Origin of the sequence: Bradyrhizobium arachidis (assembly GCF_015291705.1) — a bacterium.
Taxonomy (GTDB): Bacteria; Pseudomonadota; Alphaproteobacteria; order Rhizobiales; family Xanthobacteraceae; genus Bradyrhizobium; species Bradyrhizobium arachidis.
The window spans coordinates 5,109,416-5,162,498 of the sequence record NZ_CP030050.1 but is presented as its reverse complement, the minus strand read 5'-3'; the positions used below and the strand labels follow the sequence as shown (position 1 = coordinate 5,162,498).

The window sequence follows — 53,083 nt, the reverse complement described above, 5'->3', positions numbered from 1 at the left end:
CGCGTTTCGCGGAAAGATATCAGACCCTCATGGTGAGGAGCCCGCCAAAGCGGGCGTCTCCGGACGATGCTCTGCATCGCCGGGCGAAACATGCAGGCCGAGTTCACCCTCCCCGAAAACGTGGATGCCCGGGCCTTCGCCTCGCCGAAGGGGCTTCGGCCCCGCAGGCGGGGCAAGCCCGGGCATGACGGCGTCTCAGACGAGAATGGCGCTCTAATGCGTCCAGGGCTCGCCGCGGCGGAACGAGAAATTGTCGGCATAGGCGACCGGGCGGCGGATCGAATCCTGGGGCTCGATCACCTGGTAGGCGATGCCTTTGCGCTCGCAATAAGCGACCGCCTCTTCCTTGGTTTCGAAGCGTAGCGTGATCTGCTGCTTCATGTCGCCGGACGAGGTCCATCCCATCAGCGGCTCGACCGAGCGCGGCTGCTCCGGCTCGTAATCCAGCTGCCATTCCTTGGTCTTGGACCGGCCGGATTGCATCGCGTTCTTGGCGGGCTTGAAAATGCGTGCGGTCATGGTCGGTCCGGGCCTCTTGGTCTTTATCGTTCGATTTCGATGCGTCACGGTAGCAGTTGGTGGAAACCGCGGGCATAGTATAGAGACACCTTTTGGGAACTGTTCGGTGATTCCAGTCCCTTGGGTGCCCTTCACCGACGGGTATAGTCATTATGCTGCACCGTGACAATTGCGTACCCGCCGCCCGCCCTGGGATCCCGGCCGGTGCCCCCGCCTCGCCGACCTCAGCGTATCCGTCCCCTACGAAAGCTCCCGTCGCATGACCTTCCTGAACGTCAGCGCAACGCTCCCCGAGAAAGGCCGCGACCTCAGGCTCGACCTGTTTCGCGGCGTCGCGAACTGGGCGATCTTTCTCGACCACATCCCGGACAACGTCGTGAACTGGATCACGACGCGCAATTACGGTTTCTCCGACGCCGCGGACCTGTTCGTCTTCATCTCGGGCTACACCGCCTCCTTCGTCTATGCGCGGATGATGCTCGAGCGCGGGTTCATCGTCGGCGCCACGCGCCTGACCAAGCGGGTCTGGCAGCTCTACGTCGCCCACATCATCCTGTTCGTGATCTACATCGCCTCGATCAGCTATCTCGCGCTGCGCTTCGGCGATTCCGAGATGATCAACGAGTTCAACGTCGCCGGCCTCGTCGACAACGCCACCGAGACGCTGCGCCAGGGCCTGTTCCTGCGCTTCAAGCCGCTCAATCTCGACGTGCTGCCGCTCTACATCGTGCTGATGGGGCTGTTTCCGCCGGTGTTGTGGTTCATGCTGCGCAAGCCCGACCTGACGATGGGATTCTCCATCGCCCTGTGGCTGGCCGCGCGTCACTTCGGCTGGAATCTGAACGCCTATCCGGCCGGCCAGTGGTACTTCAACCCCTATTGCTGGCAGGTGCTGTTCGTGTTCGGCGCCTGGTGCGCCATGGGCGGGGCACGGCGCTCGGGCGCGCTGATCAACTCGCAGATCACGCTGTGGCTCTGCCTCGCCTATCTCGCCTTCGCGCTGGTCATGACCATGGCCGGTCGCTTCCCGAGCTTCGGTGGCATGTTTCCGGAATGGCTGTTCTCGGCCTTCAACCCGAACGACAAGACCAACCTCGCGCCCTATCGCTTCATCCACTTCGTCGTGATCGTGATCCTGGTGATCCGCTTCTTGCCGAAGGACTGGCCGGGGCTCGAATGGAAGATCTTCGACCCGGTCATCGTCTGCGGCCAGCAGTCGCTCGCCGTTTTCTGTGTCGGCGTGTTCCTGTCCTTCGTCGGCCATTTCGAGCTGTCGATGAGCTCGGGCTCGCTGTTCGCACAGCTCTTCGTCAGCATCGCCGGCATCGCCATCATGACGACGGTGGCCTATTACATTTCCTGGTCGAAGAAGCAGGACAAGCCGCTGAAGCCGCCGCCGCCCGCCAAGCCTGCGGCCGCCTCGCCGGCAAAGGCTGCCTGAGCCCGCCGCAGCGATGCTGTGCCTGATGGCGGCGAGGCCGCCTCAGGCCGCCTCTTCGCCGTCGAACTCGGTGAACTTTTTGTAGATCCAGTCGCGGCCGTCGTGGCGGCGCCACACCTTGCCGTACACGAGCTGCCCGTTGATCGAGCGGCGCGGCACGATCACGGTCCAGAGGTGCCAGATCTCGGTCCAGTTCGACTGCGAACCGACGGTTCGGACGTTGCGATCGAAAGACATGACGCAGAACTCACACGATACGAGCGTAGCGACGAACTGTGATCTTGTGTGAGCACCAATTGGAGGTACCCCGTCGCGAGCCGGGACCGATTTGATAGTGATTACCAGGGCATCCGCAACAATCGCTCCGCCTTAACCTAACTGGTCAACCTTACTTGTCGTGCGCAGCTGTCCGGACTGGTTGAAAGCGGACGCCGATTTTTCTAGAATGCGTGCACCATTTGAGAATGAGCGCGCCGTTTTGGACGCGTGACGATTTTGAGCCGACGTCGAAATTTGAGCGCGCTGGAATTCTGAAAAGTATTGACGGGCGGGGACGACCACAATGAATTTGCAATGTGCATGTCTGCGTGTGGCGGTGCGCTCGACGCCGTCTGCTCCGCTGATCAGGATATTCGTTGAGGTGCCGCCGAAGGCCGCCAACGACAACCACCTGGTATGGCCATTGCTGCCGTTTCCGCTCGGCTGGTACGCCTCGAACTGATCGCGGATCATGCTTTGAAAAGCGCAACGCCGCGCAAGCGGAGTATCATCGCTTGGCGGCGTCCGTTTAGGCATTGGGCGCTGAAATCCCCAACACACATATGTCTATGGCGACGACCAAAGGTTCGATGAATCTGTGGTAATTCGCCGCCGCGCGCCTCATCGCAATCCCCTGAAATATCGTGCAGAAGTCGCCACGCGCGACAAACAAGCGCTCATGCTTCAGAACACACTGGACAGCGAATCGCGCAGGCGTTTCGGGATGCGATGGGCAGCATACCCGTATCAATGATTAAGCCGGTTCAGACGCCGCTGCTGGCGCTCGATGCGCTCTGGGCATTCCCTCCGAGCGAGCCTTGCGCGTTATAGGTCTGCCCCGCCTGGCTGCCTTGGCTAGCCTGGCTGCCCTGACTGTTTTGCGTGCCCCCGGACTTCTCGACCTCGGTCGATCCGTCGGAATAGGTGATCGTCGTGGTGGTGACGCCGTCGATGGTGATGGAGACTTCGCTGACGACGGTCTTGGCCGAACCGCCGCCGCCCGAGCCGGAGCTGCCGCCCGCCGATTGCGAGGACGACGTCGCCGAGGTCGACGGCGTTGCGGATGTCGACGATGTTGCCGACGTCGATGACGCCGCTGAGGATGACGTCGTGGCCGCCGACTGGGACGTCGAAGCCGCCGCCGCGGTTGAAGCAATCGCGCTGATCGACATGAAAACCTCTTCCCAAGTAAAGTGCTGGCGCAGCGCCGGTTGCGCGCCTTGCTCCCTCCTTCAACGCGGAAGCTGCGCCGGGCAGGCGCCGTCGACCTGAGAAATTAGATTGCTGGGCATTTCCAGCATTACCATGCAGGGCTGGATTTATTCCCTCGCCTCGATCATGCGGCGCCGCGTCGATCGGCCGCTTGTTCTGAGCCCGAGCAGCCGAACGCTCCCGATCACGTCAGTAGTGATAGTTCAAACCGACCGTCGCGGCATGGATCGTGTCCTTGAGGTGGGCCACGGTGATGCTTTCGGACGGGCTGATCAGCTGTATCGGGCTCTTCGTGCCGAAGTCGTAGTAACTATATTCGACATTGGCCGACCAACTTGACGCGAACGCCCATTCCACACCGGCGCCCAAGGTCCAACCGGTCCGCATGACCGACGCGCTGGGATCGACCGCGAAGCCGGTGGCCGGACTGGTATACGCATCATCGATCTTCTCATGCGTCCAGGCGACGCCGCCGCGCGCATAGATCAGCCAGCCCAAGCCATAGGCATAGCCGAGCCGTGCTGTGGCCGAGGCGAGAAAATCGTTCTTGAGGCCGAACCGCGATGGCACGGCGAGGTTGCCGAGCGCGGGAAATCTGACACTGCTCCCATGCTGGCTCGAAAGGCTCGACCATGCGGCGCGGCCTTCAGCGCCGACGACCCAGTTGGATGCGAATTGATGGTCGCAGCCGGCTTGCCCTCCACCGACAAAGCCGGCGGCGCCAAAGTCGACCGTTCCCCCGGCGCTGTTGATCGTGCGATCGTCGCTGGCGACGCCGCCAAGATGACCGCCGATGTAGCACCCGGTCCAGTTGAAGACGACGGAAGCCATCGGAGGTGCTTGCAGCGCAAAATCGGCGGCAGACGCGGCCGTGACCGAGAAAGCGGCGAGCGCCGCGCCAGCGAGAGCTTTCAACATGTCCCGACATTCCTCATTGCCCGTGCGGAGGTTCTAGCGGGCCGAGCTGTCGCGGAGGTTGCGTGATGCCCGCATCTCCCGTGCGGGCGGAGCAGGCCGCGTTCCGCCGGCAATACCCAAACGGGCCCGGTTGGTTGGGATCTCAGGGAAATGAAGGAGGTTCAACCTCGGGACTGGTCGGGGCAGCTGGATTCGAACCAACGACCTGCAGTACCCAAAACATACCAGCTATTCCCTCACCTGCCCTCAGTCCCCCTCAGGCGCCCCAGCGTCGCGAGGAAAACCGGTCGCCTCATAACCTCGTGCTATCCCTTGCCTGCTGTGATTGGCACCGCGGTGCTTCCCCCGTGCTTCCCGGAGGAAAAATGAGCGGTCAAACCATCACAAAGACCTTGGTCGACGGCCTGGAAAAGCAGGCGTCCGAATACACGGTATGGGACGCGAAGCTTCCCGGTTTCGGGGTGCGGGTCCGTCCCACCGGCGCTAAATCATACATCATCCTCTACCGGGCGGGCACAGGCCGCACGGCGCCGGTCCGACGCTTCACCGTGGCCAGCGTCGGCAAGTTGGCGCCAGATGCGGCCCGCACCCAAGCCAAGATCCTGCTGGGGAACATTGCAAACGGCGCCGACCCCGCCGCGGAGAAGCGAGCAAGCCGGCCCAAGCGCGACCGGTTGACTTTCGACGAGCTCGCCCAGCTCTACCTTGACCAATATGCCAAGGTGCGGAAATCGAGCTGGAAGAACGATGAGGGGTACCTAAAGAAGCCCCGGGCGAAGTGGAAGCGCCGAATCGCTTCCGAGATCACCGACGACGATGTTGCCGAGCTCCTCGAGGAGATCGGCGCGACGGCGCCCGTGGGGGCAAACCGTACGCAATCGATCCTGCACACCCTGTTTTCGTGGGCCAAGGAACCCGGGCGAAAGCATGTGCCGATCAACCCGGTGGCCGACATGCGCCGGCGCTACCAAGAAACTGCCCGCGAACGCGTCCTCAATGATGAGGAGATCCGGACTTTCTGGTGGGGCTTGGATGATCCGGAGTTGCCTGCCGGACGCTCGGTCGCTCTCGCCCTTCGGTTCATTCTGGCAAGTATGGTTCGGCCTGGCCAGTCCGCTGGCCTGCTCATCCCTGAGTTGGTCGGGTTCACTGGGGAAGATCCGCAGTACCACATCCCAAAATATCGGGTGAAGAAGCGTCGCGAAGTGATTGTCCCGCTGAATGTGTTAGCTCTTGCCAGTGTTCGGGAGGCAATCAAGCGCGACGATCAAGGCGCCGTCTTCTGTTCCTGGTCGACCCTTGGCGCGATAGTTCCCTGTGGAGGAGCAAACAACAACCGGACGGAACCGGAGCAGCAAGTACTCTTGCCCATCACCCGTGATTCGTTGTCCGCGGCCCTGAACGGCCGGCCGGCCAAAGGCCGACGGCCGGCGCGCAAGGGTATTCGGGAGCATCTAGGCCTAGCCCACTTCACACCGCACGATTTACGGCGCACGGCCGCGACGATCGCGCGCCGTGGAGGCGCGAAGCGCGAAGATGTCAAAGCGCTCCTTGATCACCTTGAGGGCGACGTGACCGCGACCTACGACAAGTACGACATGCTGCCCGAGAAAAGGCAAGTCGCGACGATCCTGGAAGCCGAGCTCCGCAAGATAATCGGCACGAAGCCGAATTATTGCAGGCCTGAAATCGTCTACGATCGCGACAATGTCGTCCCGATTGAGCAACAGAAAATCGCTGTAGCCAGCTGAATTAAAAGAGTACGGCTCACCTCGTGCGCCGTACCCTCACTACGATTTACAAGGGGAGACGGCTCGATCCATCTGTGCTAGTCTCTCACTTGCAAGCCCCGTCAAGCGCGTTCGCGCACACATATCGAGCTGTCAGGGTGGGCTTGCCAGCCGCGGGATCGCCGCCGCGTGCAGTCGCTCCAGGCGTAGGAGCCACCACCGGCCACAGACAGGGCCAGCATTCCCCATCAATGGCTGATACCGATGTCCAATTATCTCAACACGCGAGAAGCAGCGCGGCATGTCCGCCTGTCGACCGCAACCCTTGAACGCCTTCGCGTGAAAGGCGGAGGCCCCACCTATATCAATCCTGTGCCGGATCGCGTCGTCTACAGGGTCGACGATCTCGATGCGTGGATGCAGAGCCGGCGCCGCTCCTCGACCTCGGAAGCGGCGTAACCCCGCTCCGTGTCTCAGCGATTTCAGTTCTCACATTCGAGCCGCGGCCTTCGCCCCGCCGCGAGCAGGTCTCCAGGGCTGCCAGGAAGGAGATTCATCCCCAGAAACGACAAGCCCCGTCCACAGCGCTGCGAACGACTGAGGACAGGGCTCGAAGAAGGAAATTGTCTTGCGTACGAAGGACCATACCACGCAACGCGTGGATTTTCCAGAGCCACAGCATGTGTGGTCGGCCGCCGAGGGCAACTACCATGCGCCTTACCGACACTGCATCTACGACCTCAAGGCCTACGAACCGCCGCCGGATGTCCAGTCGCGCGAGATCGACGAACACGTTAGCAGTGTCATCCTCTATGTCAGGCCCGGCGAGCGGATGTCGACAAGAAAGAAGCGCCTTTGGGGGAAGCTCATAGCCCTCTTGGACAACCCCAGCGTTTACCCAGAACGGGCGGAGATCGAGTTCTCATCACCCTGGGGCATATCACTCCCGAAAGATTACAGGACCTCAGTTGTTGATTGGGCTCTGTCAGCCTGCAACGTAGTCTTGGTTTGCGTTGACGAAAGGCCTGGGCTCGCCGAGGGCGAAGCACACCGTGTGCTTGCTCCGCTCCAGGTTGTTTTTCGGTGTCGCGAGCAAGATGTTCAGGCTTGGACCGAATATCTACAGCCGAGGCTCAAGGGACGGCACCGGTTGCACATCGTGCACCCGCATATTCCGGTGGGGAGGGCCTGAGCATGACGCACCGCAAATTCAAAGTGGAAAGCATGCTTCATCTTGCCGCCAAGGGCTTTCGCGTCTTTCCAGTCACGATCAATGAAAAGAGGCCACCCCTCATCGAGGGGTGGCAATCCTATGCGACAAGAGATCCCGAGCAGCTCAGTGCGATTTGGGAGCTCGAGCCAAGGTTCAACATCGGATGCCTCATCGACTCCGGCTTTTCAATCGACTTTGACCCGAAGAACGGAGGCCTAGAATCGCGTCGGCGGATGAGGGAAGCGGGTCTTCTTACCCGCACCTACTCCCAGCGCTCGCCCTCAGGCGGCTTTCACGAAACGTATCGCTGCTCGCCGGAGGTTGCCAAACTCATCAAGAACGCGGTCGGAACGATCCCTGGCTATCCCGGGACCGACGTTCGCGCCGACAGGAAGGGCTACATCTTGGGTGCGGGTTCGACCACGGCGGCCGGCGCCTACACCATCGAAGACGACGCTCCAATCGCCGAGGCTCTTCCCGAGCTTCTCGCGATCTTACCGAAGGCTGATCCGACCAGAGCCCTCAATCTTGAGCCTCCCCTGGAAGGACAGGATAGCGAGAGCGAGAAGGCACGTGCAATCGACTACCTCGTCAACCATGCCCCCGAGGCGATCGAGGGACAAGGCGGCGACAACACCACTATCAAGGTCATCAATCGCGTCCGCGACCACAATTTGAGCGCGGAGACCACGCTTGAACTTGTGGATGAGTATTGGAACCGCACCAAGGCAATTCCGCCGTGGGGCTACGACGATCTCGCCAAGAAGGTGAAGAGCGCCTCGAAGTCCCGGAAAAATGCGGTTGGAGTGAAGGCGCCCGAGCACGAGCTTGAGCCGGTCCAGTTGAGCGATCTCCGAAAGGATCAATCAACACCTCCCCCCGGAACATGGGAGGAGCCGACAGACCTTTGGAAAGAACAAACTCCGCCGGCGGATATACTTGACGGCATTGCCCCACAGATTGCCGTCAAATTCGGGCGCGATCGCGCGATGTCATTCGGGGTCAATTCGGACGCGGTGGTTGCGACCACGGTTGCCGTCCTAGGGTCATTGATCCCCGCGACAAACGTGCTGCAAATGTACAACAATCGCAGCTCCTGGCAGGTCATCCCTACCTTCTGGACGGCTCTCGTCGGCGATCCCGGCTCCGCAAAAACGGCCGCAGTTAAGGCGCCTCTAGTTTTCGCCAAAGCGATCGACAAAAAGTGGTCGACCGAATTCGCCAACGAAATGAAGGAATATGAGCGGGCTGAGCTCGCCCATTCGGCCCGCGCGCCCAAGAAGAGGGCCGAAGCCCTCGCCACCAAGGAACAACCCGACGCCGAAACCGGAGCGGCCCCGGTTCCGCCGCAGAAGCCGAAGTTTAGGTCCAAAATCGCGAATGATGCGACAAGTGAGGCGCTTGCCACTCGTCTGGCCGAGACACCCGAAGTCGCTCCGATCATTCTTCACGCCGATGAGGTGGCAGGCTGGATCGGCTCCCTCGATGCATATCGCAACAAGGGCGCCAAAGACCGAGGATTCTTCCTACAAGCCAAGGATGGCGGATCTTACAGAGTCGATCGGCAAGGCCGGGGCTCGATACTGGTGCCAAACTTAGCCATATCGATCGTCGGCGGCATCCAAGACGATATGCTGGCTAAATTGGCTCCTGACTTAGAGACTGACGGCCTGCTGCAGCGGTTCGCGATCGTAGCGCTTCGACAGATGGGTCTAGGCGATGACATTCCTGAAGATCCTTCCATCGAGGCCATGATACCCCGCGTCGGGTTGGCTCTGTCGTCGCTTGGTGAGATGACCTACCACTTCGCCCCCGGAGCGGCTGCCGAACTCAACCAGATTAAAACATTCAAGGCCCGAGAGATGAGCCGGGCCGACATTCCCTCTGGCTTGAAGACCTGGCTCGCCAAGACTGATGCCGAATTTGGTCGCTACGCATTGGCCTTTCACCTGATCGAATGGGCGATGATTGCTGACGCCATCGAGACTGGCCCAGACGCAGTCATTAGTGGAGACACAGCCAGGCGGGCGCGGCGCTACATCGAGGAGTTCCTCTATCCACACTGCCAATACATTCACGCCACCGTTCTGGGGGGCGGCTGGAGCGACAACGAGACCCGGTGGGTGGCGGCTTATATTCTCACTCGGTCCCTCGAAAGGGTTACCGCTCGCGAGATCGGCAAGAACTACAGACGCCTTGGCAACAATCGAAAGCGGCTATTTGCCGTGATGTCCCGACTCGAGATCGAAGGCTGGGTTCGGCTGATAAACTCCGATCCAGGGCAGTGGAAGATTAATCCCGCCGTTCACGATGGCCGGTTTGACGAGACCAGACGAACGGAGGCCGAGCGCCGAGCAGCTGTTCGGGGCAAAATCGCCGCCGACGGGGCGAGCCGAAAAGACGACAAATCGGCGCCCTAGCACCGTCAGGGCGTCCGCGGTGTCTGCGCTTGTCTGCGCAATCATGGGACGCCCTTTTTCGTTTCCGCGATTTCGGCCTGCACACGATGCGGTGGATGCGCGGACACCGCGGACACACACTGAGTTCTTGCCAGGGGGCAGGTGTCTGCGGTGTCCCTTGCGCGCAGGAGTCCATAAAGGCATTTTCTCCTCCTCCCCGGTATCCTTTCCCCATCCCTACAAAGCGGTTTTCCGCGGACACCGCGGACGCCCACCCATAGCCCTTCCAAGCACTGGCCGATGCGGTTGCCCCGGCCGCCGGCACTATTGGAAGGCCCTGTGGCGCGGGGCTGGGCTCGATTGGGTCCGGGAGGCGCCCTCCCCATGCAACGCGTCCAGCGGCCCTCCTATCTCGACTGAGCGGCCTTCTGGCGGGCTTGCAGAGGCCTTCCAGCTACGGCAATCTGGCGTTGAGCCCCAGAACGGAGGTTTCCGATGCCCCGCGGCCAGTTCTACACGGTGTTCACCTTGGGATTTGCCACCGCGGTCGGCCTGCTCGGGGTGATCGCGGCGATCGCCCTGCTGTGGTGGCCCCAACCAGCCTATTGGACCGCCGCGGCGTTCGGTGCGCCCGGCAAGCCCCTCCCTTGGCTTACCCCGAGCATGTTCTCGCTCTTCGTCGCCGGCGCCGGTGTGTTCGTGGCTTACTGGATCGTCCGCATACAGCAGGCGATCGTCCGCCGTTCGGGCAATCGTCTCATCGCGAGGCTAAACGAGCAGTACACGGCGATCGAGCAGACGCAGGGCCGCGAATACGCCGACGAGTTCATGAGACTGCAGGCACAAGCCATGATCGAGGAGAGCGAAGGCAAACCGTTCAATCTCTTCGGACGCGAGAAAATGCTGCACGCCATGTCCGCAGCCGGCGTCCAGCTTCACCCGCCAGGCTGATCGGGTTGCTAGGTGCCAGCGCGCGTGTCGTGCGTGGGCCGCCGCAACATGGCGCCGCGCGCAAAAGTCATCTTTCGAAGCTATGAAAAGAAAATGTACCCCGCAGCGTCGAAGATTCGGCCTAGATTTCGCCCTCCGTCCCCAAAGTCGCTTTTCAAAACCGCTAGATCGCACAAAACCGATAGACGTCATCCCCACCGACAAGCCGCCGCCTGCTAGAAGAAATTCAGGGTCACAACGGGCCAACTCGCGTAGTGCAGCCGATACGACAGACACCGTGGCGAACGGCGATAACTTAAAGAGTTCGCTCGTCTTACGCATTCGAGCAACGCGGCTTTCATCGGCTGTCTCAGGCCGTGCCACCAGGTGTGCGACATACAGGTATGCTCGATGTGTTCGAACGCGCACTGAACCGCGAGTGAAGCGAGTTGTTCGTGGGGCCGGCTCGCAAAGGTGCGGACGAACCCTTCCGCCACGGTGTCGCGCCGCAGCCAGGTGAACGCCATGGCCGCCTGCCCCTCAGCGGAGAGCAGGTGCATGCCCACGTACGAGCACCTATCGATCATCTTCTGAACTCGGCGCGCCGCAAAGTCGTAGTGCGGCCGGAAGACGCCCGCCGCCATTACAGCTGGTGGATTGTCGAATCGTACGATAAGGCTGGCAACCGCCCCGAAATTCCGGGATGCGAGCAGCTGCCGCATCCGGTTCAGCGGACGGTTCAAGTGATCGATGGCGTCTAAAGAGGCTTCGAAAATCCAGGCGAACCTGAACTTTCTTGGATCGTCGAAATCCTCCTCCAACTCTGAAAGAGCTGAGTCCGATTGGCTGCGACGCTGATAGAATTCAGCGATCATGGCTCGATAATGCAACAGCGCCAGCTGCTCGGGCGAGAATGTCAGCGGCACATCTTCGACAGGCGCGAACAGGCGCTTGTCATGCGCCGCGCAGAAGCAGTTCAGCGTTGAAAAATCACCGATGCCGACCTCCGTCGCTTCAAAGCCGGTCCGATGCATCTTCATGACAGCGATCGTCTCATTGGGGACAGCAAGGACATGGCCGTTCCGTGCGATCTGGCTCAATTGAGATCGCGAGACGATATGCGCCCGGACGACCTGTCCGCTGCAGAAGGCTTGATCATTCTCAGCAAGGCACTCCTTCAGCTTGAAGAAGCGCTTGTGCCTTGCAGCAAACGAATACATGTGGGGAGGCACCGACATGGCCGCGGAAGATAGCGGATTTTGACGCCCGCGCAGCCAGGAAGATCGCTCTCCTGACGTCTACTGATTCGGAGTGACCCACTCCGGTTCGTCGAGTCTTGCGACGGGCCACCCGACAGCAATCGCATCCGGACAGTGAGATGCACGCTTGGTGCAAGCGGTCTTCAGTAAACCCGACAAAGTCGACAAGTCCAACGATTTGACGAGGCCGACGTTTGCTGATCCCAAACGCATGCTGGGGCTCATGGAGGCAAAGCATGCGCGCAGATCTGGATGTCCCGTACATCGTAGACCTCATCGCAGGCGTTACCGCTGATCAAGCCGCCTCGCCACCGGCTGATCAACACCTGCAAACACAGCCGCCGAACGCCCACTGTTCGCGCAGTGACGACGTACCTTACGAACCCTCTGCTGAGATCAAGAAGGCGATGCTGGCCGCGGCATATGCCGAACAAATGATAGAACGTCTGGCCGCGCTTCAGAACGAAGAGGTCATCAGGTACACCGGCATATCCCGCGCCGAGCTTGGCTTACGTGTTTGGAACGCGCCGCTTGGGGAAGTGGCCGGCCGGCTCGGGCTTAAAAAGCATGTGCTCGCCCGGATATGTCGGCTCTACGAGGTGCCTACGCCTCCAAAAGGTTACTTCAGGATCAGCTTCGCTCACCGTCCAGTCCGGTGGACCCGGATCGTGGGCGGGGCCTAAACCTATGAACCCCACCCCTGGCCTTTACGAAGCGAGCGAGGTCCTCGACCGACTCCGGTTGAGGAGGCACGAGCTCGAGGAGCTCCTGAACGTCGGCATCATCGCGCCAGTCGCCGGCGGGCCTTCAGGCGAACCTCGGTACTGTGCCGAGACCATCGATCGCCTCGCAGGTCCGCAGCAACGCACCCGGCTTGCCGACGCCATCTGGTGGGACTTCGACCTGCAACAACCGAGCTATATGCCGGTCGGCGCCCCCTGGGCTCGCGCAATCGATCTGCCCTTCTATCCCTTTGACGACGAAGAGCAGCAGCGTTGGACGCGGAGATATTACAAGCTCAGAGACGCCTGCGCACCTGGCCCCTACCCCGATCCGGGCCGTCTAACCCGGCGCCGCTCGAGAATGGAAGACAAGGCCACGAAGGCCTTTGAACGGAAGCACGGGATCGAGCGACCGCCGCAGAGCCGCGGTATCGATGTTTGGATACGTGGCACGCATATAAAAATTAGCAGAGCCAAACTGCGCGATCTCGTGTGGAGCAAGACGATGATCCATGCAGCGGCCGATCTCGGCATCAAGGAGACTGCGCTGCGCGATCTCTGCGAACGCTACATGATCCCGATGCCAACCCGCGGGCACTTCAACTGGAAGGACTCGAGGAAGCGGCCAACAAAGCCGCTGCTGCCGCTACTGCCGCGGAGCAACCGAAAGGGCTGAGACGATCGAGGCTTCGGCTCGGCGGAAGGGGTGTCCGCCTTATGCAATTGACATTTCGACACTTTTTGCGATTTTATCAATTTCTCCACGATTTACCCCACGTCGACGATCTCAGGCGCGGAGGGGCAGATTGCCGCCCCGAAGAAACTCCCGCTCCGCGCTCAACCAGAATTCGAGGTCTCGACCAATCGGCCGCCCCGCGTCTTCCCAAAGCGCGTGCGCCCGTCGCCTGATCTTCTCCTCCCGGCAAGCTTCTCTCAGCGCGCGCAGCCGGTCGCTGATCTCCGACGCGAATTCTTGGAGGCGGCAGACGGTCTCTGCATCGGTTATGCGTCGGATAGACCGATGCGCCAAATCAAGCTGGTGCTCGAGTCGAGAAATTTCAGGCAGGTAATCCATGGGGCACTCCGCACGGAAAGACCGCGAGGGGCTTTAGAGTTTGCAATCAACTCAGCTTAACCGGAACAAGCTTGAGCTGTTCCCTCCTAAGCGCGGGAAGCAGGTTGGGCGCGTTGAGAACCAGTTAGGAACACCCGGCGGACTTCCAAGTTTTCCCGACGGCGCTTCCCCCGGGCGCCAACCCGGTACGGCCCCAGCTCCCCACCCTGCCAGAGCTGGGGCCGTCACCCATGCACCCTGTCGGCTCGGTAACTGTCGAAACCCCTAGCTCACATGTCCATTTGACGGACCTGCCCTCCCCGTCGCACAGTACGCCGGGGAGCTAAGCAACATGGACTGGAAAGAAGAACTAGACGCGCTGGTTCGCGAGACTGCGGCGCTTGTCGCACTCACGGCCGCAGTGAACGTCCAACCGCAGACCGTAATTCAGACGACAGGGGCTGCGCCGACGAATGCGGCTCCCGTAGAACCTTCTCCGCCCATTGTGCGTCCGGTGGATCGCGGCTCCTCCGAGCGCGAGCGCATTATGGCACGCGTGCAGGGCTTCGCAGCTCATCAAGAGCGCATTCGACGCGAACATGAGGCTTTTTACTCTCGTACCATGCAGCACGCTCGCGAAGTTGCAGGAGGGCGCTCTGAAGACGCGGCGGTTTGCCCGTCGCGTGGAATGGGTTCATCCTCTTCACCGGGCTCGCAATAATGGGACGCTTACTGACCTTAGGGCTAATGCTGCTCTCTCCGCTCGCTCACGCGCAGGAGATATCGGCCGTCTGCAAGTACGAGTTCACGGTAGATGATCAAGGCCAGAAGAGCGGAACGTCTGGCGATTTCTCGCTTAAGGCAACGTACATGTTGCCGCCAGGGCAACCGCTCAACGTGCAAGTGCGAACGACCAAAGCGCCTTGCTACGAGTTTTTGGCCAACGGCGACGATATGCGAATATCTGGCACCTGCGCGCGTGCCGTTCAAAACATGAAAATGGTGTACGTCTACAAAATCGACCGCATCTCGGGCGCGTTCGAGGAGCACTTTTCCGTCAACGATAGGGCTGGGATTGTGCACTACGGCCACTGCTTGCCTGCGAAGCCACTACTTTAGGCGCAGGCGAGCGAGCCGATCTAGCTACTTTGCACACTCACAGAATTTTCAGACCATAGACGAGGTGCCACGCCCAACTTGTGCGAGTCTCGGCCTGCTCAAGGCACGTCTCACGCTCAATCCGCTCTCGGGGGTCTTTGATATTGAACTGCGTACATAGGCCTACAAAATTGGCGTAATGGTAGTTTTCAAGACGCACGACAGCCGATCCAAACCAAGCAACCGCGGCCAACATTACTATCAGCACAACCGACATGACCTTCATGGCTCTCCCTACAGCGCTGTTATTGGCCGACAGCTTTGCTTACCGTGCGGCTCTCGATTAATTGCGTTACCTTGCTGCCCGTTGTCCACATCCCTGCGATAAACAAGGCCAGTGACGCTAGCCCAAAAAGAAAGGAAACGAAGTGGGAGATGCGATTGAATCGCCGCATTCTGCGCGATTCGGCGTTGTCCCGGATATACGGATGTTCGTAGACACGATCCCTCTTTGTTTCGATGGCGACCATGAAAAAATTGGCGAGATAGGCGAAAGCCATGGCCGCGACTGCGCATGCAACCCCAATTGCGTAAAAGCGAAGGGTGCCTGCGACCCTTCCAACTTGATCGAAATCGACTTTATCCTTTGAAGCAACCGCGCCAAGAAAAGCTAAGATCGCTACTGCCGCGCCACCATTGATTAGTACAAGTGTGCGAAGCGCAAGATTCGAAGCTTCGATCGTCGCCTCATTAACATACGTATGGAACGCGTTGCTTTTGTCGTGAGCACGCTCGGCTTCGTTTCTCGTGCGCTCGAGCTCCCATTTGCGGCGCTCAATTTCTTTCTCTTCGGTCCACTTGCGTTCTTCAAATGGTACGTTTTCATTCATTGAGCACCTCGGATATACAGGGAGAAGCCTACCAGTTGGCGTTTGCGTCGTCTGAACAGGCTTCTGACCTGCCACCTTTATCGATGCAAGCTCGATACATCCACGGCACAACGAAGCTGCCCGCCCACACTCCCCGCCCCGCGTGCTCGGCCTCGCGTTGCGCGCCGTCGTATCTCCCTTTGGAGTAACGAGGCCAATCGAACGCAAGCCCGCCGCGCACAAGCCAGTCCCCTAGGTCGACGCCACCCACTGAGCACGTTGCGACTGTACGACCATAGACATCACGGCTAACAGGCTCACAGTTCACCGGCCTGCCACCGATGAATCTATCCAGCTCATTCGCGGCTTTCGCTCCGCAACGATAAGGCAAGCTGTCGTCACCACGGCAGAGCTGCGAGCTTTCAGGCGCATCGATGCCCCACAGGCGGATGCGCATGCCGTGTAGTTCGAGAGTGTCGCCGTCAATGATGCTGGCTTGCCCTCTTAAGTCATCAGCGGAGGCACCAGTGCAGAGTGCCGCGAGAATCAGCAGCGCGCTGCTGCTCAATCGCATTTAAGGCGACCTCCAACAATCGCCCTGCATCTCTCAACGATGGCAATCACCTCGGCCTCATCCACGTAGTCCTGACTCTGAGCTACACCTTCCGCGATACTTTCCACCGCCTTCTTGAACTCGCGATCTTTTTGTAATTCCTTCGCCACATAGAGGGGGTGGGCTGGAGCCACAATCTGGCGAGCCAACATAGCGGCGTTTGCCAGCGTTATGACGACCGCAACGGCCAAAACCGTCAGAACCCATTTTGGAGTTTCCACCATCACCTCTCGATTCCATTGAGCCCGAGTTGGGTTGTTTCGGCAACCTTGACTTGTTTAGAACGAAATGAGAACATTGCCCAGCCCCACCGTTTGGTTTTCCCCATGCCCGAAGCTGCCGCTCCCAAGCTCCATTCGGACGCGCAGGCTTTAGAGGCGGCTGCCGATCAGGCAATCGCGGCTTGCGGCGGTGACGCGCGCGAAGCTGTGAAGGCCCTGTTGATTGCGAACGAGTTTCTTAGAGCGCGAGATGGAAGAGCGCGTGTCGCGCGGGTACATTCGCGGCGTGAAACGCGGTCGATTCAATACTTATTCGGGTTGAGCGCGCGGCACAAAGCTACAATTTGCAAACGATTCATTTGCTCGGGCAACGTTCCATGAACGAAACACAGCTTCCGTTACTATCCATCGATCTTTCGGATGGCAGTCACCATCGATTCTACAGCCTCGAAGAGATCGGTAACTGGCTTAATCGTGAGCGCGCGGAGTTGAGTTGGTTCTTCGAAGGCGCGCCGCAGGCGGGCGGCGCCATATCAGAACTCCGTAACAACTATCAAAACAACTTCAACAACCTCAATCAGTCGCTTTCGCATTGGAGAAATGAACCCGACAACGCGCAGAGAATGCAGCAATTCTACAATATGTTCACCAGCGCCTATTCTTCATCTACAACTGTGCGCTCGGATCATCCCTTCGCGAGGATCGCCGCCGACATTTCCCGGAAGGAAGGCCCAACTGCCGCTGCGGCGGCCTTCGGCGCACTTCTCGGCATCGGATGTAATTTGAACTTTGAGACCGCAAAGGGCATTATCGCCGCGATGCTGAACCGATACGGCATTGACCCGCAGTCTCCGAACATCGTCAGCAAGGCTATCGAAGACTTGAACTCCTCGGTCGCCGCAGATCGGGTGAGAATGGGTGCCGAATGGGACGGGATCACTCAGAGGGCTGAAAACCTATTACGTGCGACGGACGAGTCTTTTAAGGGCCAAACCGAGAAAGCTCGAAAAGATGCGGCGGACGTAATTGGCCGCTTGCAGGAGTCTGTCTCTGGATCCATTCAAAGCATTCAAACAACCGAAGCAACGTATAAAGAGCAGATGAAGCTTCAAGCTCCGGTGGAGTATTGGCAAGAGAAGGGCCGCAGGCACGGAGACGCCCTTAAGGAGTCGCGCCGTAACCTCGTCTTGTTTGCTGTGTTGGGGAGCGTTGCTCTGGTCGGCGGCCTGTATATTTTGACAATGACCGCCCTGGATGCGTCGTCGAAGTCAACTGCGGACACAGCGATATTCCTGAAGTTCGCTGCTATCGGTGCGGTGGTAACAACCATACTATTCTGGGTAGGCCGCGTTCTTTTGCGCATCTACATGAGTGATCGCCATCTCTTGTCGGATGCTGAGGAGCGAGTTGCAATGGCAATGACCTACTTGGCGCTGAGCAACGAAGGCAAGGTTGAGGCTTCCGATAGAGCGCTTGTGTTGGCCCCTCTCTTTCGGACCGCTTCAGATGGTATCGTGAAAGATGACGGCCCCGATGCCTCTTTGACCGGTGTTATGGCAAAGATGCTCGACCTTAAACCCGGCAAGTAGCGCGACCTAACGCTAACTGCTAGGATTTCTTCCTAGCGGCCTTCAATCTTTCGACTATCAATTTAAGAGCAGCCAAAGAAGCACGCCTCCTTGCCACCTCGGTCAGGTTTTCGGCAGAAGCATTTCCTGGGCCTGATGGAAATGACACAAGACGACACTTTTCAATCATCGCCTCCACATGCCGCCGCGTCGTGAAGTACGCGCGGCCGATTTTGAAAAGATCAAGATTGCCCCGCCTATGCTCAGCCTTAAGGGTTGCCGGGCTAATGCTGTTCCCGAAAACGATCTCGCAAACAGCCTTCAGCGACAGCGGCTGATCGGGTGGCAGCTCCTCAAATGACCGAGCGGGCTTCAATGGGGTCGACTACGTGGCGCACTTTTTGATGCTTCAGCGAACGCCCGCCCCACGTCACCAAGCTCCGACTTTAACTCGAGCCGCCCGGCTCTTCCGGCAGCGAGTCAATCAGTACAAGAGCGTCAATCTCGAACGGCTCCAGCGTGACTGGATTCCAATCGTCTCAGCCCAGCGCTGCTACGCCTTTGCGCGCCTCTTCTCGGTCCGCACGGCCTAGCGGTAACAAACGTCCGCCTTAGACCTTTTGATTGAGGATTTCCGTTGCAACGCGCGCAAACGCCTCTTGCCCTCGCCCATCGGTTGCGCTTGCATAGGGTTTTCGGGGGGATTTTCACATGCGCATTTTGATCGTAGCGGCCTCGTGCGCCGCACTGGCCGGCTGCATGACGGCCGGCGAAACGGTTTCGTTCAAGGCCTCCAATCCGCAGCAACAAGCTCTGATGCGGGACGGGCAGCCTGCCCTCGTCTCTCGGCAAAAGAGTTCCTTGGTTCTTGTTCGGCCAGCATCCCGACAGCTCCAAGCGAACGGCCGGCCCGTGTTCGTGGTTGGCATCAATAACCTGGGCCGACAGCCCGTCGAGTTTCGTGTCGGACAGGTCGAAGCCGTCCAACACGCGGCAGGATCCGACTTCGAGATGAAGATTGTCACTTACGAGATGCTGGTGCAGGAAGAAAAGAACCGGCAGGTCGCGGCCGCGCTTCTGACAGGCGTCGCCGCCGGCGCCAACGCTTACAGTGCCTCTCGGGCCGGATACGGCACGTACACCACCTCAAGCGGCAGGACGGGCACATTCTACAGCCCGACAGCCGCGGCGATCGCTCAAGGCAATGCCGCCGCGCAGAACGATGCAATGATCGCCGCGACTGTGGAGACCGGACAGCGCAACATGGCTGCGCTCGAGCAAACGGTGATCAAGGACAACACCCTGTTGCCCGGAGAATGGTACGGAGGCCAACTTCACCTTGCGCCGCCGACCGACCAGGGCGGAGCTCAGAAGAGCTACACGATCGTGATCACTGTCGGGACGGACCGCCATGTCATCGACGTCGCTCAGGGCCCCGCGGGTGCGTAGACCTGCAGGTCCTTTCATCTTCGTTCTTTGGTGAGCTTTGGAACACATATGGGGAAGGTCGCTGCTGACTTAACGGCTGCCCTTGCCGGGGCAGGATCGCTTTTCCTTTTGCTGGATTTCTTCCTCTCAGTAGAAGCAAAGCGTCGATTGCTCGACGCCTTAACACGATGGTGGCTTTGGCTGGATCAAGCGGCGGATTGGAAAACGTTCGATTGGCTGCGAGGACGATCTCTGCTTCTCTTTGCCTTCTCTGTTGCCATCATAGTCCTCGGGTTTCTTGTTTTGGGATGGCAGGCTGACAGCATTCTTGTAGCCCTAGGCCTCGCGGGTTTGCTTCTGCCGGCAGTGGTCACGGGCCCCTGGCTACTCAGAACTGTCGTCGGGGAAACTAAATGGGGTTTCCTTTGGCTTCCTGTTCTGATGACCATGGTCACTCTCGATGTCTACGACTTGACGAAGGATCTAAATGGCCACCAGGTCTCTGTTCCTCTTGGCATGTTCGTCGGCTATCTATTCGTAACAACCGGGTTCATCGACTTGGCTTGCTTGCCCCTCTGGCTTACGCCAGCTTTCAAGGCGGCAATAAGGGGCTTGGAGCTAACCATTCGTAGGCTGGCGGAATACCCGAAAGGTCCGCTGCTCGGTATCAGTGGAGTCCTAGGAGCTCTTGCGGGAGGACTGAAATTGTTTGTCTAGGCGCACAGGCAAACAAGAAACGGGATCAATCCGTTCCGAGAGGATTTCAGCCGCTCAAGTCGCAGCACCAAAGAAGCTCTCGGAGAATGTCACCACCGACCAGCGCACTTTTGTTGTAGCGGGAACTCAGGGCGCCGGGAGAACCGGGCTACTCCCACAGCTCATCTATATCGACCCAATTCATTGACCATGGCGAACCGCAGCTAATATCGCTGCGGCCTTCGCCGAAGAAACCGGGCAGCATGAACATGCCGCCTCAGCTCGTTAGCCCCGCGACATAGGGTTCTGGCAATCCCATCTTTCGCGCAACAGCTTGCAATACTTTGGCATATTCCGGATTGCCGCTCGCGCCCTGCGGCGGGATCGGCAGATTGAAACAAAGAGCGAGCTCGGCTGACCCGTCGGCCAGCTGCGCAAGAACAGGCTCCGGCCGGTAGGCAACGACGCTGGGGTCCGAATATAGCTGGTCGACCTCGGCGTGAGTAAGCCGCATGATCGTGCCGTAGACCCGGCCATCTCTGCTCGCGACCAGCGTGGCACGTGCACCAAGCTTAAGCGCAAAACGCTCGACGTAAGCCTGTCTAACCTGGCGCGGCCGAAGTCCTTTCGCTTGAAGGGCCTCGGGATCCATAAACAATCCATAGAAGAAGATTGTGACCTGCTCCGCCATGACGGCATTCTACCCCTTCCAGGCCACAAGAAAAGCCCGAGCCGCCGGGATGCCGGCGGCCTCTCAGCGCCCGCGCCATCGCAGGACCGGGCAAAGTTGGAAACACCCACGTTCGGCTGGGCAATATCACTGCAGCGAGAAACGGAAGCAAAAAGCAGCGTGGGACGGGATTCGCGCATAGTGAACGGCCCGTCGGCTCGCGCCGGCTGCCTACAATCGACGCCACATCGTTGTTGGCGCCAGGGCCTTGCCACTGGCCGTTCTCAACGCATCCGTCGAACGTTGCCCCTTTGCCGCGGCCTCAAGTATCTTTGAGGTCACGTCCGTTCTGAGGCCGACTTCGCTCACACGAAGCCGGCAGCTGTCTCCAAGCGGCAACAGTGCTGCTGGCCTCTTGCGATATAAGTCATTGGAACGAAGCCCCACCATGCCGATTGCCGCATCATGAAGTGGCTTGTAGGCATCGTTGCGGCCCTCCTGATCGGCCTCGCCGTCTATGCCGGGTCGGCTCTCGTATCTACCTTGGGCCTGATTTCGGCCGTGCGGAGCGGAAACACTGCAGAGGTGATGGCCCGGACGAATTTGCCGCGCGTTCGCCATTCGCTCGTCGACCAAGTAGTGTCGGCGTATCTTGATCGTCTCGGCCAAAAGCGACCGGTACGCCCATTCGAACGAATGGCGATCAACGCGTTCGGCGCAACGATCGCGGATGATCTCGCGACCAAGCTAATGACGTCTGAAAATCTCTCGGTGCTTTTGAAGAGTGGTACTGTTCGGAGTGGCGCAGAGAACATCAACATTGGGACGATGTCGCCATTGGCCGAGCTCGACGCCGCAAACTTCTTCGTTCTCGCAAGACGTATTTCGCTGGTCAAGCCGGTCGAGTTTACCGTGAGGCTTGGCGAGAGTCAGGACGCAGGGAGCGTTAGCCTGCACTTCGAAAGCTTCACTTGGAAGCTGTCCGCGGTCGGATTACCGCCAAAGGTGTTGTCAAACATAGTGGATCGGCTACCGAGCCGCTGAAGCTTTCCGTCGGCTGGCAGGAAGACCCGCCGACCTGGCAGCCGGCGGGCTTTCAAGTCGCGGTACACGAACGCCAGCGCGAGGGCGTTCTCCCAGGTTGGAGAGATCGTGTTGCTTGCCGCAAGTTTGTGTCGCCGCTCGATACGGACAAGATAAGCCGCCCCTCGTGGTCCTCTGCCAACACAACGAGCATGCCCGTTGGCAGCAAGTGCGCTAATGCTCTTTGCCGCGACTTGCAGTCGCGCAAGGGTTGTGAATAATCGACATCCTCATTTTTATGAGGAAAACCACAATGAGTACTGGAGATGGCAAGTCTGCCACAAACGGTGAAAGCGCGTTCGGAGCCTTGGAGACTCTAAAAAAGAGATACGATGTTCTGAAATGGGTTGCTGGCATCGCAGTGGGGCTTCTCGGAGGAGCGTTCGCCACCGGCGTCTACTATTCGCGCTTCCAGCACTTCATCGTTGTCAATTCAATTCCCCAAAATATGATCGCATACTTCACCAGGTCGGATTGTCCGGAAGGTTGGAGTCGCGCGGATGAGCTGCGGGGCAGATACGTCGTTGGGATAGATCCGAGCCATCTGGACACCCTCGGAAAGACCGTTGGCTCGGCCCTAGATAGCATGGAAAACCGGCCGGCCGGTCGTCATTCTCACACCGCGGTCAACACTGTCCCTCAAGCGGGCGGCGGTCGAGATCGGATGATGGGAGGGGGCGGTGGTGGCTTTGCCGATCCTAGGATGGACACTTCGGATGGATCTGATTCCAAGCCGAGTCCGCTAAAAGATGGGACCAACGCTCCGTACATCGTGCTAACAGCGTGTCGCTCTCCAAGACAGTAGCACCTTACGCTACGTGTGCGAATCCTAGTGCGCGGCCGTAAATGCCACAGGCAAGACCATGTCCTCTGGCGTCGTGGGTCGGTGTGATGTTCTTCATTCAAGATAAAGGTCCGCCGGCGTGAACCGGCGGACCTGACTAACTCGCAAGGTGCCTCTACGAGCAAAGGGCGAGACGGCGCCTTTCTGGCCAGCCCTCGCTGGAGCCGCCTGCTCGCCTTCGGCGCACCTGGCAGGCCTTCACGCAAGTAGTCCGTGTTTCCTCATTCGCAATATTGCGGGACGGTGCATTTGACGTTCAGCTGGGTGTGGTTGTTGCGCGCCAGCCACGGATGCTCACCGGACGGGCGACAGTTCGGATATCGTTCTCTCCAGCCAGGCGAAGCCTTCACGAAGACCACGTCGAACGACCCTGCGACTCTGGTATCAGTTGAAGCTTTGAATGGCACGACCGTGTACCACACCAACCCGTCGTCGTTATTTCTTCCGGGTATGACGCGTACCAACGATGTATTGAAGGTAGTGTCCCCGTGCGTCTCGATCCCATGCTGTCCGGCGCCCATGTTTTCGTTGCTGGGTTTCGCGAGGCATATGGTGTACCCTTCGGAGCTTCTGATAATTCCTCTCGAATCTTGCTGATCTTTAGGGACTACCATGTCAGCTGTCCCGGCGATCGCAGCGTTCACGGTCGCCGGATCTACACCAAGATAGGCGGCTGCCGCCGAGAGTACGGCGCGCCCTTCAGGCGTATTCAGTTCTTTTATTGTCTTCTGGATGAAGCTCACTTTGTCATGCTGAATGAAGACATTATAGCGTTGAGCTAAGACGTCTTGGGCCAACGCAGAGTATGGCGTGCCTATAACTGCGACTACCCCTGCAATCATCCTCAGTCTGGATTTCATAAGAGCCTCCGCCTTGTGAAGGCACCCATCCACAACCACGATTGTATTTCATCATATTTGCCCGCTCAAGGGGCATGTCCCCTAGACTGCGGAGTTCGAGAAGACGGGGTAAGCGAAGACAAGCTACAATCGCTCCTGCATGTTCCTGACTATGGAGGCGTATGCGGAAGTCGTGCCATTCATCCGAGGGCGACGCCCGTGAAGACGAAATCTGGATGACGGCGCCGGCGGAAGAGTCGTTCAAGCTGCAGCGGCCTCTACCGCGGCACGAAGGCGGATCTCGCGTGAGTTGCCGCGGTCCGAAGCGACGTAACTGAGGGGTAAGCGTGAGAAGCGCGCCCGTAGACAGCACGTCTCCCCTAACTCACTTGCAATAGGTTGCTGAAAATTTTTTATTGACTTGTTTTCGCGTGAAGTGACTTTATTTCCGCGCCATGGATCTCAGTGACACCCAGGACTGCGCGATACAGACAAAGTTAGCCGGTGTAATAGGCGCGACCGTATTCTATCGCGTGTTCGCTGGCCTCGGACCGGCCGAGGCCTCGCCCCGTTTCTCCATGGTGAGGCAGAACGAGCTTGTGAGACAGTAGGCGGCTACGCGGTTGCCAAGAAGCAGCCGTCCGGCGGATCTTAAGGTGTTGAATGAATGCCATCGAATGATCGGATTGTCGAAGCCGGCCTGAGCAAGATGCCGAGCCCACAACTGAGGCGATTGGTGCTTATGCCACTCTATCGTCGGCATAAAGGGATTCTTTAGGCGCAAGTCACCAAACAGGTTTCGCCGAGCGCAGTCGACAATGATGAGTTTTGCGCCGGGACGGGCCAGCGAGGAAAGCTTGCCAAACAATTGGTCATACGAGCGCTGCGCTTCGCGATCGCGATCCAGTCCGATGCACGCATCTTCGTCCAGGTGATTGATCGATGCGTGCAGGAGCAAAATGTCGAACGTGCCATCGCCAGGGTCATAGTCCTGCAACCGACTAGGAAGAAGTTGCACCTTTGTTTGGCCAAGGACGGAGGCAGTGCGCAGGAACGCAGCGCTTGTGCCAGTGGTCGAACCCGCGATCTCCGGTTCAAGGCAGATGACTTTTTCTGCTCCTGAACATGCGGCGTAAAGCGACAGCATCCCATCGCCTCCGCCAATATCGAGCATCGTCTTGCCTTTGAAATCGATTCCTTGAAAAAGATAGTTTACATAGAAACGATGATTTCCGCGGACCATCCCGCTTTCTGCGGTATTGAAGTAGCGGTCAAATGATTTCGGATCGGGTCGCTGCATCGTTCTCTCGCATCATAAATCGCGGCCAACACTGGTAATCGCGACAGTTTGACGCATTCTAGCGCTCGTAAGTTGAGCTTGAAGCCAATCATTGGAGGTAGTCCGTTGGCACCAGGTTTGCCCGCGGCGTTATTGTTTTTGGGTTTGCGTCAACCTGGGGCTGGCGTGGCTAAGGCCTTCTCTGCCATCTCTGCATCGCAAAAACACTGGGACAATGCTCCACCTTTTCCCGGTACCGTCTATTGTACCAACTCGATTTACCTATGTCCCAATTAGGACAACACCTCGTAAGACGTCCCCATGACCGCTCTCACCCCCGCCGCAGTGACAACCCGCACGGGGAGATTTGGCTGGTCTATTTCGACGAAGTCCGCATCGGCACGATCGGCGAGCGCGCCGGCGTACCGGTTCACGCCGATCAATGGGCCTGGTCCGTCGGCTTCTATCCGGACATGGACCCGGGCAGGCAGCGAAGCGGAATCCACTCCAGCTTCGATGCCGCCCGCGAGGCCTTCGAGGCCGCATGGTCTGCCCTGCTGCCCAATCTCAGTGAAAACGCCTTTGCCGAATGGCGCCGCGATCGCGACTGGCGCGCCGAGGTGGCGCAGAAACGCGCCCGCGGCGAGAAGCTCGCCAGCGAGATCATCCGGAGCACCCTGATGCGCTGTCCCTGCGGCACCACGTTCGACAGCTGGAAGCCCGATGAGAGTTACCCGCACCGGGCCCACATCTATGCCGCGCAGACCGAGGGAAAGGTTCGCTGGTGAAACACCTTGACGCCCGCCCCTACTCCGACCCGGAAACCGCCGCGCGCAAGCTGGTGGAGATCGCCGCCGCTACTCCGGCCGTGCAGGACGGCCGGATCTACATCGAGCGGATCAACGCGCAATTCGTGGCCCTCTTGAAAGGCAGCCGCGGCCATCCGGAGTTCGGCGCCGGCATCAGCTACGCCGTCGAGCACGGCTGGCTCTGGATGCACGAAAGCGGCACCTATCTGAAGCTGATGCCGCCCGGCCAAGATCTATTGGGACAGTAGGAACCGAGAGTTCCCGCCGCGGTTGGCTCCGGCTGGCTGCCATCCGAGCTGGCGGATCGGCCTCGGCCTGTTTGCGTCGAAACCCCGCCGAGGCCGGCTCCCCTCTTGCTTCGAGGGCCGCGATGAAATGCACCACCTGCGCCGATACCGGTTGGGTCTGCGAGAACCATCCTGATCGTCCCTGGGAAGGCCCGCAGGCCTGCAGCTGCGGTGGCGCCGGCGCGCCTTGCCCGGCCTGCAACGTCCCGGCCACGCATGCTAGAGGGCTTCCGGGTCGAACTCGACAAGGATGGCTGGCGGCACTGAGGGCGCAAGACGCTGAAGTCGCCCTTCCGGGCTTCCACGACTATCTTCAACGCCGTCGGCAAGCGTGGAGTATTGAGTATGCCCGAGCTTGACGCCTTCGATCGTGCCCGGCGACGGCTTGGCTTCGTTACCCTCCGTGGCCCGATGGTGCGTGCCGGGTCGCTTCGGTGATCAAGAGCCGATTGAGCTGGCCGAGCGCCTTCGGGGCGTCTCTTCGCTAGCGGAACGGCGATGAATTTGCCGAGTTTTCCTGATTGGCGCATGTTTGTGATGCGTGGGCCAGAAGGTGACTTCTGCCCCAGCTCACTTGTCCTTGGCGAGTTGGGGCTTTTCTCGGGTTCGTTTCGCGTTGCCGTCAGCCAATAGTGTACAGTCAGTCCAAGTATTACTTGCGAATCCGGCCGCGATAGGAAAATATGCAACGCGCGCCCGGTTGGGCTGCGCCGAACGGCCTCAACGTCCGAGCCAGCCCCGGAACTGCTGAGGCCGTTTTGCATTATGAAAACCCTGTGGCATGGCCATTGCTAAAGCTAAGCTGACTGGGATTTCAGTGCTCAGTCCGGGACTGAAACGCTGCCGGGACGTTTATTTCGAGCCCGGCAGCGTTCTATTTTGAGACGAGTGAGACAGCCGCCAGCGTGCAGGAGGGCTGCCAACTAAGGCACCCTTACTCATCCCAGATGCGTTGGCCGCACCGGCATTGGTAAAGACGAACCGTCGTGCGCCTTCCGCTGATTTGATAATTGCTAGATCTTCCCGGCGCGTAAGAAATCCTCAATATTGAAATGCAATGTTGATGGTTATGAAAGCAGAACGGTCGCCGCTCGAGCATACCTTGCGGGACACGCGCAAGCGGGAGAAGCGTCATTCGACTTTCAATCAACACCACCGACAGCTTCTCGATCGGCTACGTGACGTTGAGTGGGTGGCGAGCTCCAAGTTGGAGGACAGACCCAAAACAAAGCTCACCCTCATCCGCAATGGATGGATGGAGATGCGGTCGTCAGCAACCGGTATCGAGTATCACATCACTGAAGCCGGACTGGCGGCGCTTACCCAACCGCGTTTGAAAACGCCAGGAGCCTTCTAGAGCGAGCACCCGAACAGCAGTGTTTGCATGGAGCGGCGCGATGTCGAGGGCCATGGAGCTAATTGTCGCTAGCTACGTGAGGGTGCGGGATCGGCGCGCTCTGACGGAGTTGCTGACTCATCGCCGTGAGATGCTCACTCAATTGCAAGCCGTTTCGGGCGTCACCACAGAGAAAGCGGTTATCGCAATCCAAGAAGAAGTGGCGCTGATCGAAGCTGGCCTCAAAGAGCTTGAGCCTCCGCCCGGATCACTGCCGGATAATGAGTGGGGTACACGGTAAATCGATCGTACCCGTCCCTACCGCATGGCTATCGACCTGGATCGCGTCCGCTCATTCCGTCGCTGCAGGACATAGCGAGGCGCTGATCCGCCCTGCGGCCCTGCGGCCGGCGCCGCGACGTTCCGCACGATCGGCGCGACACGCCAATTTGCTAGCACAGAGGTCCACCAGCGTGAACCGCGAGGTGCGGCAATGAGCACCCCGCAATGTCTCGCCATTCTTAGGAACACTCCCTCAACCGATGCTTGAGCGATTATCATGTTGGTTCTATCGCCAGAGGTACGTAGGATTCTGCGGCGGGCCCGGCTCTACGGCTACCTGATCGAGCGAAACGACCAGATCTATCAGTTGGCCGCCTTTCATGCAGTTTGCACGAAAGCGTTTGCACTCAGGTTGGTCGAGGGCGGCTGGCTGACGAAGAACGGCGATCGATACGAGCTGACTACCCAGGGGCGTGAAGCGCCGGACTGAATTCCGGCGGCAGCCAGCAGGCAGTGAACTCGGGCGTCTATTCTTCTCGGTACGGGTGATTAACGGAGAGCGTGAACCCGCGGCCAAGGAGTAGAGATATTGGCGGAGACTGCATGGCTATCGCTGGTCGCAATGCTGAGGTTGCCCCACTGGCTGATGATCGCAGGGGCGTTCCTTGTGGTCGCCGGCTTTATTGGTGTTCTCGTCGGCGCAAAGAAAACAAAAAACACAGTCTAGCGCATCCCCTGGCTGGCACCTAATGCTGAGGCCGGCGCGTGCGAATCAGAACGCGCGCACTGCCAGATTCTCCCAAACTAAAGCGGCCGAGACACTAACAAATGTTGGTTGAAGTCTCTTTGCCGCGTCAGTCGAAGGCAATGCCTGGATGGCGTTCTTTTCGCAAGTCGATGTGACATGACCGCCTGAAAATCAGGACACACAGATTGCCATATTTTCCCGATATGTAACGCCTTGGTGAACGAAGCCGTTCTGACGGGGTCTCGAAACGCTCCGGAAACAAACCGCGCTCACTCTGAACTTTGGAATTAAGAGAGGAGTCCAAAATGATTACTCTCAAAGTGATTGCATCCGCGATTGGTGCCGGAATTCTGTTTTCGATCTTTTCGGGAGAGTTCGGCGCAGATCTCGTTCTGGCCGTGGTCGCGTGCCTGACATAAGGCTCCCGGCCTGCGGGAAAGGACCTTGGCTCATCACCCGCTAGCGCGCAGGCTTCACACAAATTGATGATCGTCACAACGGCAGCGAGCGCAAAGCCATCGAACGCCAGGAACAGCCATGAAATCGCACGTCGCGAAACGATCCATCATCGTCGGCGGCCATAAGACCAGCATTAGCCTGGAAGAGGCATTCTGGACGGCTGTGAAAGAGATTTCCCGCCAGCGCGACATGTCACTGTCGGATCTAGCCAGCGAGATCGAGCGCAACCTGCAGCATGGCAATCTGTCGTCTGCCATACGCGTCTACGTCCTTGGCTACTTCAAGAACCGCGCGGCTGACGCGATCACCCAGAAGGATCATGGGATATCGACCGCCGGAAAGTCGGCCCCGGCTGCATCGGGCCGTGGCCCAACTACCAAGGAAACGTGAGTTCGCGGAGCGCCCGCCGAAGTCGGGCAGCAGATCGGCCCCGCCCTGGAGGCTTCGACCCGGGGGTCTCAGGGCTGGGCCGATCGTCCATATCACCGCAGGAAGGCGAAAATAGTTTGCGAGGTGGGTGGGACGGTCGATGCGGGAACCAAGCGAGTCTTGAGAGGCCGCCAACAGAGGCGGCCTTTGGGGAACAGATGCTTCAGGCTGACTTAGCAAACGAGATTGGACGTTGGTGGCGATATCATGGGTCCTGATGGTGCTGGTTGGGGCCGCCTGGGTCTATTGGTCGGGTTGGCGGCGACCCTCGAACTTGATCCGGTTTATCGTTCTTGACATCAATTTCCGGCTGCCTATTTTCGCACCGGGAACACCAATCCCGATTTTAGAAAATCAAGGACCACAAGCGACCGTCTGGAGAGACGACGATGCTCGACGTACAATCGGCCCGCATGCGCGCATATAGAAACACCGTTTATCGCTACCGTCGACTGCTCAAGACGAACCTGTCGGATCTGGAGTGTCAATTTATTGAGCGGCGGCTCGCAGAAGAGCTCTCGAAAATGGATGAGCTTGTCGCCTCGGGCTTCCCGATCAACGTCCCACCAAAGAGCTCGCCGAGTGATACGGAGGTCCGAGCATGACCTCTCCCACCGCACCGTCCAGTGATGCGCCGCCGGCTGAAGTCATAAAGGCCTATTTCGAGGCAATGACGGCCGCTTTTCAGGTTCTCGTTCTGACTCTGCAGTCAAATGGTTCTCTCAAGCAGGGCGAATATCAGGAAGCGCTGCGCGTCTACATGGAAGTCTTCAAGCACAAGCCTAATTGCGAGATCACATTGGCGCTCCTGAATGAGCTTCGACAGGGAATGCTGAATTAGCAGGCGTGTGCTCGTATGTCGAAAGCAATGGAACTGATCGTCGCCGGTTATGTAAAGGCGAAGGACCGGCGGGCTTTATCAGACCTTCTCTCACACCGTCGCAAAGTGGTCGCACAGCTTGAGGCCGTGGTAGGTATCAATCCTGCCAGGGCGTTGGAGGCGGTGCGCGACGAGTTGTTGATCATTGAAGCGGGAATTGAGGAGCTAAAGCCGCCCGCCGGCTCCTTGCCGGAGAACGAGTACAACTAAGATGCGCCGCTCGGACGGACAGCGTAGCGACGTGCCACGCCAGCCGACGCTGCTCCCCAGATCGAGACGTCGTACCGCTCGTGCACTAGGGCTGGACTTCTCCTTTTTCTTCTGCGTTTCGGCGCATGCCACAACGACTTACTCGTCTGGGTGGTTGGCTTTCTTCTTGTCGTGCAGTTCGGCGATCAATCGTTTGATGCCGTCTAGCGCTTTCTGGTCGTTGATGCGACCCTCCAGGAAGCGGTAGCGCGCAATCTGCTTGTCGAGAGGGACACACTTCTCACACGTGGCCCCCGTTGCGGGTATTGAGCGTGCAACTAACAATTGTCGAGATTCGTTCCCAAGCAATTCAGGTCACTTGGGAGGAGCCAAGCTAAACCGCTTCTCTGTTGGGCGCTCCTAGCGGTCTTGACGAAGTTGCCGCTCAATGTCGATTGCTTGATCAGCATTACGTGCTCGCTTGAGCAAGGCGTTACGTTCGTCGCCCGGAGGCTTTCCGTCCGCGCGCTCTCGCATATCCTGGGCAAATTGCTCAAGCCGCGTCTCGAGAGAATCTGTCTGCTTGAATCGCCTGCGCTTCAATCCCATCGCACGCTCCTTCTGACGAATTGCTTGTACGTCAGCGTGCAGTTGATCGCAGAAACATAAGTTTATTTCCGGCTTAGACCTTTGAATGAGCTGGCGCGTAGCAGTCCTTCGGAAGTTATGTCGCGATACTCGATTTCGGCAACAAACTTCGGCTCGACCCAAGTCGCCTTGGGCTTCTTGAGTTGCTTACTCAATCTACTCTTGGGGCTAACTACACTATCGAGTGCATCCCTGATCTTGCGCGAGGTGGTCCGGCTCCATCCCGTGCCGACCTTGCCCATATATACAAGATCTCTCCCTTTCTTCTTACCGAGATAGAGAGCTGCGACCCCCGAGGGGTCCTTGATGAATCCGACCACAGGGAATTTTCCCTTCTGAACGGCCTTGATCTTCTGCCACGTTTCAACCCGCTCCGATCGGTAAGAAGCATCCACTCGTTTGGAGATGATGCCCTCGTACTTAAGCCTGCTGGCTGCCTCGAACAGCGCCTGCCCGTCACCTTCATGGTGTTCGCTGTAGAGAATAGGATCCTTAATCTCGTTGCTCTCGATTAGCTCCTTGAGCAGCTCCTTACGCGCAAGCTGGGAAAGCCTCCGGAGGTCTTGGCCATCAAGCCAAAGGAGATCGAAAGCGAAGTAAACTAAGCGATCCTGATTCCCTCTCGCGAGGTCGGCCTGCAGCTCGGAGAAATTGGGTCGCCCCTCGTGGACGACGACGACCTCACCGTCAACGATCGCCTGACCTTCGATGTCGAAGGCGCCGGCGATGACGGAGAATTTGTGAACCCAGTTGTGGCCGTTTCGCGTGTAGGCGCGACGATCATCTCCGTCGATGCGAAGCTGAATGCGGTAGCCGTCGTATTTATAGCAGCCTCCGTGTTCCAGTTAGTGGCGGCTAGCAGCCGGAGAGGATCAATCTGCGATCTTCCGCCAAACGCCGCTAATTTTGCGCCAAGTGCCTCCAGTCGAGCATGGGTCCTTGGTATTCCGTTTCACGACGACGTCATTCACACCGGAAGGTATCATTCCGGGTCCCATATTGTCGGGGGTAAACGGCGGATCGCACCCATCGGGAAGCGCGCTGCGTTTTTGTCTCGAAGGCGCGCTGCCTTTTGGTTCTGAGGGAATGAGTTTGTCTTGCAGATCGTTGAAGACCTTGTATTTGCAGTTCCTGGAGTCCGTTAGTTGATCCGCGACGGCTTTTTGAGAGACATTGTCGAACGTCTTCTTCGAAGCGTTGGCATCGATCGAGACGCCAACGCCGGCCAGCTTCGTCACGAGACTGTCCACTTCGGCTTTCACGCCGCCCCGAATTTCGGTTACGTCGCCGTGCGTAGAAACTATGCCGCAAATTCGATCAGCGGCATCCGCGATGTCGACCAGAGCTTTTGCGTAGTCTTGTGCTTGCGTGCGACCAGCGCAAAGGGAAAGCGCGGCAACAATAAGTCCACCTGCGAGCATGCGTTGCACCATATCCGGCACTCCATGCTATGAAGGACGCTAAAGTTTATCTGGTTGCAATTACCTGTTGCAATAGCGGGCCGCTCGGCGCCCTGCGTACATTTTGTCACACCTTGCGGTTCTCTACGTGTCCCGTCGTACACTCGGATGGGCGGTCCTACTCGCCCTGATCTGGCAGGTAATCACCTAAATCCTTGCTGGGGCACATGAGAGGGACACCTTCGGAAGCTGATCCGGCATCGCCATGGATGTGCCGGAGATAAGCGCCGGAGCCGTCTAAGGTTAGTCGGCATGTTCCCAGCAAGAATTTCCCTTCCCCTCACATCTTCGGAGTTGTGATGCCGACCATCAATCAGCTGGTCCGCAAGATTGACGCGGTCCTGATCCAATTCCCCGAGCATGCCGCCCGCATGGCCGCCACCATGCCGGCTCGCCTATGAGCACGGCCGACAAGCGCGAGGCCCATCGCCTCATCCGCCGCGGTGCTCGCTGATGCTCTGCCCCGTCTACGTCGGCGGCATAGGCGATCGCTACTTACGCAGCCCGTTCACGGAAGGCGCACCCACCGTGAACCGCTATGCCAAGATCCATGGCGCACTGCAACTTTGTTTGGCTGCTCGATCGGCATTTTCGCCGGGCCTCTGGCCCAGGGGCAGCACCGTCGATTGAAGGATCCGGAACGGGCCGCCGTCTTCGCGCGCCATTGTATCCTCCATACGCTGGATGTGCTGCTCTAGCCAGCCAGGCGTGGTGGCGCCGAACACAATGAGGCCGAAGGCGTTGCCGAACCTCGCCTGCAGCGCAAGTAGGTGCTGCTCATCGGACAGCGAGAACTTGTACTCGAACTGGTCGTTCAAGAACTTGCCGGATCGAGCCAACGCCGGCGCCTCGCCGGCCACGTCCTTCATGACGTCGAACAACTGAAACTTGCCATCGCGCAGCAAGTCGGTGTTCGTGAACCAGCACATCACGAGACAGCCGTCCCCGGGGAAGATCGCGCCCGCGTGCATGTAGTAGATTCCCTTCGCAAGCTTGCCCGCGAACACGTCGACGGCTTCACGCATCTCGTCGGTCACGTTGGCAAGATGCGTATCCTGATGCGTCTGTCCCGGCCCCGGCCGCAGCCCGAGCTCACGGTTCGCGCGGCGCGCCTGGTTCGCGCGCATCATCATATTCCGGAACAGCTCCGGATGCTGACGGTGCGCCGCCTTCATGAGACCTTCCGCAGCCCCGTCGCGGTTGCCCTTGTCCTCGAACGGATCCATACGCGCGAGCATCGCGATCAAAAGATCATGGTCGCTGCTGCCCTTGTTGCACGCCTGACAGGCGGGAAACTCGAAGCCCTCGGGCCACTGGCGATGCTGGAACAACGCGCGTGGCGGGCAATGCTCGATCGTCGAGGACGGCGCGCCTCCGCCGCAGAAGGCACACGTCTTGTGATTTCGCAGGAAGGCTTGCCGGTGTCTTGTCGCTGCGCCCAAGCAATCCCTCTGTCGCTTCACTGAGGCCAATTCGCTTGGCTCCAACAACTCCAATTGTAGCAGGTTCAGGCCGACCGTACGAACACGAATTCCGCAACGGGTCAAAGGCTGCCCTCGGCGTGTCCACGATGGCTTTCCGTCCAGCCCTCGGAAGCAGACGGTGCGAGGCCAAGAGGGGGAGTCAGCGGCCCTCGCGTCGATTGCCGCCCGCTAATCCAGCAACAGGATGTCTGCAGCTCCCTTGACCGGTCCCTGCACGGGTCGCACAATGGATCGTTCCGTGTGGCGCCATTAGGTCTGGCTGCCTGTTTTTGTACCTCAATTGCCGAGGTGACAAATGAAGACCGGTAGATTGCTGCACCCAGCTGCTGTTGTATTCGTTGCTCTTTCGATTGTCGTCGGCTGTGTCGATGCGGCGCACAGCCAATGCAGCGCGCGCGTTGTAAACGTCCAGCCGACGATCAAGGGGAACATGGTGGAAATAGCCTACCAGGTTGTCGATACGAGCGACGACGACGACACTGTCGATCGAACCCGCAGTGTATATGTGCAGTTCCAACTCAATGTTACTACCGAACTTTTTGGCCAGCAGAGGGAAGTGAATCTACCGGGCCTGTTGAACACCGATAACGTTGTTCTGTCTCCCGGCGATAAGACGGCCGATGGCTTATTTGACGTTTCTGTCAGCATTGTCACCGAGGTGAACGTTGTTCGGGTTAGGCGAATAGTCGGAACTGTTAAGGACTGTTTCGTCCAGTAAGTGTTGGCGATACTCAAGGGGATTGGACCATGAACCTCTCGCGCCGAACCGCCCTTCAGGGCGCCGCCGGACTTATCATATTGCCTGCACTGGGAGGTGTTGATTCTGCAGAGGCTTTCAACCTCGGGGGGATCGGGGGTGCGCTCCTTCAAGGCTTGGGCGGCTTTGTCAATAATGCCGCCAGGATAGTGCCAGGATTGATCCAGCAAGGCGTTAATCTAGCCGCCAGCGCGGCGCAAATTGCCGCGCCGGCTATCGGGAGCCTCCCTGGGCTCGTTTCCACCGCCACGCAGCTCTTACAACCTAACGCCCCGCCCACCCAGGCTGCCCCGATTTATGTGAACCCATATGATCAGCCACAGAATTTTTCCCTGTTTTCCCGCGTTCCCTCGCGACCGTGGCAACTCGGCGACAGCGATGAACAGTTTTTGCGCGGAGATCCCTACGGCTACATCAATCAAAATGCAGGCTCACTTGCCGAGTTTATCCGTGATTCCGGAGGCAGTGTCCTGCCCAGAACCTATCGTGCGCAAGGGGCCCCGAGGCCTTCGATTCCCTATTGGGGAGTCGCACCGTATGCCTTCCAAGGGCAACCTCAGTCACGCGGCTTCTACCCTTCCGTGACCTCGGGGGCGGACTTTAACTTAAACTCGCTGATCAAGAGCGCCGTTGCGCTCGCTCCTCTGATCTCAATGTTCTTCGCGTAATGCAATTATGTCGCCCACTTCTTGCAAAGGCGTCTGATGCGCAAGTATTGGCTAATCCTCGCGTTGGCTTTGCTTTCGCCGGCACGCGCAATATCCCAAGTGACACCCAGCTGCCCCATCTCGGACCGGCCCCAGCCATCCGTTATCCCTTCTCCCTGTGGAACGCCGGCACTTTTGTGCGGGGTTAACCGCTGCTCCGGCTTCGACGGCGTGATCTGTCTTGTTAGTTTCGGGCTTTATCGGGGAACTGGCGGGCAAGATGTGGGCGACTTTCGTTGTCCGCCGCGTCACAAACTTTACAGTCCGCTGTTGGGCTGGGTGAGGCCCGACGACATTATTGCTCGCTATCTCAGGCTTCGTTCGCTCCGCTTCAATAACAACTACCTGTTGCAACTCGATGATGACTTTTCAGATGCTCTCAAAAACCTAACTGCAAAATCAACTGATACAAGCACGCCTTTTTGGCTGATTATCAAAAATACGAACGCAACGCCCGTCAATTTCCTTGCCTATACGTTGATATCCGACACGCCGCTTGACAACGTCTACGACGACAATGATCGTGTCTTGTGGGAAAAAAGCGATCGCATTTTCTCGTCTCTCAGAGAATACAAGCAAGTCCGGGGACACCCCGAGCCTTTTTCTTTGACGATCAATCCAGGCACGACAGTCCTCGCGGGGATTTACCCGAATGTGACTAAGGCTACAAAATCAGATGGCTACTACCCTGTCGGGCTATTCTCGGCTCAGCTAAAAAATCACTTCCAACTCGAAACAGGCGATATATTGGCCCTCGGCTTGATCCCGGGCCGAAGATAATTACCGTATCGCACACGGCGGTTGCCCGACGATTGTTCGGATCCCGAAGGACCTGCGCTGTTTGGCCAGCCGACAAAGCACTTCTTGTTCAGTGTTCGTCTCCTTGAGGAAGAAGTGCATGCGTACCGGCATCTATCAGACCGGAAAGCGGCACGAACCACGGTCAGGCCGAGAAGAGGTAACTACGGAATATCAGTCTGGCTCCGGGGCCCGATGCCATACGGCTTGTTGAGGAAGAATTCGCGGTTGCCCAGCGCGGCTTCGGCGTATTGATCGATGGCGACTTGGATGGCGAGGACGTGGTCGCGACACCAGCCCTCACGGGTACCGAGCCTTCGGACAAGCTCCAGCGCCTTGATGTATTCGGGCGGGTTTTCCCAGTCCGAGAAATACTGCGGGTGAACTCTCACCATTTCCGTCTAACTTGCGTTTTCACTGATGCGGGTCCTGGCGGTGACACCTCGTCTGCGAGCCTCACCTTCTCCATTCGCGCAGCCCTCGCCGGCCAACGGCGGGGGCTTGTCGCTATCTGTTCTTCGCGGAGCCGGTAGATCAGGCTGCGCGACGCTTCTTTCGCGAGCCCGCCGGCCTCGCCTTTTCACGCGTGACCTTCGAAACACGTGCGACGGAGCTGAGCGACGCGGCGAGGATTTCGCGCTGAGCCTCGAGCCAGATTCAATTCGTGAAGCGGAACTGCAGGCTCAACCGAGGTAGGACACGTCCTTCGCGCGGGACGCCAGCTCGGCCTCGATCTTGTCGATCTCGGCCTGATTGTTCGCAATGAAGGCGGCAAGCTCGTCACGAGACATTTCTGAAAGCGATTTTTGGTGGAAAGTAGTGTCCTTGCGGGTCGGCGCGATGTGCCCTGCCCGATCCAACACTTTGATCGAGAGATCAGCTCGGACGCGGGCACTAACGCTGGCGTCCTGGAGCAGCGACTTCGCGACTCGATACGCCAAGGGCGCGCCGACCACTGCAAGATCGAGTTGGATTGACTCAGAGATCGCAGCGGCAACCGCGGGCAGCCTCATTGTCTTGTAGACGGACTTCGGGTGATAGCCAGCGAGCTCCGCGGCCTCCTCCGGCCGTCTCCCCTCGTTAACGATAAGGCGCACCAATGTTCGCTGCTGGTCCGTGAGATCGTAAGCCGCGATGGAAGGCATCTAAGCTCCTATTGTTCGCGCGACGCATTTGCGGCCGCAATGAGACGACGCAAGTCGATGTTGTACTGCGGCACGTTCGGGTTCTTGATCGGCCGCTCAAGGAGATACGCCGCCACGTTCGGATCGAACCAGGCCAGATGAATGATCTCGTCTGCATTCTGCTTGTTTGAAGGCAGCATCTCGAGGAGCAACTTGAACCTCTTGATGAGGCCGCCGCCGGCGAGATCGCCTTTGAAGTGACGGACGGCTAATTGAGCCCAGCCCGGAATACTGATCTTCTCCGCGGTGTCCGAGCCAACTGTGGCGCGCTTCTCGGCCTCCTTGAAGTAAGACAGGATCTTATGCGCTTGACGAAGATTGCTCATCTCCTCAGGCGAGAAGGTCTTCGCGAGCAGAGCCTCGTTGTCTTTGAATTCTTTCGCCAGGCGGGCGAACTGGACCTCGAGTGTCTCGCCCACCTGCCGCGTGCCCTGAACCTTGTCGGCCAGAACTTCCGACATCGCTGACTTCCATCCACGCATCGCGTGCGCGTCATTTCGCACCAGGGCATTGATTTCGTCCAGCTTCTTCGGCCCCCCGTACTTATCACTGAGGATGCTTGACGCAGCCTCGCGGGGGTCTTCGCGGATCAAAGTGCCGACCACAGATCGGTCGACTTCGGCTTCAGTGGCCTTCCGCGCACTTCGGGCTGCCTCCAGATCAGCACGCGCCTGCGTCGACAACTGCTCGCCGCGCCGCGCCTGAGCGACGATATCATCAAACTCCCGGCGGATTGCAGGAAACTGGGCCAGGATTTCCGAGTGGCTGTTTGCCCACGCCGACGCTCGGATCGGGTTGATCGTCCCGTCTGGGTTCAGCGCGGACATAGCCAAGCTCGACCGGTAATGATCGCGCAGCGCTGTCTCGGCAGCCGTCATCGCCGGCGACCCTTGCAGCGCACGTGGCAGAGTCGCAGCATTCTCGGCGCTGTTCAGGAAGCGGCCCGCGGTCTCGCTCGGCCGGGTGGCGCCGCGATTGAGCTCGCCGTCGGCGTTCTGGCCGCCGCGATCAATCGCCCTGGTGAACTTGGCCATCGCATCGTTCGGCTCGGGGCGGAAGCGCTCGGCGAACTGGCCGTAATTGGCGTTGGCTTCGGCGTAGCCGGGGGCGCCTTCGATGGTGCGGTTGATGGCTGCGCGGAGCCGGCCGAGATTGTCGGCCAAATCGAAGTTGCCGCGGGCTTGCGCCTGCTGCTGCGCCGGGCCAATGAACTTGCGGAGGTCGGCCAGGTCTCCTCCGAGCGCCGTGCCGGGGCCGCCCACATTCACCATCTGACCGCTTTCCGGCGGGTGTTCGACCAGCTGAGGCCGCAGCTCGTTCAGCCGGCGCATGAAGTCTTCGGGGAGCGTTCCGGGTGCCAAGTTATTCGCGCCGGCGCGGATGCGGTCAATCGCTCCGAACACATCATCCGCCGGGAGCTCTTGATGGCGGCCCAGTGCGGCGTCGAAGAGGCGGTTCTTTTCGGCGCGGGCCGGAAGATAGGTCTGCTCTACAAGTGCTCGGTCGAGCCGGCGCGATGCACTGGCCTTGGCCTCGCTGTTGGCCACGGCACCAAAAGGCAGCCCCTGGTCGCGCCGGATCTGATCTAGCGAGTTGACTGCCTCCTCGCGCTGCAAGACTTCACGTTCGGCGGCATCCACCCGGTCCGCCCGCGATTCAGCTGCGCGGCGCATGACCGCGCCCAGGTCCGCTTCCGGATCGCGCATCGCTTCCACGCGCTCGGCCGCAGCGGTTTTGACGTTCTGATCGCGCTTGACGAAGTCGGGTGATGATTTCAGGCGGGCGGACTGCTCGGCAGCGATAAGGCCGGGGTCGCGTGAGAGCAATCCCGAGGTTGGCATAGCCGAGGCTTGGAGCGGCACTCCGCCTTCCTCAGACTTGGCAAGCGCGGCGGCGTTCTCGCGGATATCCTGGGCCAGCGCCCGAGGAGAGCCTGTGGCGGCCGATTGGAGCTTGGCCGCGGCGCGGTTGACGTCGGCGCTACCGTACGGCGCTCTGGTGGTTGGGTTGAGAGGGATCGGAGCCGGCGCAGACGTGAAAGTCTTCGACGCAATATTGCGGATCAGGCCGCCGAGGCCTTCGACGCTGGCCTGCAATGTATTCGCGCCTGAAGCTCCGGCCAGTGGTGCAAGCAGGTTCGTGACGTCCTTGAGGCCACGCCCGACGTAATGCCCGAAAACGCTCGCGTCGTCAGGAACGTAGTTGTCGGATGCGTTGACGGCGACACCGGCACCCGCACCACCGATCGTATCGCCGAGCAGTGTACGGGCTGGCGCCTCCGTGTAGGGCCTGGCCATGTGGTCCAAGACTCGCTCTGGCACCGTCTCAGAGCGGGTTGCTGCGGCTGCGACGCTTGGAGCGCGCTGCGCCAGCATGGCGCCGGTGCCGACGGCCTGGGTGCCGAACCGGTTGACGTCGTATGCCAGCTTCTCGCTGCGCGACATCGTGGCGGGATCGATGACCGGAATGCCGGTTGCGTCGACGGCCTTCTCGACCAGCTTGGACGCCGGCGTGGCCATCGGGATGTTCGTGCCGGCGAGCCTGTTGATGCCCGAGACGAGCGCGTTCTGCGCGCCGGCCACGAGGTCAAATGGACCAGTGACGATGTCGGTGAGGCCTTTGCCGACGCCCTGGGCGCCGACCTGGAAGTCGCGCACCGCGCCGCCGACGCTGCTCGGCAGGATCGACGCGGGGCGCTCAATGGGCTTGGGCTCGACGTTGGCCGGCGAGACGTAGATGCGACCGGAGGGCGTCGTGACGGGCGCCGCCGGAACAGCGAAAGGATCGTGGTCGACGGGAACGAGCTTCGGCTGCGCCTGCACGGGTGCTTGTGCGGGCGGAAGAGGCGGCAGCTCCGGCGCACCCGTTGGGGCATCCAGCTTGAAATCGGGAGGAAGCGGTGGAATTCGCGGCTGCGTCGCCCCACCATAGTGCTTTTGAAGAGCCGAGATCATCTCTTCGTTGGAGGTGCCGGCCGGGAATTCTACGATCGCTCCGTTGGGCCCCTGCACTTGAATTGGCCGGGGCGCCTGAACAGCAATCGCCCCGTTGACCATCGGAAATCGACGTCCGAATGCTCCCACTTCAGGCAACCGCGGGGCCCCTGCCATCGTGCTCAATGCGCGCTGAATGTCCGCTTGCGTGAAATCATCCGGGAATTCGTGGCGCCGTCCCTCGAACTCTATGACCTGCGGCATCGTCAGTGGGCCTTGATGATGTAGTTCAGAACAATCGTCGGCTGAACGTTGTTGTGCGCGCCGCCGCCTCCCGCGGATGCGTTGGTGATCGTGATGCCTGTGGTGGAAGACCCCGTGTTGGTCGTTGCGTTGCCTGCAACATTAGTGGCGCCGCCCGGAGAGCCAAAGAAAGCGCCTGTGTTCAAGGCCCCGCTGTGAACGTGGCCGAGGTCGTTCAACGTATTCGCGTGCGAATGCGAGGCCAGTTGCGCCGTCGTCAGGGTGTGGCTCTCATAACCGCCAGTCGCGCCGAGGGCCGCTGTGGCCCCGAAGAAGCTGGACGTTAGACGGTTTGCGCCCCCATCGACGCCTGCCGGAATGCGGCCGCGCATGTCTGGAAGAGTGAAGTGAGTACCGTCAGCAGCGCCGTAAGTCGAGCCGATCGCGACGAAAAGCGACGGATAATCCGTACGAAGCAGCGATTGGCCATTGCACAACAACCAGCCTGTGGGCGCCGCACCGCCAGCGTACGGCATCAGCGCGCCGGCTGGGATGACTTGGTTGGCGTCGGGGGCCAGTTTGGTGAAGCTCACGGCAGCGTCAGCGATCTTAGGATTCGTGATGGCTTGATCGGCGACCTTGTTTGTCGATACAGCGCCGGTCGCCAACTTCGAGTTGGCCACAACGCCGTCGGCCAACTTGTTTCCCGCGACGGCGCCGTCGGCCAGCTTGGAGGACGTTATAGAGCCGTCGGAGATGGCAGCGGCCGCGGTGAAATCGGCGATCTCGTCCCATTTGTCCGCTTCAAAGCCTACGCCGGACGTGTGGGTGGTGTTGGCGATGTAGAAGATCGAGTTGTAAAAAACGGTGTTGACGTCGGCCGTGTAGAGGACGCCGCTCGCCCACTGCGACGGCGCGGCGAAACCGATGGTTACGCTGCTGTCGAACTGAGCACGACCAACCGAGCCACGCTTCAGCGCACCATCGTCGTCCTGGATCAAGGACAGGTTCTGTTGGGTGTCGTCCATCGCCAGCTTGACGGCGTTGAACTCCGCGTCGAAGATATTTCCAGGAATCTGATCTTTGGGATTCTCGGCGCTCTGAAGCGCAAAGGACGTTTGACGGTCGTATGGCGTTGATGACATTGCTCGCCGACGGGGTGAGAGGAAGTGCGCGGGATTGCGCGGTGGGTGCCGTCGGCGAAGCGGCGTTGCGTCCGTGGACATAACTATAGAGGAATTAGGTTGGCGAAAAGTTACGGCAGTTAGGTCGAGCACAACGCAACTGCACGCCTCGGCCGGCACTTGAAATGGACCCGGCAGCTGGAAGCCCGATATGGGAGATTGGCTGCGTAGGCAGGACCGAAGCAGGCCCTAACCTTCTAATATCTGCTTCCTGGATTGAAGGTCATCAGTCGACTAAGTGGTCACGGCATTAGACGCCGGATTTTTGATCTTCGACTCAGTTGAGATTGGACGATATTTCTGCCGCCAGATCCCGCCTGCGCGTATCGCCGACATAATCAAACAAAGGCACTAGATTTTTCACGATGGTCCGATCGCTAGGATCGGAGATTGACGCTTCCACCAACGGCTCGATCAGCTGCTCGACTGTCGCCTTGCTCAAGCGAACCTCGCTGAAGGCCGTGCCGCTGGCACTTGCTCGCACGAGCTCATTTTGCATTTTAGCCACGGCGAGCACATTCTCGAAACCGGGAGCGGCAGTCTTTTGGCTCCTAATCCATGTTTGGGCGATCTCAATAGCTCGGTTGGGATTATTGGGAAGCGAGGCCACGGCAGCAAGCTCTTGTGACATAGCCGCAGCGTCTCGTGTCAGGCCCGATGGCAGGCTTGATCGCGTAGAGCCGGAAATAATCGCAACGATCGCGTTGGTGAACTCCGCGATATTCAACAGTTTTCTGCAAGTCCCAGAACAAAAGGACTCGACACTGGTCCAGCCTCGGCGGCCGTCGGAAAGTTGCAGTTCAACCCAATCACCATCGGAACCGATAATTGAATAACGCCCCTCCAGGCGCCCCACGACGCGAGATTCGGTATTCGCCCGAGCTCTCAGGATCGCGACTTGCGACGCTGCGACTTTCAGGCCATCTGCCTCGCCAACATTGATATCAATGCGCTGAATCGGGACGCGGTCCGACTTGAGTCGGGCAGTCAACGAGCCGCCACCCATCGCGTCAGGCAGCCGGATCTGACGCATGTACTTTGTCTGATTGGCATCGGCAGGAACCTGAAGAAAGGATTCAACCCGAATTCCCTTCTCCGTACGCGATATGCGTCCCCATACGGCCAGCAGGAAGCCTTGATCCCTCGTAACGGCATCGACCTTGTCAAAATATGTAGTCTGACCGGTCGAAGCGGTCGCCGCCGGTGATCGCTCGACGCCTTCGTGGTAGTTCACGATCGCAAAGGAAGAGACGGGCGCGGAAAAGAGTAACTTCTTGGACAATAAGAATGAAACCGCGTCGCCAAGTCGTGTTCCGTGTGGATCGTCGAATGTAAACACCGCCAACCGGTTAGAGACCCCGGGAAACAATCGACCGGAAGCTCCGCCTCCAGCGGCCTCACGGAAATCCACGATCATTTTTGAGTTCGTGGCCAGTTGATTTTCCAGGTCGACGATTTTCGATCTCAGACGGTCGACCTCCAGCCTATTAGGTACTCCGTACGGCGCCGATGATCGCTGTGAATTCACAAAGTCCAACTCTCTTCTCAGTTGACGTATCTCGAACCGCAGGCGTTCGGCCTCACGAAAGGCAGGTAGTGTCTCAACTTGTCTTTGTAGTCTATCCAGACGCTCATATTCGAAGGCCAGAGACCTTTCCTCTCCCGCCCGTGCATGGGAGGCGCATACGATACATGCGAAAGAAATCAAGGTGACCCAAGTAAGACCAAGGAACCTCATTGGGAGATCCTCCGTAGGTCGATGTTGGGAGTACGCGATTCGCATTCCTTCCGTAGACTCATCAAATATGAAGGGATTGGATCCATCAGTTGTTCGGCGACGGCGATAACCTTAATTGAATTCACACAGTCGTTCTTCTTCGCTAAGCCAGCAGCAATCGACGTCAACACCGCAGCATGCGTCGCATCTGATACCGATGCACCACTAGGCGAGTTAAGATCGAGACTTGGGTTCGAAGCAACCTGAGGATCGGCGAAGAAATCATAGGCGTCGCTTACGTAGAAGCTAACCGAGTATGCTGGTGATCCTGCCTTTTGCGCCACATCACCAGCTACGAAAGCATCAGCTTTGAGCGCCTTGGCATAGTTAGTACCGAGCTTGGTCGTGATCGGCTTAGCCGACTCGCAAGGTTCAAACGACGGTTGCTTCGCGAGTGTCAAGTGAACCGCTTGCAATCGTGTCTTGAGTGCAAATTCCAACGACGTGGCGATCCGTCGGGATAGTTCCGACACCGCTCCGGCGGGTGGGAAGAAATTACCAACGATCACCGAATGGTCAGATTTGGTCCGGCTGGGAAGATTTCTATGTCCAAAACAGCAGCCGACTGTCCGCTGCTCACGCGCAAATTTCGTGTTTCCGGCCCGTGATCAGCACTACCGGCAGTCACAGTCACGAACGCTTCAGCGGACGTCGAGGGTGGAACGACGAAAGAAACTTGGTAGACGCCGTCCGTGCCCGTTCTGCCGCCGCCAATCTTTTGAGATGCATACTCGACGTGCACGTCCGCACCCGCTACCGGACGCTTCGTTATCGCATCCAGTACGCGACCGCCAACGAAGCCGTCTGCCGCAACCAAAGCCGCGGACGAGCAGACAAGGAAGAATGAGAGACTAATTGAGAGGCGCAAGACGTAAGGTAGAGCGCTCATCTTCTGACTTCCTTCTATCCACAGGCTTGCAGCCGGAGAAGGCGCTGAAATTTGATTGCGTTTTATCGGACCACTCTATGATCAGATCATAACGCGAAACATTCTCTGGTTGAACAGAAAAATCGATGGGCGTTGAAGGTTGGACGGGGTAGCTTTTGTATTTTCCGTTCGTTGAAACGGTCAGGAAGAGTGGCCTGATTTCGCCAGAAGACGGTTCGATCGTGGCCCTGAGTTGACAAGGCTGAAGCACCTTGTTGAAGCTCATGGGTCGCAAAGTGAAGCCGACGACGGCAACAACGCAGCCTAACGCCGCAACTGCCAGAAGCCTGCGCATGCGAGTGCGGCTACGAACCGTCTGCCTCGATCCTACGATTTCAGTACGCAGCACATCTAGCCGAGCCCGCATTTGAGCGAGAGACTGCAACTCAACAGCGTCCAGCAGACCCCTTCCACCAAGGTAATTTAGGGCGGCTACTTGTCCTTGTCGCACAAGGTAATCTTTCTCACCATCTGTGAGGTCGAAGTCGATTGTTCCGATCGGATCGGTGTCGATTAGTAAAGTCTGCGACTTATAGCGCTCGATCAGTTTAGTGTCGTTCTTGTCGATCGATATCGACATGAGATCTGCGAAGATCAGACCCGGTTTAAGGGAGCGAGGCTTGCTGGATCCGAGGTAAAGTGCGAGGAATTCAGGCTGTGGACCATTTAAAGTTCGATGCCTCTCCTGTTCCAAGAAGATCTGGACAGGGTAGTTGTTGAGCAGACCGCCGTCATAAACACGACGGTTATCGAACCACTGAGGCTGAAAAAAATAGGGTATCGACATGCTGCAACGAGCAGCCGTATGGACCGCAGTTTCCTTATGTTCGCCATTGGTGTCGAAGACAATTTCTCCAGCATCCCTTGTCGATGCGTAAATCACCGCACGCCGGGGAAGATCCTGCATCCTGACGTCGCTTTGCTTGGGCAGGCGCTCATGCAACTGCTCACGGAGCCAGTCTATGAAGGAGTACCCTGGATGCAGCCCGCGGTTGAACCAGAAGGTGACAGGGGCACTCCAAACCTTTCCATCAAGAAAATCTCGAAAGGACTTGCGACGAAGCTTCTGTTCTAGCTGTTCGCCGGTAAAACCAGCGGCAAGGAGGACGGCAGCGATCGCACCCGCAGAGGTACCCACAAAGGCGTGGAAATCAAAAAATCCGTTCGAGTTCTCGAACTGCTCCAGCAAAGGCGAGGCCCTTCACTCCTCCGCCTTTCATAATCAGCGCATCAAACGCCACCTTATTTTTATTTGATGCTTGGTCTGAAGAACTTAAAGAAGCGGATTGCAATGAAGTAACTCCGTCGCGGCTCCTTCAATCAAGTATACTCATTTTTTAGCTAGGCTGCACTGACGGGTTGACACACCTTGGGGTGCGACATCGCGGTTGCGATTTTGCTTTGCAAGCGTCCACCGGCATTGTGGACTGCACAAGCGCAGTCCCAACATCATCGAATCCGAAGCCGAGACGCGCCCAGCCAGTTGGACGCGAGGTCGTTTCAGAATAACGCGCCTTCTCAACAGGCGGCCGACGCCCCCTCAATATCAACCGCGAGAAATCACCGACCTTGACCGGAAGATTACGCAAAGCAGTGCAGAGATGAATCCTTCGAAAGCGGTCTCAAGAGACTGAAACAGGATGTCGCGGCCGCAACCAAAAGCGTAACGCTGGAACGTGATCCGAAAAACAGGAAGACAGCTCGCGGGCTCAAGTTCTACTTAGGAAAATACTAGCTGGTGAAGAACGTGCTCAAGAGGTGCGCCATAGGGTCCTCAATAGGCAGGCAAGTGATCGACCCGCTGGAGCGAATCGGAATTTTGGGCTGACGTTGCCGACGACCCGCAGTGAGCGCTTGACCCCGCACTTTTCGGAATCAAAAAATTAGTGAAGCGGCTTTGCGGCTTTTGGACGCCAAACGGGCGGCTCCCCCCTAGGGGTGGGGAGCGGGCCGGGGATGGTCTCCGGCCAGGACCGCTTCAGCGATGGAAGGGACTCACCGTCGCCCCTCCCCGCTGTTGACTTGGATCTAAGCTGCTTCGCGCTGCAGGTGGATCAGACCGTCGCCGATGCCGCGGGCAAGATCGGCGATCACGCTCAAACTGTCCTCATCCTCCACAAGCATCTCAATACGCGACCACAACAAGTCGAACTTCGCCGCGATGCCCTGCGGCGTCGTCGCCGGCGCGGTTTCCAACGTGACGATCGCGCGCTCGTAAGCGGTGTCGTCCTCTCCCGCCCGGTCGACCTCGCGCTTTGCAAAAACGGCGAGGTCGAAATTTGAACTTGAAGGACGCGAGATGTTACCGTTGCGGTTAGCCATGGTGAGAGATCCTTCTCTGCTGTGGTTAGAGCCGGATCGGAGTGTCCGCTTCGATTCGGCTCGGCTGCTATTGACACTTCAGGTATAACAAGTTTATACTTCAGGTGTCAACGGGAGAGTTGATCAAAATGATGCTGACAAGCGAAATGGTGCGCGCGGCGCGCGCACTGTTGCGATGGGAACAGGCTGACTTAGCCGAAAAGGCCGGTATTTCCCTGCCGACAATCAAACGTCTCGAGAAAGAGCCCGGCCCTATCCCAGGCACGCGCGCAACTGCACAAGCGATCGAAACTGCGTTTGCGAAGGCCCGAATTGAGTTTTCCTACGATCGCGGAGAAGGTGTCACTAGGCTCAAAAAGGAGCCAAGATAGTTGCTCGCGCTTCCCCGGTGCTTCCCCGGAGATAGTGCGGGCGCAATTATCATGGAAAGGAGAACGAATGTCGCCGCAGTTTCAGCGGGTTAGTTGGTCGGGGCAGCTGGATTCGAACCAACGACCTGCAGTACCCAAAACTGCCGCGCTACCAGGCTGCGCTATACCCCGAATGTCCGGTGAGCCCCGTCGATACACGCTTCCCAAAGCGCCAGCAAGCTCACAAACGCCGCCAGCAAGCTTACAAACCGGCGCCAGCAAGGCTGGCAAGGCCCCCGGCCGGGCGGTGCTATTTGCTGCCGAACAGCGGGTGACCGACGCGATCGCCGGGGCGGATGCCGTATTTCTGCGCCGTTCCCGCCACCACCTCAAGCACGGCCCGGGCGGGCCCTCCCGACGAGATGATCTTGGTCGACAGCGGCTCGGTATTCTCGGCGATGCGCAGGATGCGGCCGTCGGCGCGGATGAAGATCATGTCGAGCGAGACATAAGTGTTCTTCATCCACATCGACACTTCCTGCTCGGGATTGAAGTCGAACAGCATGCCATTGCCGTCGGCCAGTTCCTTGCGGTACATCAGGCCGGTCTGCTTCTCCTCCTCGGTGGTCGCCATCTCGACCGAGAACACCTGCACGCCGTTCTTGGTGACGATCTCGAGCGGCTGGAAGCTGGCGGCATTGGCGGCGGCAAGGCCGGCGATGACGAGGATGGCGGCAAGGCTGGCGACAAGGCTTTTGGCAAATCCCATGGCGAGACGCATGGGAAAAGTCATGGCAAAAGTCATGAAATGGCACTCGGAGCGGGTGGGACTGGAACAGTCCTTACGCGGCGATCATGACAAAAGCCAGAGGCGCGCCGGCCTGCCGACGCGCCTCTTGTCACGATTCCGGGAATGGAAGGGCTAAAGCATGATCCGGACCCGGAGGGCCGCGTTAGCGCAAAGTGCGGCGCGGTGTTCCGGAAAGATCATGCTCAAACAACAACCTAAAGCGCGATGACGATTCATCCCTCATCGCGCTTTAGTGCGACTGCAATCCCGGCGAGCCGGTCTCGGGATGGATCTCGGCCGCCATCATGCCCTTGGAGCCGGGCCCGAAGCGGACCAGGACATATTGGCCGGGCCGAAGCTCGGTCATGCCGAAGCGGCGCAGCGTCTCCATGTGCACGAAGATGTCGGGCGTGCCCTCACCGCAGGTCAGGAAGCCGAAGCCGCGCAGCCGGTTGAACCATTTGACCTGGGCCCGCTCCAGCCCGCTGGTCGGGGTGACCGTGACATGGGTGCGCGGCGGCAGCATCTGCGCCGGATGGATCGCTGTCGATTCGTCCATCGAGACGACGCGGAAGGCCTGGTAGCCCTTGGCGCGCTGCACACATTCGACGACGATGCGGGCGCCCTCATAGGCGGTCTGGAAGCCGTCGCGCCTGAGCACGGTGACGTGCAGGAGCACGTCGGGCCAGCCGTTGTCGGGAACGATGAAGCCGTAGCCCTTTGAGGCGTCGAACCATTTGATGACGCCATGAACCTCGACGAGGTTGGCGCTGCCCTCACCAAGTCCGGTGAAGGGACTGAGCGCGCTGTCGCGACCGGCGCCGCCGTGTTCGCCTACCGCTGGAACTCCGACCTTCTTGGACTCAAATCCGTCCGACGACCCCATAACCCCGGACCCCACACTGCCATGCAACCCGCCACATTGGCGGCTCTCGAATCACGCGTCTTAAGAGAATGTTCTCAATTCGACGCGACGCGAATCTTTCGACTCAAAAGATAACACTCCCGGTTGCGAGGCATAGATAAAAAAGAGATTCGCCGGAACCTATGAACAGCTTGCACAGCCGCGAATCAAATTGATGCCTCAATTTGCGACAAAGGGCCCGAGGGTTTCGCCGATGTCGTGATGGATCACGAGGTCGGCGATGTCGTCCTGCTCGGTCGGCTCGCGATTGATGATCACGAGACGCGCGCCGGCGTTCTTCGCCATCATCGGAAAGCCCGCCGCAGGCCACACCACGAGCGAGGAACCGATCGCGATGAAGAGGTCGCAGGCCTGTGACAGCTCGGTTGCCCGCTGCATTTCGTCCTCGGGCATCATCTGGCCGAACGAAATCGTGGCGGTTTTCACCGGCTCGTCGCACGCCGTGCAATTGGGTGCGGCGCCGTCATCGTCGAAGCGGCGCTTCACCCAGTCGAGCGGATAGGCCTGCCCGCATCCGATGCAACGCGCATAGGTAGTATTTCCGTGAAGTTCAATCACGTGCTCGGGCGCGAAGCCCGAGGCCTGGTGCAGATTGTCGATGTTCTGGGTGATCACGCCGGGGATCTTGCCGGCGCGGTAGAGCGAGGCGAGCGCGCGATGGCCGCGGCCGGGCTTTGCCGCCGCGAACACCTCCTCCATTGCGAAGCGGCGGCGCCAGGATTCGTCGCGCGCCTCTTGGCTCGCGACGAACTCACCGAACTCGATCGGACGGTAGCGCGTCCAGAGCCCGCCCGGCGAGCGGAAGTCGGGGATGCCGCATTCGGTCGAGATGCCGGCGCCGGTGAACGGCACGATGGTTTTGGCTTCGGCGATCATGTCGCCGAGTCGCTCGACGCCGCTGCGAAGATCCGATGCAATCATGAGCGGTCTCCCGAATCCGTTTTGGCTTAGCTGCAACAGGCGCAAGCGACAAGATCGCTGACGCTCTTATGAAGCGCGAACCCGATGCGCTCGGCAATTTCTTCCGCCCTTCGCATATCACAATCCTGCAATGCCTCCTCCCCATTGACGCCCCAATCAGAAGCGCCAATGCACGTGTTTACGCGACTCAGGATGATGCGGCGGCAGTGCTTGAGTCCAGCAGTGCACTCATACTCAGGTGTAGAGGGGATTTGACAATGACCGAGGACGAGCAACGCAAAATCCGCGAACGTGAAGAGATCGCCGCCCGTGTCGCCGCCTTCCGTGCCACGCAGGAAAAATTCAAGCGCGAGCGTGAGGAGTATTTCGTCTCGACGCTCGACAATGCCCGCAAGGCGGAACGGCCCTCGCTCTGGCCGTAAGCACGCCTGATCACCGCGCATGCAAAAAGCCCGGAGCATGGCTCCGGGCTTTTCGTTTGGTCAGCCGCTACCAGTGACGGTAGTAGTGGTGGTGCCGGTAGTACGGTCCACCGTAATAGGCATACGGGCCAGGGCCGTAATCGTAATAGGCCGGTCCGCCGTAATAGCCGTAGCCCGGTCCATAATAGCCGTACGGATGGGACGCGGCGACCGCGCCCGCGGTGATCGCGCCGGCGGCGAGGCCAAATGCGAGGCCCGGTCCGATACCGCGACCGCGCGCCTCGGCCGGCGCAGGCGCCGCGATAGCCGTCACGCCGACGGCCGCGACGGTGGCCAGAACTGCCAGTGTCTTCTTCATGATCTCCTCCTTCGCGTACTGCGACAATAACACGAGCGCCTGCGATGGTTGCGCGCGGACGCGGAACCATCGGCCGCAAAAATCTCTGCTTCGCGGGAACGAAAGCGCGGCGGGCGGATTGAACCTGCAAGTGCGGAAGCCTCCGCCATCCGGGTTGAGGCGACAGCACGAAGAACCCCGTCTGCATCCTCCGCGGTGCAGGCGGGGTTTTCAGTTTGATGGGAGCGAATGGCAGCAGACGCAAGCTTCTGCCAGCGGGACGGACGATCAAGGAGGAGAGATTGCCGATATCGACTTTGCTGGCTCGCATCCGCAGGCTCGTTCCCAGAACCGGCGATCAGCATTACGACGAGATCGTCCGCAGCTTCGGCGTCGGCACGCTGCGCCCGCCGCCGACGCCGATGAGCGACGGTGAGCTCGCGCGCGCCATCGCCGAATTCCTGAAGGAGCAGCCCTCGAGCGAGTCCGTCGCGACCCTCGGCCGGCGGCTCGACCCCTCCTCCCCGCTCTGACTCCCCGCTCTGACGCAACTATTCCGGGAACATGCGCCAGCGGCGCACGTTGGGCTAGGTTCAAGAGAAGAAGGGGCCAGTCATGCCCGCATGGCTCGAAATCCTGCTCAACCTGACCGGCTATGCCGGCTTCGTGGCGCTCGCGACGACGGGCGTCGGGTGCTCCGACGAATCCGCCGAGGATCACATCATCGGCGGCGAGCGCTAGTTGGCGTGCGGCGCCTGGCCGGCGGTGCGCACCAGGCGATCGGCCTTGACCGCGACGCGCGTGTCCTCGGCTTGCGGCCGCAGCGAGAAGCTGATCACCACGAAAGCGAGGCAAAACAGCGAGCCGACGATTGCGACGCGCCGGTAGGTGTGGCGGTCGCCTTGATAAAAGGACGGTTTTGAAAAAGGCGTCATGTCAAAAGCTGCTTCTTGGCAAAGTCGTTCTTGTCCTTGCAAGAATACCTACTCTAGGCAGCGGCGCGCGCAACGCGATTGGGCTTTTAACCTAACCAAATAGGGTTAGCCCCTTTGGCGCAAGCTTTCGTTAGGAGTTCGCGCGCGCGGCTCAGATGTCGGCGAGCCGCTTCAGCGTCGCGCGAAAGCTCAGGCTGCGATGGCCCGCGACCAGCACGGTGCCGAACACCTCGGCCTCGTCGTCGCGATACGTTCCGGAGAAGCCGCTCGTGGCCTCCTGCCCGCCGAACAGCGGCCGCACATAGGCATCTGCGTACGGCGTATGCTGGTTGGTGGCGAGCTCGCCCTTCCAGGTCCCGCTGTTCGAACCACGCTCGCCCACCCTGTACGACCCCCGCGACCAGAAGTGAGGCCCGCCGCCCAGCAGCACGCCGTCACGCAGGATCAGGACGCCGCTGTCGCGGCCCTTCACGCCGTCGAGCATGTCGATGTGGATGGAATAAAGTCCGTTCTTCATGGCCGGCGCCCACGCATCAGACGATAGCGCCGGACATGGCGAGCGTCGAGACGGAAAGCGGAGGCGGCTCAGGATGCAGCGGCCGGTTTTGTTCCAGCTTCGCTTACATTTCGTTCTCGAAGAACGAATCGGAATCGAAGAAATCGGCGCGGAGCAGGTCTTAACAATTCGTTTGTAGGCAAACGAGCGTACAATCTCGACCCGAGCGATCACCTCGCCTCTTCGAGCCTTGATCGCGGCGGCACCTGCGGCACCGACGGCATGCGTTTGCGCAACCGCGGATGCCGGTCGTACCAAAACAGCTTTGCGATCTCGACGAACATCTCGACAAACCAGCACGCATCCATCTCGCTCTCCCTCGCGCATGTTTCTACGCGCGGCATGAGGACAGGACCGTGCGAAGCATCACGCTGCTTCGTTATGAGACGCGCGCGCCGGCAGGCACGAGATGTTCTGCATCCGACTCCATTTCGTTCGCAAAGAACGAATCGGAGTCGAGAAAATCAGCGCGGAGCGATTGCTAACGATCGGTGAAAGCGCGCGCCGTCACGTCGTCGGCGACAGCAATCTCTCGACAGGACTTACAAGACGACCGCCTCATCGCGGTCGCCGATCGCGCCTCATCGACGGGCCCGTCAGGCACGTAACCGAAACGAGATCGCGCCTGACGGATGTCGATCTACACTGAGGCTGATCACGCGGCCCGCTTGCCTTTGCCCTTCTCGGAAAAGCATTCCAGGATCTGGATGCGGAGCTCTTCTGCCGCGGGGCCCTCGACCTTCCGCAGCTCGTTCCAGAGCCTGATCACTTCACGCTGTTTTTCCACGGTCATGAGTCACCTCCAAAGAAGATGACTCACTAGAACAAAATGAGAACAAAAAGTCCAGTCCTCGACACGCGATTTATGGGGACGGCGCATTGAACCTTTTGGCGGTCGCGCAGACCCATGAAAGCTGGGGATTTCAGCGCCCAGTCAAATACGGCAGCGCCGCCTGACGAAGATATTCCGTCACCGCGGCGCTGTTGCGCTTTGGATTTTCAACCTTAAGTTAGAGGTACGGCTGACGGCCAGGCGCTGAAATCCCATCGCCGTCGGCGAGAAGGCCCCGTGCGAAAGCGCGGGGTTTTTCTTCTGCGGTGTTAGGCGAAGGATGGCCGGATCAGACCGCGTCCTTGGCG

Annotated in this window: 63 protein-coding genes and 1 tRNA gene (1 of these 64 only partly in view); 30 read left to right on the top strand and 34 right to left on the bottom strand. The window is 59.2% G+C overall.

What is annotated here, in order from left to right; all coding sequences use genetic code 11:
* Positions 1–213: 213 nt before the first annotated feature.
* Positions 214–519, bottom strand: coding sequence for an ETC complex I subunit (locus WN72_RS24120; protein WP_027557966.1), 306 nt, complete (start codon positions 517–519; stop codon positions 214–216).
* A 259-nt stretch (positions 520–778) separates the two neighbouring features.
* Between WN72_RS24120 and WN72_RS24115 the strand changes: the two genes are divergently transcribed.
* Positions 779–1,960, top strand: a complete 1,182-nt coding sequence (locus WN72_RS24115; protein ID WP_027557965.1) for an OpgC domain-containing protein — start codon at positions 779–781, stop codon at positions 1,958–1,960.
* Positions 1,961–2,002: 42 nt separating this feature from the next.
* On the opposite strand, the gene WN72_RS24110 is transcribed toward WN72_RS24115, so the two are convergent.
* Positions 2,003–2,197: a hypothetical protein gene (locus WN72_RS24110; RefSeq protein WP_092216342.1), complete on the bottom strand. Its 195-nt coding sequence runs from the start codon at positions 2,195–2,197 to the stop codon at positions 2,003–2,005.
* Positions 2,198–2,329: 132 nt separating this feature from the next.
* Positions 2,330–2,755 carry a hypothetical protein gene (locus tag WN72_RS24105; RefSeq protein WP_167380817.1) on the bottom strand — a complete coding sequence of 142 codons (426 nt, stop codon included), beginning with the start codon at positions 2,753–2,755 and terminating at the stop codon, positions 2,330–2,332.
* A gap of 387 nt (positions 2,756–3,142) precedes the next feature.
* Here WN72_RS24105 and WN72_RS24100 point away from each other — a divergent pair, with 387 nt between their 5' ends.
* Complete coding sequence (locus WN72_RS24100; protein WP_156950862.1) at positions 3,143–3,490, top strand: hypothetical protein; 348 nt, start codon at positions 3,143–3,145, stop codon at positions 3,488–3,490.
* Between the two features lie 129 nt (positions 3,491–3,619).
* On the opposite strand, the gene WN72_RS24095 is transcribed toward WN72_RS24100, so the two are convergent.
* A complete protein-coding gene (locus WN72_RS24095) occupies positions 3,620–4,348 on the bottom strand; it encodes an outer membrane protein (RefSeq protein WP_027557963.1) in 729 nt (242 codons plus the stop codon).
* A 365-nt stretch (positions 4,349–4,713) separates the two neighbouring features.
* On the opposite strand from WN72_RS24095, the gene WN72_RS24090 reads away from it, so the two are divergent.
* The 5 genes from WN72_RS24090 to WN72_RS24070 all read left to right on the top strand — a co-directional run bounded on the left by WN72_RS24090 (position 4,714) and on the right by WN72_RS24070 (position 10,641).
* Positions 4,714–6,099 carry a tyrosine-type recombinase/integrase gene (locus tag WN72_RS24090; protein ID WP_167380830.1) on the top strand — a complete coding sequence of 462 codons (1,386 nt, stop codon included), beginning with the start codon at positions 4,714–4,716 and terminating at the stop codon, positions 6,097–6,099.
* A gap of 243 nt (positions 6,100–6,342) precedes the next feature.
* Positions 6,343–6,537, top strand: a complete 195-nt coding sequence (locus tag WN72_RS24085) for a helix-turn-helix domain-containing protein (RefSeq protein ID WP_092216340.1) — start codon at positions 6,343–6,345, stop codon at positions 6,535–6,537.
* Positions 6,538–6,706: 169 nt separating this feature from the next.
* Positions 6,707–7,270, top strand: a complete 564-nt coding sequence (locus tag WN72_RS24080; RefSeq protein ID WP_143130614.1) for a hypothetical protein — start codon at positions 6,707–6,709, stop codon at positions 7,268–7,270.
* Positions 7,271–7,272: 2 nt separating this feature from the next.
* Positions 7,273–9,711, top strand: coding sequence for a DUF3987 domain-containing protein (locus WN72_RS24075; RefSeq protein WP_092216338.1), 2,439 nt, complete (start codon positions 7,273–7,275; stop codon positions 9,709–9,711).
* 474 nt (positions 9,712–10,185) lie between these two features.
* Entirely contained in the window at positions 10,186–10,641 is a 456-nt protein-coding gene (locus WN72_RS24070; protein WP_092216337.1) for a hypothetical protein, read from the top strand.
* 215 nt (positions 10,642–10,856) lie between these two features.
* On the opposite strand, the gene WN72_RS24065 is transcribed toward WN72_RS24070, so the two are convergent.
* Positions 10,857–11,840 (bottom strand): hypothetical protein, encoded by a 984-nt coding sequence (locus tag WN72_RS24065; RefSeq protein WP_092216336.1) that lies wholly within the window; start codon positions 11,838–11,840, stop codon positions 10,857–10,859.
* Between the two features lie 275 nt (positions 11,841–12,115).
* Between WN72_RS24065 and WN72_RS24060 the strand changes: the two genes are divergently transcribed.
* Together WN72_RS24060 and WN72_RS24055 are read left to right on the top strand one after the other, a co-directional pair.
* Positions 12,116–12,562 (top strand): hypothetical protein, encoded by a 447-nt coding sequence (locus tag WN72_RS24060; protein WP_092216335.1) that lies wholly within the window; start codon positions 12,116–12,118, stop codon positions 12,560–12,562.
* Positions 12,563–12,566: 4 nt separating this feature from the next.
* On the top strand, positions 12,567–13,277 hold the full coding sequence (locus WN72_RS24055; protein ID WP_092216334.1) for a hypothetical protein: 711 nt from the start codon (positions 12,567–12,569) through the stop codon (positions 13,275–13,277).
* A gap of 111 nt (positions 13,278–13,388) precedes the next feature.
* Here WN72_RS24055 and WN72_RS24050 read toward each other — a convergent pair whose 3' ends face one another.
* The gene (locus tag WN72_RS24050) at positions 13,389–13,676 is read right to left on the bottom strand and encodes a DUF2934 domain-containing protein (protein ID WP_092216333.1); all 288 of its coding nucleotides are present in this window, start codon (positions 13,674–13,676) and stop codon (positions 13,389–13,391) included.
* Between the two features lie 699 nt (positions 13,677–14,375).
* On the opposite strand from WN72_RS24050, the gene WN72_RS24045 reads away from it, so the two are divergent.
* Positions 14,376–14,774, top strand: a complete 399-nt coding sequence (locus WN72_RS24045; protein WP_143130613.1) for a hypothetical protein — start codon at positions 14,376–14,378, stop codon at positions 14,772–14,774.
* Between the two features lie 284 nt (positions 14,775–15,058).
* Here the strand turns inward: WN72_RS24045 and WN72_RS24040 are convergent, their stop codons facing one another.
* From WN72_RS24040 to WN72_RS24030, 3 genes are read right to left on the bottom strand one after another with little or no spacing between them, the layout of a single operon-like run.
* Positions 15,059–15,643: a hypothetical protein gene (locus tag WN72_RS24040; protein WP_092216330.1), complete on the bottom strand. Its 585-nt coding sequence runs from the start codon at positions 15,641–15,643 to the stop codon at positions 15,059–15,061.
* Between the two features lie 28 nt (positions 15,644–15,671).
* Positions 15,672–16,196, bottom strand: a complete 525-nt coding sequence (locus WN72_RS24035; protein ID WP_092216329.1) for a thermonuclease family protein — start codon at positions 16,194–16,196, stop codon at positions 15,672–15,674.
* Positions 16,187–16,462, bottom strand: a complete 276-nt coding sequence (locus WN72_RS24030; protein WP_143130612.1) for a hypothetical protein — start codon at positions 16,460–16,462, stop codon at positions 16,187–16,189. The genes WN72_RS24035 and WN72_RS24030 overlap by 10 nt, the downstream gene beginning before the upstream one ends.
* 371 nt (positions 16,463–16,833) lie before the next feature.
* Between WN72_RS24030 and WN72_RS24025 the strand changes: the two genes are divergently transcribed.
* The 3 genes from WN72_RS24025 (at position 16,834) to WN72_RS24015 (ending at position 20,169) form a co-directional block, all read left to right on the top strand.
* A complete protein-coding gene (locus tag WN72_RS24025; RefSeq protein WP_092216327.1) occupies positions 16,834–18,045 on the top strand; it encodes a DUF6161 domain-containing protein in 1,212 nt (403 codons plus the stop codon).
* Between the two features lie 690 nt (positions 18,046–18,735).
* Complete coding sequence (locus tag WN72_RS24020; protein ID WP_092216326.1) at positions 18,736–19,473, top strand: hypothetical protein; 738 nt, start codon at positions 18,736–18,738, stop codon at positions 19,471–19,473.
* 48 nt (positions 19,474–19,521) lie between these two features.
* Entirely contained in the window at positions 19,522–20,169 is a 648-nt protein-coding gene (locus WN72_RS24015; protein WP_092216325.1) for a hypothetical protein, read from the top strand.
* Positions 20,170–20,425: 256 nt separating this feature from the next.
* Here the strand turns inward: WN72_RS24015 and WN72_RS24010 are convergent, their stop codons facing one another.
* Positions 20,426–20,839 carry a gamma-glutamylcyclotransferase family protein gene (locus WN72_RS24010; protein ID WP_092216324.1) on the bottom strand — a complete coding sequence of 138 codons (414 nt, stop codon included), beginning with the start codon at positions 20,837–20,839 and terminating at the stop codon, positions 20,426–20,428.
* 444 nt (positions 20,840–21,283) lie between these two features.
* On the opposite strand from WN72_RS24010, the gene WN72_RS24005 reads away from it, so the two are divergent.
* A complete protein-coding gene (locus WN72_RS24005; RefSeq protein ID WP_092216323.1) occupies positions 21,284–21,862 on the top strand; it encodes a DUF2939 domain-containing protein in 579 nt (192 codons plus the stop codon).
* 1,104 nt (positions 21,863–22,966) lie between these two features.
* On the opposite strand, the gene WN72_RS24000 is transcribed toward WN72_RS24005, so the two are convergent.
* Both WN72_RS24000 and WN72_RS23995 read right to left on the bottom strand, forming a co-directional pair.
* The gene (locus WN72_RS24000; protein WP_143130611.1) at positions 22,967–23,605 is read right to left on the bottom strand and encodes a hypothetical protein; all 639 of its coding nucleotides are present in this window, start codon (positions 23,603–23,605) and stop codon (positions 22,967–22,969) included.
* 505 nt (positions 23,606–24,110) lie between these two features.
* Positions 24,111–24,884 carry a class I SAM-dependent methyltransferase gene (locus WN72_RS23995; RefSeq protein ID WP_143130610.1) on the bottom strand — a complete coding sequence of 258 codons (774 nt, stop codon included), beginning with the start codon at positions 24,882–24,884 and terminating at the stop codon, positions 24,111–24,113.
* 242 nt (positions 24,885–25,126) lie between these two features.
* Between WN72_RS23995 and WN72_RS23990 the strand changes: the two genes are divergently transcribed.
* The 9 genes from WN72_RS23990 (at position 25,127) to WN72_RS23950 (ending at position 30,303) form a co-directional block, all read left to right on the top strand.
* Positions 25,127–25,651 carry a hypothetical protein gene (locus WN72_RS23990; RefSeq protein WP_244553757.1) on the top strand — a complete coding sequence of 175 codons (525 nt, stop codon included), beginning with the start codon at positions 25,127–25,129 and terminating at the stop codon, positions 25,649–25,651.
* Entirely contained in the window at positions 25,648–25,920 is a 273-nt protein-coding gene (locus WN72_RS23985) for a hypothetical protein (RefSeq protein WP_092216319.1), read from the top strand. Before WN72_RS23990 ends, WN72_RS23985 begins: the two co-directional genes overlap by 4 nt.
* A gap of 1,096 nt (positions 25,921–27,016) precedes the next feature.
* Entirely contained in the window at positions 27,017–27,316 is a 300-nt protein-coding gene (locus WN72_RS23980; protein WP_092216318.1) for a hypothetical protein, read from the top strand.
* Between the two features lie 40 nt (positions 27,317–27,356).
* Positions 27,357–27,596, top strand: coding sequence for a hypothetical protein (locus tag WN72_RS23975; RefSeq protein ID WP_092216317.1), 240 nt, complete (start codon positions 27,357–27,359; stop codon positions 27,594–27,596).
* A 258-nt stretch (positions 27,597–27,854) separates the two neighbouring features.
* On the top strand, positions 27,855–28,067 hold the full coding sequence (locus tag WN72_RS23970) for a hypothetical protein (protein ID WP_092216316.1): 213 nt from the start codon (positions 27,855–27,857) through the stop codon (positions 28,065–28,067).
* A 795-nt stretch (positions 28,068–28,862) separates the two neighbouring features.
* Positions 28,863–29,174: a ribbon-helix-helix domain-containing protein gene (locus tag WN72_RS23965; RefSeq protein ID WP_092216315.1), complete on the top strand. Its 312-nt coding sequence runs from the start codon at positions 28,863–28,865 to the stop codon at positions 29,172–29,174.
* A gap of 428 nt (positions 29,175–29,602) precedes the next feature.
* Positions 29,603–29,818 (top strand): hypothetical protein, encoded by a 216-nt coding sequence (locus tag WN72_RS23960; RefSeq protein ID WP_084334564.1) that lies wholly within the window; start codon positions 29,603–29,605, stop codon positions 29,816–29,818.
* Positions 29,815–30,054 (top strand): hypothetical protein, encoded by a 240-nt coding sequence (locus WN72_RS23955; protein WP_092216314.1) that lies wholly within the window; start codon positions 29,815–29,817, stop codon positions 30,052–30,054. The genes WN72_RS23960 and WN72_RS23955 overlap by 4 nt, the downstream gene beginning before the upstream one ends.
* Positions 30,055–30,069: 15 nt before the next feature.
* Positions 30,070–30,303, top strand: a complete 234-nt coding sequence (locus WN72_RS23950) for a hypothetical protein (protein WP_092216313.1) — start codon at positions 30,070–30,072, stop codon at positions 30,301–30,303.
* Between the two features lie 399 nt (positions 30,304–30,702).
* Here WN72_RS23950 and WN72_RS23945 read toward each other — a convergent pair whose 3' ends face one another.
* From WN72_RS23945 to WN72_RS23930, 4 genes are all read right to left on the bottom strand, one after another.
* Positions 30,703–30,891 (bottom strand): hypothetical protein, encoded by a 189-nt coding sequence (locus tag WN72_RS23945; protein WP_194482922.1) that lies wholly within the window; start codon positions 30,889–30,891, stop codon positions 30,703–30,705.
* Between the two features lie 62 nt (positions 30,892–30,953).
* A complete protein-coding gene (gene ligD / locus WN72_RS23940; protein WP_244553761.1) occupies positions 30,954–31,724 on the bottom strand; it encodes a non-homologous end-joining DNA ligase in 771 nt (256 codons plus the stop codon).
* A gap of 78 nt (positions 31,725–31,802) precedes the next feature.
* Entirely contained in the window at positions 31,803–32,363 is a 561-nt protein-coding gene (locus tag WN72_RS23935; protein ID WP_143130608.1) for a hypothetical protein, read from the bottom strand.
* Positions 32,364–32,926: 563 nt separating this feature from the next.
* The gene (locus WN72_RS23930) at positions 32,927–33,832 is read right to left on the bottom strand and encodes a hypothetical protein (RefSeq protein WP_143130607.1); all 906 of its coding nucleotides are present in this window, start codon (positions 33,830–33,832) and stop codon (positions 32,927–32,929) included.
* A 337-nt stretch (positions 33,833–34,169) separates the two neighbouring features.
* Between WN72_RS23930 and WN72_RS23925 the strand changes: the two genes are divergently transcribed.
* From WN72_RS23925 to WN72_RS23915, 3 genes are read left to right on the top strand one after another with little or no spacing between them, the layout of a single operon-like run.
* Positions 34,170–34,592, top strand: coding sequence for a hypothetical protein (locus WN72_RS23925; protein ID WP_092216308.1), 423 nt, complete (start codon positions 34,170–34,172; stop codon positions 34,590–34,592).
* A gap of 29 nt (positions 34,593–34,621) precedes the next feature.
* Complete coding sequence (locus tag WN72_RS23920; RefSeq protein WP_092216307.1) at positions 34,622–35,299, top strand: hypothetical protein; 678 nt, start codon at positions 34,622–34,624, stop codon at positions 35,297–35,299.
* A 36-nt stretch (positions 35,300–35,335) separates the two neighbouring features.
* Positions 35,336–36,118 (top strand): hypothetical protein, encoded by a 783-nt coding sequence (locus tag WN72_RS23915; protein ID WP_143130606.1) that lies wholly within the window; start codon positions 35,336–35,338, stop codon positions 36,116–36,118.
* 182 nt (positions 36,119–36,300) lie between these two features.
* Here the strand turns inward: WN72_RS23915 and WN72_RS23910 are convergent, their stop codons facing one another.
* From WN72_RS23910 to WN72_RS23875, 8 genes are all read right to left on the bottom strand, one after another.
* Positions 36,301–36,531 carry a hypothetical protein gene (locus tag WN72_RS23910; RefSeq protein WP_092216305.1) on the bottom strand — a complete coding sequence of 77 codons (231 nt, stop codon included), beginning with the start codon at positions 36,529–36,531 and terminating at the stop codon, positions 36,301–36,303.
* 288 nt (positions 36,532–36,819) lie between these two features.
* Entirely contained in the window at positions 36,820–37,281 is a 462-nt protein-coding gene (locus WN72_RS23905; RefSeq protein WP_092216304.1) for a DUF1192 family protein, read from the bottom strand.
* Between the two features lie 8 nt (positions 37,282–37,289).
* A complete protein-coding gene (locus tag WN72_RS23900) occupies positions 37,290–40,517 on the bottom strand; it encodes a hypothetical protein (protein WP_143130605.1) in 3,228 nt (1,075 codons plus the stop codon).
* Positions 40,518–40,519: 2 nt separating this feature from the next.
* Positions 40,520–41,641 carry a phage tail protein gene (locus WN72_RS23895; protein ID WP_167380829.1) on the bottom strand — a complete coding sequence of 374 codons (1,122 nt, stop codon included), beginning with the start codon at positions 41,639–41,641 and terminating at the stop codon, positions 40,520–40,522.
* A gap of 316 nt (positions 41,642–41,957) precedes the next feature.
* Entirely contained in the window at positions 41,958–43,208 is a 1,251-nt protein-coding gene (locus WN72_RS23890) for an SH3 domain-containing protein (protein ID WP_244553760.1), read from the bottom strand.
* Between the two features lie 206 nt (positions 43,209–43,414).
* Complete coding sequence (locus tag WN72_RS23885) at positions 43,415–43,966, bottom strand: hypothetical protein (protein ID WP_143130603.1); 552 nt, start codon at positions 43,964–43,966, stop codon at positions 43,415–43,417.
* A gap of 342 nt (positions 43,967–44,308) precedes the next feature.
* Positions 44,309–45,574 carry a patatin-like phospholipase family protein gene (locus WN72_RS23880; protein WP_092216300.1) on the bottom strand — a complete coding sequence of 422 codons (1,266 nt, stop codon included), beginning with the start codon at positions 45,572–45,574 and terminating at the stop codon, positions 44,309–44,311.
* Positions 45,575–46,413: 839 nt separating this feature from the next.
* Positions 46,414–46,707, bottom strand: coding sequence for a hypothetical protein (locus WN72_RS23875; RefSeq protein WP_092216299.1), 294 nt, complete (start codon positions 46,705–46,707; stop codon positions 46,414–46,416).
* 128 nt (positions 46,708–46,835) lie between these two features.
* On the opposite strand from WN72_RS23875, the gene WN72_RS23870 reads away from it, so the two are divergent.
* Complete coding sequence (locus WN72_RS23870) at positions 46,836–47,078, top strand: helix-turn-helix domain-containing protein (RefSeq protein ID WP_430640369.1); 243 nt, start codon at positions 46,836–46,838, stop codon at positions 47,076–47,078.
* A 94-nt stretch (positions 47,079–47,172) separates the two neighbouring features.
* Here WN72_RS23870 and WN72_RS23865 read toward each other — a convergent pair.
* The 4 genes from WN72_RS23865 to WN72_RS23850 form a co-directional block, all read right to left on the bottom strand.
* Positions 47,173–47,249: transfer RNA gene (locus WN72_RS23865), tRNA-Pro, on the bottom strand.
* Positions 47,250–47,367: 118 nt separating this feature from the next.
* Positions 47,368–47,850, bottom strand: a complete 483-nt coding sequence (locus WN72_RS23860) for a DUF192 domain-containing protein (RefSeq protein ID WP_244553756.1) — start codon at positions 47,848–47,850, stop codon at positions 47,368–47,370.
* Between the two features lie 247 nt (positions 47,851–48,097).
* A complete protein-coding gene (locus WN72_RS23855) occupies positions 48,098–48,733 on the bottom strand; it encodes a cold-shock protein (RefSeq protein ID WP_027557961.1) in 636 nt (211 codons plus the stop codon).
* A 198-nt stretch (positions 48,734–48,931) separates the two neighbouring features.
* The gene (locus WN72_RS23850; RefSeq protein WP_092216296.1) at positions 48,932–49,693 is read right to left on the bottom strand and encodes an SIR2 family NAD-dependent protein deacylase; all 762 of its coding nucleotides are present in this window, start codon (positions 49,691–49,693) and stop codon (positions 48,932–48,934) included.
* Between the two features lie 257 nt (positions 49,694–49,950).
* On the opposite strand from WN72_RS23850, the gene WN72_RS23845 reads away from it, so the two are divergent.
* Positions 49,951–50,115, top strand: coding sequence for a hypothetical protein (locus WN72_RS23845; RefSeq protein ID WP_018457755.1), 165 nt, complete (start codon positions 49,951–49,953; stop codon positions 50,113–50,115).
* 67 nt (positions 50,116–50,182) lie between these two features.
* Here WN72_RS23845 and WN72_RS23840 read toward each other — a convergent pair whose 3' ends face one another.
* Positions 50,183–50,473 (bottom strand): hypothetical protein, encoded by a 291-nt coding sequence (locus WN72_RS23840; protein ID WP_027557959.1) that lies wholly within the window; start codon positions 50,471–50,473, stop codon positions 50,183–50,185.
* A 281-nt stretch (positions 50,474–50,754) separates the two neighbouring features.
* Between WN72_RS23840 and WN72_RS23835 the strand changes: the two genes are divergently transcribed.
* Both WN72_RS23835 and WN72_RS47535 read left to right on the top strand, forming a co-directional pair.
* Positions 50,755–50,985, top strand: a complete 231-nt coding sequence (locus WN72_RS23835) for a hypothetical protein (RefSeq protein WP_027557958.1) — start codon at positions 50,755–50,757, stop codon at positions 50,983–50,985.
* Between the two features lie 82 nt (positions 50,986–51,067).
* Complete coding sequence (locus tag WN72_RS47535; protein ID WP_035729763.1) at positions 51,068–51,193, top strand: hypothetical protein; 126 nt, start codon at positions 51,068–51,070, stop codon at positions 51,191–51,193.
* Here WN72_RS47535 and WN72_RS23830 read toward each other — a convergent pair.
* From WN72_RS23830 to WN72_RS23810, 5 genes are all read right to left on the bottom strand, one after another.
* Positions 51,190–51,387, bottom strand: a complete 198-nt coding sequence (locus tag WN72_RS23830; protein ID WP_027557957.1) for a hypothetical protein — start codon at positions 51,385–51,387, stop codon at positions 51,190–51,192. The genes WN72_RS47535 and WN72_RS23830 overlap by 4 nt on opposite strands.
* Positions 51,388–51,538: 151 nt before the next feature.
* Positions 51,539–51,904, bottom strand: coding sequence for a GrlR family regulatory protein (locus tag WN72_RS23825; RefSeq protein WP_092216295.1), 366 nt, complete (start codon positions 51,902–51,904; stop codon positions 51,539–51,541).
* A gap of 209 nt (positions 51,905–52,113) precedes the next feature.
* Positions 52,114–52,251, bottom strand: a complete 138-nt coding sequence (locus WN72_RS23820) for a hypothetical protein (protein ID WP_167336507.1) — start codon at positions 52,249–52,251, stop codon at positions 52,114–52,116.
* Between the two features lie 347 nt (positions 52,252–52,598).
* Positions 52,599–52,736, bottom strand: coding sequence for a hypothetical protein (locus WN72_RS23815; RefSeq protein ID WP_167336508.1), 138 nt, complete (start codon positions 52,734–52,736; stop codon positions 52,599–52,601).
* A 328-nt stretch (positions 52,737–53,064) separates the two neighbouring features.
* Positions 53,065–53,083, bottom strand: partial view of an HU family DNA-binding protein gene (locus tag WN72_RS23810; protein WP_027557955.1) — the 3' end only. Its footprint extends 278 nt past the window's final position; 19 of the gene's 297 nt are visible here — the last part of the coding sequence; the start codon falls outside the window, past its right edge — the gene reads right to left on this strand; it ends in the stop codon at positions 53,065–53,067.

What these genes read in the sequence shown, in the direction of transcription:
- WN72_RS24050 (WP_092216333.1), bottom strand. Translation starts at nt 13,676, where the DNA reads ATGGATTACCTGCCTGAAATTTCTCGACTCGAGCACCAGCTTGATTTG.
- WN72_RS24085 (WP_092216340.1), top strand. Translation starts at nt 6,343, where the DNA reads ATGTCCAATTATCTCAACACGCGAGAAGCAGCGCGGCATGTCCGCCTG.
- WN72_RS24060 (WP_092216335.1), top strand. Translation starts at nt 12,116, where the DNA reads ATGCGCGCAGATCTGGATGTCCCGTACATCGTAGACCTCATCGCAGGC.
- WN72_RS23960 (WP_084334564.1), top strand. Translation starts at nt 29,603, where the DNA reads ATGCTCGACGTACAATCGGCCCGCATGCGCGCATATAGAAACACCGTT.
- WN72_RS23815 (WP_167336508.1), bottom strand. Translation starts at nt 52,736, where the DNA reads ATGACCGTGGAAAAACAGCGTGAAGTGATCAGGCTCTGGAACGAGCTG.
- WN72_RS24010 (WP_092216324.1), bottom strand. Translation starts at nt 20,839, where the DNA reads ATGGCGGAGCAGGTCACAATCTTCTTCTATGGATTGTTTATGGATCCC.
- WN72_RS23910 (WP_092216305.1), bottom strand. Translation starts at nt 36,531, where the DNA reads ATGGTGAGAGTTCACCCGCAGTATTTCTCGGACTGGGAAAACCCGCCC.
- WN72_RS23915 (WP_143130606.1), top strand. Translation starts at nt 35,336, where the DNA reads ATGCGCAAGTATTGGCTAATCCTCGCGTTGGCTTTGCTTTCGCCGGCA.
- WN72_RS23900 (WP_143130605.1), bottom strand. Translation starts at nt 40,517, where the DNA reads ATGCCGCAGGTCATAGAGTTCGAGGGACGGCGCCACGAATTCCCGGAT.
- WN72_RS23965 (WP_092216315.1), top strand. Translation starts at nt 28,863, where the DNA reads ATGAAATCGCACGTCGCGAAACGATCCATCATCGTCGGCGGCCATAAG.
- WN72_RS24015 (WP_092216325.1), top strand. Translation starts at nt 19,522, where the DNA reads ATGGGGAAGGTCGCTGCTGACTTAACGGCTGCCCTTGCCGGGGCAGGA.
- WN72_RS24025 (WP_092216327.1), top strand. Translation starts at nt 16,834, where the DNA reads ATGAACGAAACACAGCTTCCGTTACTATCCATCGATCTTTCGGATGGC.
- WN72_RS24040 (WP_092216330.1), bottom strand. Translation starts at nt 15,643, where the DNA reads ATGAATGAAAACGTACCATTTGAAGAACGCAAGTGGACCGAAGAGAAA.
- WN72_RS23975 (WP_092216317.1), top strand. Translation starts at nt 27,357, where the DNA reads ATGTCGAGGGCCATGGAGCTAATTGTCGCTAGCTACGTGAGGGTGCGG.
- WN72_RS23970 (WP_092216316.1), top strand. Translation starts at nt 27,855, where the DNA reads ATGTTGGTTCTATCGCCAGAGGTACGTAGGATTCTGCGGCGGGCCCGG.
- WN72_RS23920 (WP_092216307.1), top strand. Translation starts at nt 34,622, where the DNA reads ATGAACCTCTCGCGCCGAACCGCCCTTCAGGGCGCCGCCGGACTTATC.
- WN72_RS23820 (WP_167336507.1), bottom strand. Translation starts at nt 52,251, where the DNA reads ATGGATGCGTGCTGGTTTGTCGAGATGTTCGTCGAGATCGCAAAGCTG.
- WN72_RS24120 (WP_027557966.1), bottom strand. Translation starts at nt 519, where the DNA reads ATGACCGCACGCATTTTCAAGCCCGCCAAGAACGCGATGCAATCCGGC.
- WN72_RS24045 (WP_143130613.1), top strand. Translation starts at nt 14,376, where the DNA reads ATGGGACGCTTACTGACCTTAGGGCTAATGCTGCTCTCTCCGCTCGCT.
- WN72_RS23875 (WP_092216299.1), bottom strand. Translation starts at nt 46,707, where the DNA reads ATGGCTAACCGCAACGGTAACATCTCGCGTCCTTCAAGTTCAAATTTC.
- WN72_RS24090 (WP_167380830.1), top strand. Translation starts at nt 4,714, where the DNA reads ATGAGCGGTCAAACCATCACAAAGACCTTGGTCGACGGCCTGGAAAAG.
- WN72_RS24005 (WP_092216323.1), top strand. Translation starts at nt 21,284, where the DNA reads ATGAAGTGGCTTGTAGGCATCGTTGCGGCCCTCCTGATCGGCCTCGCC.
- WN72_RS23845 (WP_018457755.1), top strand. Translation starts at nt 49,951, where the DNA reads ATGACCGAGGACGAGCAACGCAAAATCCGCGAACGTGAAGAGATCGCC.
- WN72_RS24000 (WP_143130611.1), bottom strand. Translation starts at nt 23,605, where the DNA reads ATGAAATCCAGACTGAGGATGATTGCAGGGGTAGTCGCAGTTATAGGC.
- WN72_RS24105 (WP_167380817.1), bottom strand. Translation starts at nt 2,755, where the DNA reads ATGCCTAAACGGACGCCGCCAAGCGATGATACTCCGCTTGCGCGGCGT.
- WN72_RS23830 (WP_027557957.1), bottom strand. Translation starts at nt 51,387, where the DNA reads ATGACGCCTTTTTCAAAACCGTCCTTTTATCAAGGCGACCGCCACACC.
- WN72_RS23905 (WP_092216304.1), bottom strand. Translation starts at nt 37,281, where the DNA reads ATGCCTTCCATCGCGGCTTACGATCTCACGGACCAGCAGCGAACATTG.
- WN72_RS24035 (WP_092216329.1), bottom strand. Translation starts at nt 16,196, where the DNA reads ATGCGATTGAGCAGCAGCGCGCTGCTGATTCTCGCGGCACTCTGCACT.
- WN72_RS23955 (WP_092216314.1), top strand. Translation starts at nt 29,815, where the DNA reads ATGACCTCTCCCACCGCACCGTCCAGTGATGCGCCGCCGGCTGAAGTC.
- WN72_RS23840 (WP_027557959.1), bottom strand. Translation starts at nt 50,473, where the DNA reads ATGAAGAAGACACTGGCAGTTCTGGCCACCGTCGCGGCCGTCGGCGTG.
- WN72_RS23995 (WP_143130610.1), bottom strand. Translation starts at nt 24,884, where the DNA reads ATGCAGCGACCCGATCCGAAATCATTTGACCGCTACTTCAATACCGCA.
- WN72_RS23980 (WP_092216318.1), top strand. Translation starts at nt 27,017, where the DNA reads ATGTTGATGGTTATGAAAGCAGAACGGTCGCCGCTCGAGCATACCTTG.
- WN72_RS24095 (WP_027557963.1), bottom strand. Translation starts at nt 4,348, where the DNA reads ATGTTGAAAGCTCTCGCTGGCGCGGCGCTCGCCGCTTTCTCGGTCACG.
- WN72_RS47535 (WP_035729763.1), top strand. Translation starts at nt 51,068, where the DNA reads ATGCCCGCATGGCTCGAAATCCTGCTCAACCTGACCGGCTATGCCGGC.
- WN72_RS23825 (WP_092216295.1), bottom strand. Translation starts at nt 51,904, where the DNA reads ATGAAGAACGGACTTTATTCCATCCACATCGACATGCTCGACGGCGTG.
- WN72_RS24020 (WP_092216326.1), top strand. Translation starts at nt 18,736, where the DNA reads ATGCGCATTTTGATCGTAGCGGCCTCGTGCGCCGCACTGGCCGGCTGC.
- WN72_RS24065 (WP_092216336.1), bottom strand. Translation starts at nt 11,840, where the DNA reads ATGTATTCGTTTGCTGCAAGGCACAAGCGCTTCTTCAAGCTGAAGGAG.
- WN72_RS23895 (WP_167380829.1), bottom strand. Translation starts at nt 41,641, where the DNA reads ATGTCATCAACGCCATACGACCGTCAAACGTCCTTTGCGCTTCAGAGC.
- WN72_RS23850 (WP_092216296.1), bottom strand. Translation starts at nt 49,693, where the DNA reads ATGATTGCATCGGATCTTCGCAGCGGCGTCGAGCGACTCGGCGACATG.
- WN72_RS24070 (WP_092216337.1), top strand. Translation starts at nt 10,186, where the DNA reads ATGCCCCGCGGCCAGTTCTACACGGTGTTCACCTTGGGATTTGCCACC.
- WN72_RS23950 (WP_092216313.1), top strand. Translation starts at nt 30,070, where the DNA reads ATGTCGAAAGCAATGGAACTGATCGTCGCCGGTTATGTAAAGGCGAAG.
- WN72_RS24055 (WP_092216334.1), top strand. Translation starts at nt 12,567, where the DNA reads ATGAACCCCACCCCTGGCCTTTACGAAGCGAGCGAGGTCCTCGACCGA.
- WN72_RS24115 (WP_027557965.1), top strand. Translation starts at nt 779, where the DNA reads ATGACCTTCCTGAACGTCAGCGCAACGCTCCCCGAGAAAGGCCGCGAC.
- WN72_RS23870 (WP_430640369.1), top strand. Translation starts at nt 46,836, where the DNA reads ATGATGCTGACAAGCGAAATGGTGCGCGCGGCGCGCGCACTGTTGCGA.
- WN72_RS24075 (WP_092216338.1), top strand. Translation starts at nt 7,273, where the DNA reads ATGACGCACCGCAAATTCAAAGTGGAAAGCATGCTTCATCTTGCCGCC.
- WN72_RS24110 (WP_092216342.1), bottom strand. Translation starts at nt 2,197, where the DNA reads ATGTCTTTCGATCGCAACGTCCGAACCGTCGGTTCGCAGTCGAACTGG.
- WN72_RS23855 (WP_027557961.1), bottom strand. Translation starts at nt 48,733, where the DNA reads ATGGGGTCGTCGGACGGATTTGAGTCCAAGAAGGTCGGAGTTCCAGCG.
- WN72_RS23935 (WP_143130608.1), bottom strand. Translation starts at nt 32,363, where the DNA reads ATGGTGCAACGCATGCTCGCAGGTGGACTTATTGTTGCCGCGCTTTCC.
- WN72_RS23860 (WP_244553756.1), bottom strand. Translation starts at nt 47,850, where the DNA reads ATGACTTTTCCCATGCGTCTCGCCATGGGATTTGCCAAAAGCCTTGTC.
- WN72_RS23925 (WP_092216308.1), top strand. Translation starts at nt 34,170, where the DNA reads ATGAAGACCGGTAGATTGCTGCACCCAGCTGCTGTTGTATTCGTTGCT.
- WN72_RS23945 (WP_194482922.1), bottom strand. Translation starts at nt 30,891, where the DNA reads ATGGGATTGAAGCGCAGGCGATTCAAGCAGACAGATTCTCTCGAGACG.